Genomic DNA, 57671 nt, shown 5'->3' on the forward strand with positions numbered 1-57671 from the left:
ACAGTTCAGTTTACACCCTCGGTCTACACCACCGTAATCCTCTGGCATATTTAGTCCCATAAGCCCCATGTCACCCATTTTTTTCCAAATATTCCGATCTATTTCACCTCTATTTTCCCAGTCGTCGATGTAAGGTGTAATTTCTTTTTGAATAAATGCGCGAAGTGTATCGCGAAAAATATGATGTTCGGCTGTGAACCTGACTGTCTGCATAATCGTTTATTTTCCTTATTGGTTATTTTTGAAATACAAGCGTGTATACGGATCTGCTCTTTCGGAATATTAGCTATACTAATTTAATGAAAAGCTTTGGCTTTTTACAAATATTTATTCTTTATTTTTCGTTCAATAGTTTAAGTAGGGAAGTTTTTCAAATGTTTTTTTGCTATATATTCTGTTTTAATGTGTAAAAATAAAACGGAGTTGTTGTGCTGTATCTGTTAAATTTTTTATCTTTAAACATCAGGGAGATGGCAGGCTTATTATCAGGAAAGCCATCTGATTTTAGCAAAACAATTATAAACTTTTTATCACATGTCAAGAAGAGTATTTATCGTTGCTGCGAAACGTACGCCAATAGGAAGTTTTGGTGGCGCATTGTCGACCATTTCGGCACCAGAGCTTGCAGCTCAAGCTATTCGTTCTGTTGTTAAAGAAGCAGGTGTTGCTGGCGATTTGATTGAGGAAATCATTATGGGGTCAGTTTTGCAAGCAGACTTGGGGCAGGCGCCGGCAAGGCAGGTGGCGAAGTTTGCTGGTCTTTCGGATCATACGGTAGCAACAACCATTAATAAGGTATGTGCGAGTGGGATGAAAGCAATAGCCGTTGCTGCACAGGCTATTTTTTTAGGGGATGCCGATATTATACTCGCGGGTGGGATGGAGAGTATGAGTAGAGTGCCTTACTATGCTAATTCCATGCGTTGGGGTGCTAAGTTTGGTACGCAGCATCTGAATGATGGTTTACAGCGTGACGGCTTGAGTGACGCTTATTCAAATGAAGCTATGGGCTGCTTCGCAGAGCTATGTGCCGAAAAATATCACATCAGCCGTGAAGAGCAGGATCGTTATGCCATTCACTCTTATAAACGCAGTCGCGATGCCTGGCAAAAAGATAAGTTTTTAAAAGAGGTTCAATCTATAAAAATACAAAGTCGTAAAGGGGAGACCGTAGTTTCGGAGGACGAAGAATTTTCTCAAGTCAATTTTGACAAGATACCCGAACTTAAACCAGCCTTCAAAAAAGAGGGGACTGTGACTGCAGCAAACGCATCGACCATCAGTGACGGAGCGGCAGCTGTTCTCTTGGTGTCTGGCGAAAAATTGGAAGAACTTGGAGTCGATCCAATTGCGGAAATTGTCGCTTATGCTGATGCGGAACAGGCTCCGGAATGGTTTACAACGACCCCAAGCGTTGCGACAGAGAAAGTGCTAAAAAAAGCTGGATTGACACTTCAAGATATTGATTATTTTGAATTTAATGAAGCTTTTTCTGTTGTGGCTTTGGTAAATGCCCAAATTTTGGGTTTACCAATGGACAAAGTCAACGTATATGGGGGAGCTATCTCTTTAGGCCATCCATTAGGCTGTTCGGGAGCAAGAATCGTGGTTACATTAACTAGTATTTTAAGACAAGAGAGAGGGGTATTGGGGCTCGCGGCAATCTGTAATGGTGGCGGTGGCGCATCTGCCATGGTAATCAGAAGAACTTGATTCTTCTTCCAGATTATTGTACTTATCTGGAAGAAGTTCCATTCATTTATTCTATTGTTGATCATTTATAGCTTCCAAGAGAATTGTTCTATTGGTTACAGCGTAGATTGATTCTACTCTTCATATAGGCGGTTTGCCTCCACTCCGTGGAGCGCAAGTTCCGATTCGATTTCCGTTGGGTTGAGTCGGATACCTTCTATGGTTAATAGGTTATAAATAGAATCCAAGTCGATTTTCCATTCGTGGATACCATTCAATTTTTCAATAGCGTCTTTGATTTTGTCTACAAGACTGGGATGTTGAGCATTAGTTTCGAAAATGAGCTTTTCCATAGTGTTTCATATTAGGCCTGATAAAAACCAGGCGTGTTTAACCAAAATAGTATAGACAATCATTTGATCGGCTAATTACGATAGTATTAATATACGCATAATGATTTTAAATTAATGCTTTAAAATGAATAAATTGTAATAAAACTGTTAATATTTGTAATAAATATGAGAATAGAAGGCCCGTCTCTCGATAATTGTATCCATTATTTTTTGACACGCTATTTTTATGAGAACTGAAATTTTGGTAAGTTTGGGTTAATCATGACTATTGAAATCTCCTATATCATCATCTTATCACTCCTCGCTATTGTTGTAGTACTATGGCTCTTATATTTTGTTTTGAGAAAGAAATATAGGAAGTTACTGCTAGATAACACGCTCCAAAAGGAGCTTTTTAATCGCATGGATAACCAAAAAATCGAGCATTTCCACCGGGCTCAGTTAAATCCTCATTTGCTAAAAAATTCGTTGAACGGAATGCTTTCTCATGCTTATCAGACCTATTATACCATGGATAAATTGGCTATGGTATTGGATTATGTATTGTATGAGAGCGAAGATGAACTTGTTTCACCTAAAGCCGAGATTGAATTTGCGCGCAATCTCATCGAGATTAACAAAGTAAAACTGAGCCCCTTATTCGATATACGTGTTAAGTTTGACATTGATGAGGTAAATAGTTATATGCTGAACACACCTTCGTTGATCCCTTTAGTGTCTGTTGATCTAATTGAAAATGCGTTTAAGCATGCTGATTTTCACGGTTCTGATTCATTTATTTCCATCGTATTAATATTTAGGAATGGTTGGCTGGACCTTATGGTGAGCAATAGAATATCAAAACGCTCCCCTTTGCAAAAGTCAAAAAGTGGAATTGGTAGCAAAACTTTGGAGGAGCGCCTGATGTTGTATTATCCAAGTAGGCATCAGCTGCGCAGATTTGTAGAAAATGATGTGTATAATGCCCACCTTCAAATCAAATTATATGCGGAGTGAAAGAAACCTAAAATGTATTCTTTTGGATGATGAAATACCAAGTTTGAGATTCTTAAAAATGCTCTGTGAGCAAATTCCTGGTTTGGAGGTAGTCAAAACTTTTAATGATCCGGCTATACTATTGAGAGAATATGGTACGTTAAGTTTTGATTTTTGTATTCTGGATATTGAAATGCCAGGGTTCAATGGATTTGATGTCGCTAGGGAGCTGAAAGACTTTCCAATTGTTTTTTCTACCGCATATAAACAATATGCGAGTGATGCATACGATATCAACGCAGTAGATTACATGCGTAAACCATTATCATTGCAACGTCTTCAGCAAGCTATTATGAAGGTAGCGCAAATAATCGACAATCAGCCCGAAATAGTATCTTTTGGACAGTTCAATACCAATAAAGGAAAAACGATCTTGTATTTCGACCAGATCAACTATGTTCAGATCGCTGAGGTGGACAGCCGCGATAAAAAAGTCTATTTGGCAGATGGTTCGATCATTTTATTGAAAAATATAAGTTTTGATAAGTTGCTGGAGATTTTGCCTGTGCAGGACTTTATACGCATTAATAAAAAAGAGCTGATTGCGGCCAAGATCGTTAAATTTTTCTCTGCGGATGAAATTACAAGCAACCTGCTGGATCCACAAGCTATGCCCATTCTTTTCAATTTAGGCGAATCGTACAAGAGAATGTTTTTCGAGAAATTCAGCTGATTACAAAATTCCGTTGTTTCATTACATATTTTCTTAAACTGCGTTAGCGAAAAGCATTAAAACTCTCCGAGAATTATATTTTTGTTGTGACCGCATCTAAAAAGTACCGTGTTTGGTGCCTATCAGCCGGGATTTGGTATGCTGTTATAAGGATGTTTATTTAATTGCTATGGAAGATGAGAAAATATAGAAACACGATTTTCTACGTGGTTTTGATCGGTACATTACTCGCTGTAATGTATTGGGTGATTCGTATGGGGACACAGCTAGAATCTCCCGAACTTCTTCGGGGAGAAAAAACAAATAATGGCGCTTGGAAGGATTTTATAACCACGTTATGCGATAGTCTGCAGCATCCATTGGCGATATTGTTGGCTCAAATTGTAACGATTATTACCGCGGCGCGTATCATGGGCTGGATTTGTATTAAGATTAAACAGCCCGTCGTTATAGGCGAGATGCTCGCAGGGATTATATTGGGACCTTCGTTATTAGGTATTTATTTCCCAGCATTTTCACATATGCTATTTCCAATAGAATCGCTGAGTAATTTACAGTTTTTAAGTCAAATCGGACTGATCTTATTTATGTTTATCATTGGTATGGAGTTAGATTTGAATGTGCTACGGAATAAAGCGCACGACGCTGTGGTCATTTCTCATGCTAGTATTGTGATTCCATTTACCTTGGGCATCTCATTGGCTTATTTTTTATATCTGTTCCATCCGCCGAAAAATGTAGAGTTTTTATCCTATAGCTTGTTTATTGGTATTTCAATGAGTATCACCGCATTTCCTGTTCTTGCTCGAATTATACAAGAGCGGGGTTTGCAGAAAAGTAAGTTAGGTGCAATGGCGATTACCTGCGCTGCGGCAGATGATATTACAGCTTGGTGTATTCTGGCTGTGGTAATTGCCATTGTAAAGGCAGGTGATTTTGCCAGTGCATTGTATACAATCGGCTTGGCTATTGGTTATGTGTTCGTTATGATCAAAATCATTAGACCATTTTTAAAGCGCGTAGGAGAGGTGAAGGGAAGTAAAGAGGCTTTAAGTAAACCTGTTGTAGCGATTTTCTTTATCGTGTTGTTGTTATCTTCTTATGCGACCGAAGTGATCGGTATCCACGCACTTTTTGGCGCATTTATGGCGGGCGCCATTATGCCTGAAGGAAGTCGATTTCGAACAGCATTTATTGAAAAAATCGAAGATGTAGCGACCTTGTTGCTATTACCATTATTCTTCGTCTATACAGGGCTGCGCACACAGATTGGTTTGCTTAATGACCCTAATTTGTGGATGATCACCGTTGGTATTATTTTGGTAGCGGTGATTGGTAAATTTATGGGGAGTACATTAGCCGCACGTTTTGTCGGTCAAAGTTGGAAAGATAGCTTAAGTATTGGTGCATTAATGAACACGCGGGGTCTGATGGAGCTTATTGTACTCAATATTGGATATGATCTTGGTGTGTTAAGTGCAGAATTATTTTCGATGATGGTCGTTATGGCCTTAGTAACCACGTTTATGACAGGACCATCCTTAGATCTGATCAATTTTCTTTATCGACCCAGAAAAACGCTCACGCGGGAAGATCTGCACGATAAATCAAAATTTAAGATTCTACTGTCCTTTGCAAAAAGTAATACTGGGATTTCACTTTTATATCTGGCTAATGCTTTAACATTGAAAGCAAAAAAGAATGCTGAAATTACAGCGCTTCATATTGAACCTTCCAATGAGTTACATCACTATGAAGTGGAAACCCATGAGTTAGACAGTTTTCGTGAAATAAAGCAAGCTGCTCAGCAACTTGATCAACCGATTAAGACCGTATTTAAGATTTCGAGTGATATTGATAGCGGAATTGTTCAGACGTCTAACGAAGGCGATCATGATCTGCTCCTCTTGGGGGTAAGCGAATCTATTTATGAGGGTAGTTTGCTCGGAAGGTTCTTAGACTTTACTACGCGAATTATAAACCCCGAGAAGTTATTCCATACGGTTACAAATGCCGAATCACCCTTTACAACATATGACAGAAATCAACAGATCAATGCCAAAGTGAATGCTATGGTGGGCATTTTGATTGACAAAAACTTTGTGAAAGCAAGGCGAGTGACCGTTCCCATTGTCTTAGAGAACGACGAATTTCTCTACGAAATGATGCAGCGCTTTATCCATCATTCAGATGCTCAAATTATTGTTTGGGACGTAAATCAAGTCTTGAGGACCAATGCGGGTTTTAAAGAGAAACTTCGACAATTGGAACAACTTGTACCAAATCATCTGACAATAACTGAAAAAGGGTTAGACAGTGATACCTGGCAGGAGCAAGACCTCATGTTGATCAGCTTGCCCAGCTGGAACAAGATGATCAATAAGAAAGTACATTGGCTTTCCGCTACGCCATCCACGTTGTTGATGGCTGACCGTAAACCCTAAAAAAGTAGCCTTAAACAAAAAGCCCTNNAGGGCTTTTTGTTTAAGGCTATGAATGCCTATTTATTTAATTTTTCTATTTTGATCTTTAGTCCGATCAGTTTCTCAATATCGGCCAGATAAGGTCTTTCTTCCACATCACAGAACGAGATTGCTTTTCCTTCGAGTCCGGCCCTTCCTGTTCTTCCGATGCGATGAACATAGGTTTCAGGTACATTCGGGAGGTCATAATTGATAACGAGGGGAAGTTGTTCGATATCAATTCCTCTTGCAGCAATATCGGTGGCAATCAATATTTTTAGATGATTGTCTTTAAATTCACCCAGCGCCTTTTGTCTGGCGTTTTGAGATTTATTTCCGTGAATGGCTGCTGCTCTCAAACCATTTTTTGCAAGTAGCTTAACAATTTTATCGGCTCCGTGTTTTGTTCTGGAGAATACGATCGTACGTTCCTGCTTAAGTTTCTTTAATAAGACCGTTAGCAATTTGATTTTCTCCTTCTTTTCAACGAAAAATACCGATTGATTTACTTTTTCTGCTGTTGAGCTTACCGGAGTAACGTCAACTTCAAAAGGTTTATTCAATATTCCATGCGCAAACTTACGGATATTGGGAGGCATTGTTGCCGAGAAAAATAATGTTTGTCTCTTTGACGGAATCTTGGTCAGAATCTTTTTTATATCGTGTATAAAGCCCATGTCCAGCATGTTGTCGGCTTCGTCCAGGACAAGCATTTCGATCTTATCTAGAAACACGATCTTCTGATTTACGAGATCCAGTAAGCGCCCCGGGGTAGCTACTAGGATGTCAACGCCCTTTTTTATTTCTTTGACCTGTTTTTCTTGGCTTACTCCGCCGAAAATGGTGCAATAGTTTACTTTTAGGTATTTTCGGTAAAAATTTATATTATCTCCGATTTGAATAGCCAACTCACGCGTCGGGGTGAGAATCAGCGCTCTAATCGGAACGAATTTACCCGACGTCTTGGTTTCTTCAAGACGTTGTAAAAGGGGAAGTGCAAAAGCGGCAGTCTTCCCTGTACCTGTTTGTGCACACCCAATCAGATCGTTACCTTTCAGTACAACTGGAATAGCCTTTTGTTGAATTGCTGTGGGATGTGTATAGCCTGTTTCTGTTATTGCTTTTAAAAGCGGATCGATTAAACTGAGTTGTTTAAATTCCATGCGTAGTATGTTCGAATTTGTCTTAAATAAAACCTTTTCAAATCATTTTATACTTTTTATTTGAATGCCAAAAGTCTTCAAATAAAAAGTGTAAGATTAATGAAAGTTTAAAGGAAGAATAGGAAAAAGAAATGGGATAAGTCATTGTGAATTACCCCATTTAACAAGAAAGTGTATTTTTTGGATTACGCCAATTTTACATTTGTAGCGCTGATCCCCTTTGGAGTTCTTTCTACATCATAAGTAACAACGTCGCCTTCAGATACTTGGTTTTTAAGCGCAGAAACGTGTACGAAAACATCTGCACTACCATCCTCTGGTGTAATAAAACCAAAACCTTTAGTTTCATTGAAAAATTTAATTTTACCTGTATTCATTATTTTTAATTAAGTGCGGCAAGTTAGGTATAAAAAACCATTAATCTTTCATTTTTTTTGATGAATTACAAAATGTGCTGTTGAGTTGGCTAATTCTCATCGTCAATATAGACTTTCGCTGGGTTTGTCTATATATATTTTACAATGCGTATTGCAGGCACCTAAAATCATTTTTGTAATTTCATCGAAGCAATTTGCTTTTAATAAAGAAGGGAGCATTTCTCAATAAGGTACTCATCGGGGCGTATGTATTCATATCGGTAACCTCGGCGATGCGCAAATAACAATTTTTAAACCAATATCTAATGAATAGAAAAGATTTTATCAAATCGTCCACTGTTTTGGCTGCATCATCATTTTTCTTAAATGTCCAGGGTTCCAGTTTATTAGATCAGTCTATTCGAGTTGGGCTGATTGGTGTAAATGGCATGGGCTGGTCAGATTTGAATTCATTATTAAAGAATGACGGAATTGTGTGTACAGCTCTTTGTGACGTAGATGATAATATTCTTAAAAAAAGAGCGGAAGAGCTGCGGAAAAGGAATATAGACGTGGAAACTTTTGTAGATTATAAAAAGATGCTCCATAGCTCACTTGTCGATGCCGTTATCATTGCAACGCCAGACCATTGGCATTGCCTTCAAATGGTAGATGCTGTCAATGCAGGAAAGCACGTTTATGTAGAGAAGCCCATTGGCAACTCTATTCTTGAATGTCAATTAATGGTCGAGGCTGCGAAAAAGAATAAGGCTATCGTTCAGGTTGGCCAATGGCAAAGAAGTCAGCAACATTTTCAAGACGCTATTGATTTTGTTCATTCTGGAAAATTAGGCAAAATAAGACTTGTAAAGGCCTGGTCCTACCAAGGGTGGAAAAGTGCTATCCCCGTGGTACCTGACGAACCTGTTCCGGCGGGTGTTCATTATACAGAATGGCTTGGACCGGCGCAAAAAAGACCATTTAATCTGAATCGATTTCATTTTAATTTTCGATGGTTTTGGGACTATGCGGGTGGCTTGATGACCGATTGGGGGGTCCATATGTTGGACTATGCTTTACTTGGCATGAATGTTTCCGATCCAAAGTCTATTATGGCCTCAGGAGGCAAATTTGCTTTTCCGGATGATGCTGGACAAACGCCTGATACAATGACGGCCGTTTACGAGTTTGAGGGTTTTAATATTCAATGGGAGCATGCCAAAGGAATTGATCTTGGTCCCTATAACCGTAACCACGGTGTCGCATTTATTGGTAACAATGGTACGCTGGTTTTAAACCGTTCGGGATGGGAGGTGATTCCAGAAAAGGGGCGGATGGAAGAGGTCGCTATGCAACCTTCTTTAGACGATGGATTAGATAAGCACATGGAAAATTTTGTGGCTGCCATTCGTCAGCGTAATCCGCTATTGCTTCATGCACCAATCGAAGTTGGCGCCCATATTGCCATCTTTTCTCAGCTAGGAAATATAGCATTCAGGACAGGGCAAAAGCTCTACTGGAATAAAGAGAAACAGAATTTTACGGATCAGAAGGCGAATACGTACTTAGCATCGGTTTATCATAACGGATATAAATATCCAAAGGTATAATGCATTGCGACGGGTTGTTGATTAACATAATAATCAACAACCAATGCGTTATTTCTGTCCATCTTTGAGCACAAATTCATTTGCAAGATCGATCTCCTCGCGATTGATGGTATGACCTCCGTTTGAATATATAGCGAGCTTTACGTTTGCATTCATTTTTTCTAAAATGGATGCGGTTGTTTTGACCCGTTCTAATGGAACGTGAAAATCAGGATCGCTAGTGCCGAGGAGAATTGGAGTCTGTGCAAAATCTCCGCTGTAATTTTGGTGGTTGATTTCTTCACCTATTACGCCGCCGATAATTGCGACTGCCCCTCCGTAATGTTGCGCATGCCGTGCAAGGTATTCGAGCGTTAAGCAGGCTCCTTGAGAGAACCCGAAAAAATAAATGTCTTTGGCAGGGATTCCCTGCGCTAAAGCGAGTTGAATGGTATGGTCGATTAAGTCCAGTGCTGAACTCAACCACGGTTCGTTCTGTTGAACAGGAGCCATAAAGGAAAAGGGATACCAACTGTGGTTTTCGGCTTGTGGTGCCAGCAGTGCAAAATTATCGACCTGAAGGTACGATGACAGGCTAAGTATATCTTCGGCACTTCCGCCCCGGCCATGGATCATGATGATGGCTTTTTTTGCCTGTTCCAAATTGTGACCGGCTCTCTTGATGTTTAGTGGATGACTCATGTTGCTTTTTCTTTTTTGATAATTATGTTGTTCTTCTAAACCAAATATCTTGATAGCGCTCGGGATGGCGATGAAATTGTGCATTTACATAAGGACATAATGGAACAATTTTCATGTTATTTTCGCGGGCATAAGATACGAGCTTTTCAAGAAGTATTTTTGCAAATCCTCTGCCCTCATAGGCGTCATCTACCTCGGTGTGGTAAACAACAAGATTGCCGTCGATGATCGCAATGTTCATTAAGCCGGCTTTATGATTATCGGAGAATAATTGCAGTTCGCCGCGTTGACTTTTGTCGAGGATAATTTCAGTTCTTTCCATAGCTCCTTTTTTTGCAAGTGATTTGAAATGATTTATTTATCTAGTCTATTTTCGGTAATGCTTTTTCAATTTGTAATCGATGGCTTTCATACTGCTTTGGCAATTTGAGTGCAGAACCTAAACTCGAGAGCGGTTCATCCACAGTAAAGCCGGGGTTATCGGTTGCGATTTCAAAAAGTACGCCTCCTGGTTCACGAAAGTATAACGAGAAAAAATAGTCTCTATTTATTTTAGGCGTGATATCTAATCCTGCTGAAAGTATTTTTTCGCGGTACTCCATCAAAACGTTATCGTCTTTCACGCGAAATGCGACATGATGATTTGTACCGGCTGCATTTTTGCCGTAGTTCAGATTTTCATCTGCGATGATGTCGACCATGTTGGCTGTGGCTATACTGTCCGTCGTCAATCGATAACGATTGTCAATCTGTTGGCTAAGCGTATAGCCTAAAATATCGGTCAGTATATCTAAGGTTGGCTCTGCCTTTCTTAAAGAGAGTGTTACATTATGGAAGCCTTTTAAGGCATTTTCTGCTTGGATATCGGTGGTTGTCCAAGGAAGTCTTGGATCAGTTGTTTCAATAAACTGAAGCTGTAAGCCGTCGGGATCACGAAATGATATTAATTTCTCTCCAAAAATCTCATCTTCTATCCACTGGATGCGATATTGTGTTAAGCGATTTTTCCAAAAATCTAGACTACCTTTCGGTACGGAGTAGCCGATGTGGGTAGCCATTCCTGCACCTGGGGCTCCTTTTCCAATACCTTCCCAAGGGAAAAAAGTAAGGATAGTCCCAGGTTCTCCCATTTCATTGCCGTAGTAAAAGTGGTAGGTGCCGGGATCATCAAAGTTTACGGTCTTTTTTATAAGACGGACACCCAGTACTTGTGTGTAGAAATCGAGATTTCGTTTTGCATTATCGGCTATCGCAGTAATGTGATGCAATCCTAATATTTTATTTTCCATATCAACGTGTTATATTTTTCAACGAGTTATATTTTTTATAATGCGTTATGTTTTCTTAACTGAGATAAAGTTACACCAATTCAAAGAAAGCTTTATTGAACTAGATTAATAAAATCAATTGTGTATCAGTAACGGTATCTCTCTAAATTTAATTGGAAAATAACTTATTTATTAGGAATATAGACGATGAATTTTTGAGATAAGGCAACTATTCATCGCCTAGTTTGTTCTTAATAAAACATTATTTGATCAATTTCCTTATTAATTAGGCGGTGTTGAGTAATGTTTTTGTTAACTTCACGGTGATAATAAACCTGATCTAAATACTGGAAATAAATGGTAAATAATGTTTTTCCTGAAAATGAGTTAAGAAGGATAGAGAAACTAAAGTCTTATGAGTTAATGGGACTTGGGAAAGACCCTGAATTAGATGTTTTTGCGCAGGCGGCCTGTTTGATTACAGATTGTCCTGCTGCTCTAATTGCCATGATGGAACAAGAAACGCAACGTATTCAGAGTTGCGTTGGGATAGCGTTGGACACTGTGGACAGGAAGAATACCGTCTGTCAGTATACGATCATGAGTAAAGAAGTGCTCATCATTGAAGACACTTTTAACGATGTTCGCTCTTCTTCCAATCCCTTGATTCGCGAAGGAAATATTCGTTTTTATGCCGGGGTTCCACTTTTGGATGATGATGGGGATGCGCTTGGAACAATCTGCGTGATTGATTTTCAGCCCAAACAGCTTTCAGAGAAGCAAGTAAATTCTTTAGCTGAACTCGGTAAGGCGGTGACCAAGATCTTATTGGGCAAGCATCGAAAAATACAGGCCGGTTATTTCGCTGAAATTTTTCATCTGACCAACAATATCATTTGTGTTTTGGATGATATGCACCATGTTAAAGATGTTAATCCTGCATTTAGTAAAGTTTTGGGATTGTCCCGTTCGAACAGCTTAGGCAAATCTATTTTCACTTTACTGGGTGACACGAAAGAAAAATTAGTATCCGACTTGAATCGGGTGGCGGAGACAAAATACGGTATTCAAAGCAACAGTACGACTCTAACGGGCAACGGCCAAATGGTGGAGATTGAATGGCATTTTAAATTTGATGCAGTCAACCGTGATATTTTGGCTTTTGGCAGAAATGTGACAGCAGAACGGGAAGAAAAGCTGAAACTGGAAAATTCGGAGCGTAGATTCCGTAGCTTTTTTGAAAATGCCATTGGCCTGATGAGCATGCATGATATGGAAGGTAATATTTTATCAGTTAATGAAAAAGGAAGAGAGTTATTAGGTTATTCCAAAGAGGAGGTCAAAGGGCTTAATCTAACAAACTTGGTCCCGGCCCATCATGTTGCTTTAGTCGCAGATTATCTTCAACGTATTGCAAGCAACCGAGAGGATTCAGGAATGATGGTTTTACAAACAAAAGATGGTGAAGATATCTCTTGGCTTTATCATAACATGCTAGAAACTGATGAAAATGGAAAGTCTTACGTTGTCAGCACCGCGCTGAATATGACGGATCGGCTACGGCTTGAAAATGATCTTTTGCATACCAAGCAGATATTAGAACAGACAAATGCTGTCGCACAAGTTGGTGGATGGGAGGTAGACCTGGTTGACAATAAGGTCTATTGGTCCGATTCTACAAAGCTTATCCATGGTGTACCACTTGATTTTACGCCGGATTTTGAGCATGCTATCGGATTTTATGAACAGGAGAGTCAGGTCACTTTGCGACGGGTATTCGAAGAGGCCATTGCATCTAGGACACCGTATGATACGGAATTACGTCTATTAAAACAAAATGGCGAGTCTATTTGGGTACGCGTAAAGGGTATTCCCGAATTTGATAATGATGTATGCAAACGTGTGTATGGCATTATTCAGGATATTGATCATAGTAAATCGCTATTTCTGGAATTAGAACGCAAAGAGTCGATGTTACGGGCCTTTGTAGATTACGTTCCGGCTTCTGTCGCCATGTTTGACCGAGATTTTAACTACATTTCTGTCAGTAATCAATGGTTGGAAGATTTTCATGATGGGGCGAATTTGCCGCCTAACAGTAACTTTTTTGATCTTTTTCCCAATATTCCGGAAAATAGAAAGAAAATATACCGCGATGCTTTAGCTGGCGTATCTTATAAGAATAGGGATGAGATTATTCAGGCCGGCGGAACTGCCGAAGCGCAGCATTTCAATTGGGAAGTTAGGCCATGGCATCTGGCTGATGGAAGTATAGGTGGGATCATTATTTTTACGCAGAACATTACGGAGTCAGTAAAAATAAATGATGAACTGAAATTAGCAAAAGAGCTAGCCGTGCTAGCGAGTAAGGCAAAGTCCGAATTCCTAGCCAATATGAGCCACGAAATTCGAACACCTCTAAATGGCGTGATCGGATTTTCAGACTTATTGATGAAAACGCCATTAAATGATACGCAACTGCAATATCTCAGCTATATCAATGAATCGGGGAGTAGCTTGCTCAATATTATCAATGACATTTTGGATTTTTCAAAAATTGAATCCGGAAAACTTGAATTATTTGTTGATAAATATAATCTATATGATATCGCTAATCAGGTTATTAATGTCGTTCTCTATCAAGCCCAGCGAAAGGATGTCGAACTGCTTCTGAATATTGAGCAGGGGCTACCCGCTTTTGTTTGGGTTGATGAATCGCGTATCAAGCAAGTACTGGTGAATCTGCTGGGCAATGCGGTGAAGTTCACAGAAAAAGGCGAGATCGAATTTAAGATCAGTAAGCGCTATAATAGCGAGGATAAATTAGCGCTACGGTTTGAAGTTAGGGATACCGGTATTGGAATTCCGCCCGAGAAGCAGCAGCGTATATTCGATGCTTTCACCCAAGAAGATAGTTCCGTAAGTAAACGTTATGGTGGTACCGGACTTGGTTTGACGATCTCTAATAACCTGTTGAAATATATGGGAAGCAAACTGCATTTAGTGAGCAAAATGGGCGTCGGATCCACATTTTTCTTTGATATTGAGGTTCCATTTGAAGAACAGGAAGTTATAGATACAGCACTGCCATTAAATCGGGTTCTTGTTGTTGACGATAACGCTAATAATCGGATTATTCTTCAACATATGCTGTCGTATAAGAACATCGAATCTGTACTTGCGGCTAATGGTATGGAAGCTTTACAGTTATTGATGAAAGGTGAAAGGTTTGATGTTATTTTAATGGATTATCATATGCCGATATTATCGGGCCTCGAAACGATCGGTAAGATCAAAGAACTCTTTCTCAAGCAAGAGGAAGGTATTCCATTGATCGTCTTGCATACCTCATCGGAAGAGCATGAGGTGATTTCGGCATTTCGACAGGAAGAGCATTCTTTCTGCTTGCTTAAACCTATTAAATCGGAAGAATTGTATTCAACACTTCGCCGAGCGATCCAGCAAAATAGGCAGGAAGCCGTCCAAGCAAAAGCTAATGAAAATTTACCTGTGTCGTCAGATTTCTTTGATAAGGAAATTCAGGTGCTATTGGCGGACGATAATGCAGTCAATATGGCGCTCAATTTGCGCATTATGGCCAGTATTATGCCGGGTGCACGACTGACTGAAGTGTCTGACGGCGCTCAAGCCATTGCGGCCTGTATGAAAAAAACATTTGATTTTATTTTAATGGATGTTCAGATGCCTGAGATCGATGGTATCGAAGCTACCAAACAGATTCGCCAGATTGAAGGTTATGCCGACACACCTATAATTGGTGTTACAGCCGGTAATATTTCGGGTGAAAGGGAACGTTGTCTAGCTGCGGGGATGTCCGATTTTTTAGCCAAGCCTATTCGACAACAAGATTTGTACACAGCGTTAGATAAAGCTATATCTGGTAATCCGATTGTTGACGAAGGGTCCGATTTAGCGCACGACGATCAACATTTAGACATGCGTCGTTTGGATGAACAGGCGGGTGATGATCCTGCATTTCTAGCTTTTTTTCTGGATTTGGTCGTACGGGAGATAACAGGGGCTAGGAGGCTGCTTCAGGTGGCAATTCATGCCAGTGATATTGTCCATGTCAAGGAGCTGCTGCATAAATTGCGGGGCACTGCTTCAACAGCAGGGCTAGTCAAATTGGCCGAGATGACAAAAGAATTGGAAACAAGTTCCACCATTGAAACTGATCTTTCGACTGCTTTTATAGCAATTGAACAAGAAATGGATATAGGTTTGGAACTCATTACAAAAATTTTAAATAAATAACGCTATGTTGATTTTAATAGCTGAAGACGACGAATTGGTACTACGTACTGTTGAGCACAAATTGGTAAAAGAAGGGCACGAAGTGGTGTTGACCAGAAATGGCCGTGAAGCGATAGAGAAAATTAATGAACTGGATTTGGATTTAGTTGTCACGGACATTATGATGCCTTTTGCTTCTGGTATTGAAATTCTTTCGGCGATTAAGCGCGTTGGAAAGGAGATTCCAGTCATTGTATTATCGAGTATGGGCCAGGAGGAGGTTGTGGTCGATGCCTTCGACTTGGGTGCATCAGATTTTATGGTTAAGCCATTTAGTCCAAACGAGCTCATTCTGAGAATAAAACGCATAAAAAATAAATAAACAATATGCATCATCATATCGCATTACATGAACTTATTCTTGCGATTGTTATCGTGTTGATATTAGTACTGTTGTTGATTATTACAGTATTAGGATACAGCTTCTATAGTTATCGAATACTTCATAATAAGCACTCTTGGAGAGAAATCATCGAGTTTAAGATTATGGAGACAATCGTAGGGAATGATGACCGTAGTGATAGCGATAAGGAATTTGCGGAGCATTTAAGGGAGCCTTCATTTCGGGCACTTTTTTTAGATGTATTGGTTGATTCGGATCGAAAATTTTCTGGTGCTGCTAAACAATCGATCATTAGGCTGTTTCTTGATTTTGAACTGGAGGATGAAGCTTGGCGCAAACTTAGGCATCGCAGCGGCTATTTGGTCGCCGGCGGTGTTCAGGAACTTGCAGTCATGAATGTCGAAGCTGCAATACCTGAAATCATGGAGAAGTTGAACGATCCCCGAACTGCCGTTTATCAGGAGGCCCAGTATGCACTTGTTAGTTTTAAGGGATACGAAGGCCTTGGCTTTTTGGATCATTTCAACAAGCCGTTATCAGACTGGCAACAGCTCCGTTTATTGTATTCGATTCATGATATACCAGAACAGGCTGATTTACAAGTAAAGGATTGGATCCATAGCACAAATGATTCGGTTGTCATCTTTACTTTACGTCTAATTCGAAAATTTAGATTGCTGACTTTTTATACATTAGTCTTAAGCCTATTGGAACATCCTTCGATAAATGTTCGTGTACAGGCGGTAAGAACTCTGCAAGCTATTGAGAACAGTGAGACTATTCAGCAATTTGTACAAGGTTTCGATCTGCAGCCACTCGCAGTGCAGAATGAGATGCTGAAGGCGATGAAGATGATCAAGAGTAAAGAAAGTGAGCATTTTCTTAAAGAACTACTGTGGAATCATAGCCCTGTATCAATTAAAATTTCTGCTGCAGAAGTACTTGTCGTTCTCGGAGAGGAACACTATCTGCGGGAGATCTCCCAAGATGGAGATACTTACGACGAACTTAAACAAATTATTAAACACGCTTTGCAAGAGAAAAAATGTTAGAGTTTTCCCATATCGTATATGAAATTATAGTTTGGCTATTTTTGCTTTATTCGGGGGCGGTATTTCTTATCTATGCTTGGATAGGATTATATGCTTATGGAGCTGTGTTTCGTTACAAACATGATAATACGTTTACGGACTATAGTATTATCGCCACCAACCCCAATGCACCTACATTCAGTCTGATTGCACCGGCCTATAACGAGGGTATGACTATCGTCGAGAATGTGCGGTCCTTATTGTCGTTGTATTACCATAATTTAGAAATTATAATCGTAAATGATGGAAGTAAGGATGATTCTATATCGAAATTGATCACGTCTTATGAACTTGAACCGACGTCATTCTTTGTTCAGGGAAACATTGAGACCAAGGAGATACGTGGAATCTATAAGAGTAAGAATCCGGCGTTTAAGAAGCTGATTGTTGTAGACAAAGCGAATGGGGGCAAGGCGGACGCCCTTAACGTTGGGGTGAATATCTCTTCTGGAGATTATATCGTTTGTATTGATGTGGACTGTATTTTAGAACAAGATGCCATTTTAAAACTAGCGAAGCCATTTCTAGAACAAACTGACAAACGCGTTATCGCTTGCGGTGGCGTTATCCGTTTAGCTAACAATTGTAACGTTGTGAATGGGTCTGTTGTCGATGTTAATTTGCCTAAGTCCTGGTTGGGGCGGACGCAAGCTTTAGAATATATCCGTGCTTTCATTTTGGGGCGAATGGCTTGGTCTAGAGCTTCGGGATTAATTCTTATTTCAGGTGCATTTGGCGCTTTTGACCGGGAAATTGTGTTGGCTTGCGGAGGCTATGACCGAAATACGGTTGGGGAGGATATGGAGCTTGTTGTTCGTATGCGTCGCTATATGGAAGAGCAAAAGCTGCCTTACGAGGTCGTTAATATAACAGATCCCTTATGCTGGACGGAGGTTCCAGAATCTAAAGAGGTACTACGCAAGCAGCGTAATCGTTGGATGCGTGGCACCATGGAAACCTTATGGAAGCATCGCAAACTCATGTTCAATCCAAAATATGGTCGTTTTGGTATGGTTAGCATGCCTTACTGGTTTTTCTTTGAATTTTTGGGTCCCATTGTCGAATTTACAGGTTACATTGTCTTTTTAATCTTTTTTATACTCGGAATTATCAACTGGCCATTTTTCTTTGCACTTTTTGCGCTGGTTATTGCTTCGGGAATTTTGTATTCCATCTATGCCATCTTGGTTGATCTTGTTAGCCACCAGGTCTATTCAAAGAAGCGGGACCTTTCGACGTTAATAACTACCGCTATTCTAGAACCATTTTACTTTCACCCTATTGTCGTTAAAGCTGGAGTCCAGGGGGTTGTTGATTACTTTCGCAAGCAGCATGGCTGGGGAGAAATGACACGACAAGGCTTTCAACAAAAAGATGCCAATGAGTCGGTTTGGAAATACCTCGGTCACCGATTAAATCTGTCGTTAAAAAGCTTAGGACCTGTGATGTTGGTTGTCTTTGCCTTGTATATGTTATCCGTTGGTGTAGAATGGTGGTGGTACGGTCGTCGATTTGCTCAGCTTTCGGAGGTCCACGCAGGCAAATACCTATTTTTGGATAACATCCTGTTCATCTTTCAAGCCTTAGCGTGTTTGGGAATAGGCTATTTATTGCTACAATTCTTAAGCAGATTTTGGGCGAGGCTTCTTTTGATCATTTCGTTCTCGCTTATTGTTGTTATGCAGTTCATCTTGTTTCTGTATTTTGGCGAATCGAGAAATTTGCTTGGGGCTGATATGTTCTATTACAGTTCGGAAGAGATGAAGCAAATTTTGGAGGCTAGCGGTATGTTGAGTTTTACCAATATTGCTTTACTTTTATTATTGATCGCAATTTCTTGGGTTCCGCTTTGGATTGCCAATAAAAAGACATTCAAAAAAAACTATGTTAGTATTGCACTCTTATCTTTGGGGATCATATCGTTTTTCATTAGTTCGGCTTCGCTTTTAGGGGGTCGCTCCGATAACGATGAATTCGTAGCCAATGCAAGCCGGAGTAAATGGCGTTATTTCTTCAATTCCAATTTATCAAATTATGTGGATGAACACCCGGGTATGCTCGCAATGTTCCATAAAGAGGAGGATACAAAGGTGTTGGATACTAAATTTCCTTTTTTGAAAAAAGAAGATACCAAAGGTTTTCTAGGAACACACCTTCAGAAAACGACGAAAGTGCCCAATTTAGTTATTCTCGTCATTGAGGGGCTAGGGCATGCCTATAGCGCTGAAAATGGCTATATCGGTAACTTCACGCCATTTATCGGTAAACTGAAGCAGCAATCGCTGTATTGGGACAATAACATGAGTTCTTCAGGACGGACATTTTCTGTTCTGCCTACGATAACAGGCTCACTACCTTTTGCTATGCACGGTTTTTTAGAGCAAGATACCTTACCAGACAATTTCAATCTATTTAATATTCTAAAGAGCAACGGATTTAATACTGGTTTTTTCTATGGCGGTCATTCAAATTTTGACTTCATGAAGAAGTTCATGGATTATAATAAAATTGATATGCTCATCGATCAGGAAGCATTTGGTCCTCCATATGAGAAATTGCCTGAAAAGGGGGGAGAAAGTTGGGGATATGAAGACCAAGCTGTATTTAGTAAGTTTCTTGAAGTACAGAAAGTGCAGCAACAACCTTATTTCCATGTGCTTTTGACGCTCTCTACACATAATCCATTTTTGATTAATAATGCGGCCCATTATGAGCAATTATTTGATGAACGTATGGTGACATTGAACCTTACGGCCGAGCAGAAAAAGTGGGCTTTAGAAAACCGTACGCAGCTGGTCTCAGTGTTGAATTTGGATGATGCGATGGAACAATTTTTTGAATCTTACAAAAAGAGAGCAGATTTTGCAAATACGATTTTTGTCATAACTGGAGACCACGCAATGCCTGAGATACCGTTACAAAGCAAAATCGATCGTTATCATGTTCCTTTGTTGATTTATTCACCACTTTTAAAAGGGCCAAAGACTTTTCATCATTTTGTTAGCCATTTTGATGTCGCGCCATCTATATTGGCCTACTATCGAGAAAACTTTGGAGTTAAAACTCCCGGTCAAGTTACTTGGATAGGTGCGGGCCTTGACAAAGGGGCATTTGCACAAGGTGATGGCATCGGTATGATGCAGAGTAAAAATCAGTTGATTGATTTTGTCAGAGGTAATTACCATCTTTCTGATGGACAACTGTATCAGTTGGATGGTGTGTTCAATGAAGACGTCGCCTCGGATAATGCAAAAGAAGAGGTTTCAAAGCGCTTTGAATTATTTAAGCGCAAAAATAAGCTATTTTATACCCAGAAGCGACTTCTTCCAGACAGTGTGTATACAAATTACTTTAATAGAACAAAGAAGAACTAGAATTTTCGAATATAGCCTAGGATGATGTCTAGTTGATTTCCTTTTTCTTTGGGACGGAATTCTTGGTTATAATAGGTGCCCGAAATTGAAAACAGATTACTTTGCTTAACAGAGAAATTATATTCAGCACCTACTTTGAATGTTTTTAATTTATAGGAAGCGTTGTCCAATAGATTATTTCGGTTTTCCTCAGGGCTCAAACCCGTTCCGGCGCTAAATCCGAAGTAATCGTTTGCTCCTTTTGTATAATAGCGGACTGTTCCGGTATACGATTGGGAAATATTCTTTTCGCCTGGAGTAAGGTAAGTCCTTAGATTGAACCACAAGTTTTGGTAATATTTTCCGACTGAAGCTGTGTACATCCAGATGTTGTCACTAAAATAGAGCTGACGATATCCGATTTCCCCCTCAAAGCTGTTCGGAAGATTGGCATAGAGAGACACACCAGTTCTATATTTCGCAAAAATCCCCACATTATTGGAATAGCCTGCTCCGACATAGAGGTAAAATATCTTTGAAAGCCGTGGGTAAGCCTCCATTTCAAATTGGACGCCATTTTCTGCAAATTTATTCGCATAGTTAGTTCTGAAAATAACGGATCCTATTGCTGTTGCCCGTTTATAACTTAATCCAACAATGTGCCAATTGTGATCAAACTGTTTGTCAAAATAGACAAAATTGTACGTCAGACCGATTGCATTTTTAGCGGTATACTCTTCAATATTTTTTGCCAATGCTCTGGCCTCCGTATTTTTTGGATTAATTTCCAACAAACTATGAATTGCCTTTTCGGCAGTTTCGTATTGATCATTGCCATAGCTTATTTTGCCTTTTAGCAATAGTAAATCCTGAGACTGCGGATGTATGCGTAGCCCTTTATCGGTAATTGCAATTGCTCTTTCAGCCTGGTCGTTCCAATACTCAAGCGAAGCGTAGGCCAAAAAGAAATCTTCATCAGTGGTATTTTTTCTATCCAGTTCCGTAAAGATGGCCCTTGCCGAATCTATCTTATCCGACCATGTATAAATGCGCGCTAAAAAAATGTTGATATCCGTGTAGTCCGGTGCTTGAAGTAGCGCCTGCTTGGACAATTGAATCGCTTGTGGATAATCTTTTGAATCAAAAGCGACCTTTCGCGCTTTTGCAAAGAGATCGTCGGCAGTGAGTTTTGTCTCTTGTGCGATGGAGAATAAAGGTATTAGCGATAGGGAGAGTAATGGATAAATTACTTTTTTCATTCCGGATTGTATAGTTGACATTTAAGCTTGCTAATATATAAACTAAAATTAGCAAAATTTGTTTGTGCACTGTGGTTTTAAATAAATTTTGCGCGCTCGTGAATCCTTCTAAACCATTTATGGGATACCATTTGAGACGACATTTAGAATGAGAGTTTAGAAAACCGCCAATTTAAGGTATCGATAATGGTTAACTGGTTGCTGTCTACAGGTAAACCGGTTATGATCTTAAGTACCTGCATAGCCATCATGCTACCTATGATCCCTGGCAGGGGGCCTAGTACTCCATTTTTATCGCAATTTGGAACCTGATCGGGGTTTGGGGGAGTGGGAAAGATGTCCAGAAGGTGTTTACTGCCTTCAAAGTTAAAAACTGCCAGCTGTCCTTCAAAGCCGTGGATGCTCCCATATACCAAGGGTTTATCGAGTTGCAAGCAAATTTGATTCAGTAAGTAACGTGTCGAGAAGTTATCCGAGCAATCTACTACTATTTGATAGGGAGCAAGAATTGCAGCCGCGTTGTTCGGTTCTATCTTCACCTGAACCGTATGAAAATCAATTGTACTATTATGCTGTCGAATATAGTCTTGGGCACTTTCGGTTTTAGTTTTGTGAATGTTGTTTTCGGAGTGTATGATCTGTCTATTTAGATTGTGGATTTCAACGTGGTCAAAATCAGCCAGGCCAAGTTTACCTATACCTGCAGCGGCTAAATATTGAAGGACGGGACTTCCGAGTCCCCCTGCGCCAACAATCAATACCTTGGCATCCATGATTTTTCTTTGTCCTGAGACGCCAATTTCATCGATAAAAATCTGCCGGCTATAGCGCTCAAAAATATTGTCTTTTTTCATTTATTTAACGTACTATGCCAGCGAAATTGGTTTCCCAGTCCTTCATCACCGGCGAGTATCCCATTTTTCGGATTTGACTTTTTATGGTTTCCATATCCCTTTCATCGCTTACTTCAAATTGTTCTAACGCTTGTGGATCGACCACATAGCCCCCCGGATTGGTTTTTGAGGCAGCGCTCATTGTTGTTACACCGATCGGTATAATATGATCTCTAAACGTTTCGTTTTCCCTAGTGGAGATAGAGATTTCCAAATTTTCATTCCACAGACGATAAGCACAGATTAGCTGCAGTAGATCGCGGTCGGCCAAATGAAAATTTGGTTCCACAGAGCCAGCAGCTGGGCGTAGGCGTGGAAAGGAAATGGAATAACGAGTCTGCCAATAGTGTTTTTGTAGATAGGCAATGTGTGCTGCGGTAAAGAAACTGTCCACCCGCCAGTCTTCGAGCCCCAATAACACACCTAGTCCGATTTTATGGATACCAGCCCGGCCGATACGATCAGGTGTATCCAAGCGATAATCAAAATTTGACTTCTTTCCTTTGGGATGATATTGCCTATAAACTTTCCGGTGATAAGTCTCCTGATAAACCAAAATGGCATATACGCCAGCGGCCTGCAATAATTCGTACTCGGATTGTTCCAACGGTTGTACCTCAATGGATATCTGCGAAAAATGGGACTTTAGAAGTTGGATAGCATGGAGGAAATAATTGATTTCAACAGTTTTGTTGGCTTCTCCGCTAACGAGGAGGATATGGTTAACTCCCATAGCTTTAATTGCCATCGCTTCCAGCAACAACTCGGTATCGCTAAGTGTTTTTCGTCTGATTTTGTTGTCCATGCTGAAACCGCAATAGGTGCAAATATTTTGGCACTCATTGCTCAGGTAAAGGGGGGCATAGAGCTGTATGGTTTTACCGAAGCGGCGTTGCGTGATTTTTTGTGTCTTTTGTGCCATTTGTTCCAGATACGGTGCTGCAGCCGGTGATATGAGCGCCCTAAAATCGGAGAGCGATAATTGGTCTTTTTCTAACGCATGCAGTACATCCTGATTGGTAGCGTCATAAATCTGCGTGTGGACGTCATTCCAGGCATATGTATCGAGTATCGTTTTGAAATCTGTCATAAGTGAATTATCAATCAAATAAAAATGAAGTTAAGGGGCTCGAAGCGATGGCTTGTGCGCCGACCTTTCCTAAACCGGCCTCATAAGCCTTTCGTCCGGCGATAACAGCCTCTTTGAATGCTTCGGCCATACGTATCGGATTATTTGAGACTGCAATTGCCGTATTGACCAAGACTGCATCCGCTCCGATTTCCATGGCTTTGGCAGCATCGGAAGGCGCTCCGATGCCAGCATCTACAACAACGGGTACATTACTTTGTTCAATGATAATTTCAAGAAAATCCATGGTACGAAGTCCCTTATTACTTCCAATTGGGGCACCTAAAGGCATAACGACAGCTGTGCCTGCATTTTCCAATCTTTTGCAAAGCACTGGATCTGCATGGATATAGGGCATGACGACGAATCCCAATTTGGCCAACGATTCAGTTGCGCGTAAGGTTTCAATGGGGTCAGGAAGTAGATAGCGGGGATCGGGATGAATTTCCAATTTCACCCAGTTTGTTTCCAGTGCTTCGCGAGCAAGTTGAGCTGCGAGCACAGCTTCTTCAGCAGTTCGTGCCCCCGAAGTATTGGGAAGCAAATGGATTGCCGCCAGATCGAGCGCACTGATGAGACTGTCGTCTGAGCTGGTCTGGTCGATTCGTTTGAGGGCAACGGTGACCAATTGGGAGGCCGAAGCCACAATGGCATCGCTCATTTCCGTGAGATTACCGAATTTGCCCGTACCCAAAAATAGCCTAGATTCAAATACGCGATCGGCTATGGTTAAATTGCTCATATTAAAATTTTGTGGATTGATGAAACGATTGTTGGATTATGGGTTATACTACCGGAAAGTGCAATTCCATAAACTCCAGTTTGTAATAACTGTTGAATGTCGTCGAGGTGGGCTATACCGCCAATCGCGAATATCGGGATTGGGGATAACCCTTCTTGTCTAACCTGCCCGATGATATTTTCATATCCGTCGAGCCCCAATAGGGGACTGAGGTTATGTTTTGTCTTTGTAAAGCGGAATGGTCCGAGTCCGATATAGTCACAATTTTCCGTTATTCTTTGGTATACATCTGTAAAGCTATTTGCAGTACCGCCGATTATTTTTTTTGGCCCCAATAGCTTCCTTGCAGCATCGATACTGCCATCCTCCAGTCCGAGATGTACGCCGTCAGCATCGACAGCCGCTGCAAGCGCAGGATGATCATTAATGATACAGGTGGCACCATATCGCAAACACACGTTTTTGACCTGTTCTGCCAATCTGTAAACATACGCTTGGTGAGCTCCCTTCCATCTCACTTGTATCCATTTGACACCAGCATCAAGGGCCTTTAAAATATTATCTTTTTGTGCTGCTAATGTTTGTCCTTGTGATATGTATTGAAGTTTTTCCATAGTTTTTGTTGACATGCAATGAAATTTTGAATTGGGTCGGGATGCTGCCATAAAGCGCCGTACAAGGCTATTCCGTCTGCCCCTTCCTGCAACGGGAGGAGACAGTTAGCTTGGTTTATTCCGCCAAGTGCTATCAGACGAACAGTAAAATTAACGCGTTTTGGAAGCTGATTCAGTTGGGCATTATACCTTCCGTATTCTTTTTTCGAAATACTTGGAAATATCGGACTGAGAAAAGCATAAGCCCAGCATTCATCCAGTTTGTTGAATGCCGCAATATCATGTACAGATGTTGAGCAAATAATTGTAGCGTTCATCTGATTGGAGGGGCTATGCTGTCTGCTCCATTCATTTCTATGAATGCGTGTGATCCCGAGTTCCGCCGATAGGTGGGGGTGAGAATGAAGAACCAACTTTTCAAGATATGCAGGATCTATTGATTCTACATAGCTTGCCATTTGTAAATCTGTAAAATGATATTTGCGTAAGTGCAGGATATCGAGCCCCTTCTCAAGAAGGGTATGGATAACCGCTTTTTCAGCATGTATGGTCTCTTCTGGCGTTAGTGCAATGATCATAAATAGAGTTCTTTACCCTGTGCGATAAATTCTTGCGATTTTTCAAGCATACCATGCGCTGCACTATCCCGTATTTCTTGCGTAATTTTCATGGAGCAAAATTTGGGGCCACACATGGAACAGAAATGAGCTACTTTAGCTGCATCTGCAGGCAAAGTTTCGTCGTGATACTCACGTGCGGTATCCGGATCTAGGGAAAGATTGAACTGATCTTCCCATCTAAATTCAAATCTCGCTTTACTTAAAGCATTGTCACGATACTGCGCTCCAGGGTGTCCTTTGGCCAAATCAGCAGCATGTGCGGCTAGTTTGTACGTGATGACACCATCTTTAACATCTTTTTTATTTGGTAATCCGAGATGTTCTTTTGGGGTGACATAACAAAGCATGGCACAACCGTACCAACCGATCATTGCAGCTCCTATCGCCGAAGTAATATGGTCATACCCCGGAGCGATATCGGTAGTAAGCGGGCCTAAGGTATAAAATGGGGCTTCATTACAACATTCCAGTTGTTTGTCCATATTTTCTTTGATCAGTTGCATGGGCACGTGGCCGGGGCCCTCTATCATTACCTGAACATCGTGTTTCCAGGCGATCTTGGTGAGTTCGCCCAGTGTTTCGAGCTCAGCAAATTGAGCCGCATCGTTGGCGTCCGCAATAGCTCCTGGACGGAGACCATCGCCAAGTGAAAAAGCAACATCATATCGTTTCATGATCTCACAAATCTCCTCAAAATGGGTATAGAGAAAGTTTTCTTTGTGGTGAAAAAGACACCATTTGGCCATGATAGAACCACCCCTTGAGACGATACCAGTTACTCGTGTTGCTGTAAGATGAATGTAGCGAAGCAATACACCGGCGTGTATAGTAAAGTATGAAACACCTTGTTCCGCCTGTTCGATCAAAGTGTCTTTAAAAATCTCCCAAGTAAGGTCTTCGGCCACACCTTTTACTTTTTCTAATGCCTGATAGATTGGTACGGTACCGATTGGAACTGGTGAATTGCGGATGATCCACTCGCGGGTTTCATGGATATTTTTACCGGTGGATAGATCCATGATCGTGTCGGCTCCCCAACGACAGGCCCATACCGCTTTCTCAACTTCTTCCTCTATACTTGAACTTACAGCGCTATTGCCAATATTGGCATTAATTTTAACAAGAAAGTTGCGCCCGATAATCATGGGTTCACTTTCAGGGTGATTGATGTTATTGGGAATGATCGCTCTCCCGGCAGCGATCTCTTCGCGGACAAACTCGGGAGTAATCGTTTTTCTAGGGATTCTGGCACCAAAGTTTTGGCCTGTATGCTGATGATCCATTCCGGGGGTGCTGGCTACTAGCTGCTCGATATGTTGATTTTCGCGGATAGCTACGTACTCCATTTCAGGCGTAATGATACCTTGCTTTGCATAATGTAATTGGGTGACATTACTCCCGGCAGAGGCTACTTTTGGTTTATGACTATAGGCAAATCGGAGTTCATCCAACGTTGGATCAGAAAGGCGTTGTTGTCCATATTCAGAGCTGATGCCCGCCAGCTGTATGACATCCTGGCGATTCAATATCCATTGTTCGCGAAGCCGGGGGAGACCTTTTCGGATATCGATCTGAAAATTCTCATCGGTATATGGACCAGAGGTGTCGTAGATTGTAATAGGGGGATTAATTTCTACCTGTCCATTGCTTAATTTGGTTGGACTTAAAGAAATTTGGCGCATAGCCACTTGAATAGGAAATAGTGTTCCAGGTACAAAAATTTTTTTTGAATTGGGAAAAGGGGATTGCGTAATTGTTTCAGCTGTCATTTTTTCTGAATTGAAGTGAATGATTAGGGTGATTTTTTTAATCATTATCCGCCTTGCGATGCGGTTATTAAGATGATTTGATCGTGAGGTTTAAGTGCTGTTGCAGCCCAATCGTCCTTGGGTATAACGTGGTTGTTGATGGCAGCGGCAACACCTTGGGTTTTGCCAGATAATTCCAAAACCAATAGTTCTTCAAGTGAAGAAGGGGCGGGGTCGAAAAATCGATTTTGATGGTTTATTGTAAGTTCCATTCCTTAATTTTTTTAGTAAAACTTTAGGAATGGCTACACGAAGGTACAGCAATGCACCTGTTAGACAGCTCACTTTTCCCTACGCCAGTATGATCCGGATCAGGTTCTAAGGGTAAAATCTCAGCCTGCACAAGCAGACACCCCTAAAGTTAAAACGAAGATAGTATTATTTTTGTGAAAGTTGCAAGAATTTTAATTTAAATGCCTCATATATACAGCAGGAAAGTACAGGTCGCGATTTGCGAAATATTTGATATATTAGTTTTTTAATCAGCTAAAACAATTTAACAGTAACCAAGAATTATATCCTTTAATGCGTAGAATTTTATTGATAATACTATTGTGTATGGCAAGTACTGCCTATGCACAATCCAAGAATAACTGCAAGGCTGTACAGTTGACATGCGAACATCTGGTCAATCCGTTAGGCATTGACGCATCCCACCCGAGATTAAGCTGGCGCCTTGAAGACCGGCGAAAGGGCGCCCTACAGCAAGCTTATCAGATTCTTTTAGCGCAAGATTCCCTTGAATTGTTACATGGGGTAAAAGCGCATTGGGACAGTGGAAAGCAGCTAAGTTCGGCGATGTTGGTGCACTATAATGGTACCGAGTTAAAGCCGCGGATAAAATACTTTTGGAGAGTAAAAGTATGGGACCGAGACGGTATTTCCAGCGTTTCAGCAATAGCATCTTTCGAGACTGGAATGATGGGGAAGGATCTTTGGACAGGAAAATGGATCAGTGACAATAAAGATATCAATGCGCGCAACGCTCCGTATTTTAGGACTGAATTCACTATCAAAAAGCGGATAAAATCGGCTCGTGCTTATGTTGCCGCTGCCGGATTATATGAGCTTTCTATTAATGGCGTGCGCATTGGAGACCACCGTCTTGATCCTATGTATACGCGATTTGATCGAAGAACACTGTATGTGGTAGAGGATGTTACCGGACAACTACAACAAGGTGCGAATGCGATTGGCGTCGTTTTGGGGAATGGCTGGTATAATCACCAGCCACTGGCGGTTTGGAATTTTCATCAAGCACCGTGGCGGGCCCGGCCAACATTCTGTTTGGAGCTTAAAATCGAGTATACAGACGGTACGTGGGAGACGGTCGTTTCGGATAAGCAGTGGAAAACAGCTACCGGTCCAATTATCTATAACAATATTTATACGGGTGAGCATTATGATGCTCGACTTGACATGCCCGGCTGGGACAAACCTAAATATGATGATTCAACTTGGCAGGCTGTTCAGTACAGAAATGCGCCATCTGCACATATCGTTTCCCAACAGATGGTACCGATTCGGCTCGTGAAGTCCTATAAGCCCAAATCAGTGACAAAGATAGACCAACGTACTTATGTTTTCGATATGGGTCAGAATATGGCTGGAATTACAAAAATTAAAGTCAAAGGAGCTCCAGGGACTATGCTACATATCAAGCATGGTGAACGATTGTCGGCAGATGGGCGTCTTGATCTGTCCAATATCGATGTTTATTATCTTGGCGATAAGGAAAAGGAGCCCTTTCAGACGGACATTCTTACCTTAAGCGGTCGCGATGATGAGTTTATGGCTAAATTTGGTTATAAAGGCTTTCGTTATGTCGAGGTTAGTAGCAGCACAGCGATAGCTTTGGATAGTTCTGCTGTAACTGCCTATTTTATGCACAGCGATGCTCAACCTATCGGACAGCTTAAAACATCCTCGGAATTGATTAACAAACTATGGAAAGCGACCAACAATGCCTATTTATCGAATTTGATGGGGTATCCTACAGACTGCCCGCAACGCGAAAAAAATGGTTGGACAGGGGATGGTCACCTCGCGATTGAAACTGCCCTGTATAATTTTGACGGTATTACAGTTTATGAAAAATGGCTGGCCGATCATCGTGACGAGCAACAAGAGAATGGCGTATTACCAGATATTATTCCAACGGGTGGATGGGGGTATGGTAATGCAAATGGTCTTGACTGGACAAGCACCATCGCTATTATCCCCTGGCAGATCTATCAGTTTTATGGTGATCCGCGCGCATTGGAAGAATGCTACGATAATATTAAACGCTATGTGGATTATGTAGACGGCATCAGCCCTTCTGGACTTACCACTTTTGGACGCGGAGATTGGGTGCCTGTTAAGGCTCAGTCCAATCTGGAACTGACGTCATCTGTTTATTACTATGCTGATGCGACCATTTTGGCTGCAGCGGCAAAGTTGTTTGGAAAAACGGCAGACCATCAAAAGTATGATCAACTTAGTAAAAGAATTAAGGAGGCGATTAATGCGAGATTTTTGAATGTTTCTAATGGAATTTATAACAATGGAACACAGACGGAATTGAGTGTACCGCTCTATTGGGGAGTTGTACCGGAAGATATGAAAGCGAGGGTGTCGGCCAATCTAAATAGGAAAGTTGAAGAGGCTAACTTTCACTTAGACGTGGGCGTATTGGGGGCAAAAGCTCTCTTGAATGCATTGAATGATAACGGGTATGGGGTGACCGCGTATAAAGTTGCGGTACAAGATACCTATCCGTCCTGGGGATGGTGGATTGTCAATGGGGCGACTACATTGCTAGAGAACTGGGATTTAAAAGCAACTCGGGATATTTCGGACAACCACATGATGTTTGGTGAAATTGGTGGCTGGTTCTTTAAATCTATCGGCGGGATTCTTCCTGATCCCGAACATCCTGGATTCAAAAACATCCTGTTGAAGCCTATTTTTCCTCAGGAATTGAAAGAATCATCGATTTCTTACGAATCACCCTATGGTAAAATTTTATCTCATTGGAAATTAAGTGGTAATAAGATTGTATATGATGTTCAGATACCTCCAAATGCGACTGCGACATTTTATCCTCCAACGAATGTAAGCAATGGTAATATCATTGCATTAAATGCTGGTAAACATCGGTTTGAATTGGAGCTCAAGTAACATTTTAGTGGTATCAATCCTATTGTATTTGATTGATACCACTAAAAATATTTTATATTTGGAAGAAATATGTGGAACGACTTCACCTTTTTGAAATCATCTTCCACTATAGGGAATGGAGTCAATCGTATCAAAATGAAATTTTCATCTTTTGGAAACTTGTCGTCATTAGGTGCAACTAAAAATAGAATAGATTTAAAGGTATCGTTTGTTGGGTAAATTGACTGTATAAATTATTAACATGACGAGGACAGGGATACTAGCTAGATAATTTATAAAATGGATACAAAATATCAAATAATTGATACAGCAAACTGGAAGCGAAGAGAGCATTTCGAGATTTACCGTGGGGATGTAAAATGTGGATTTAGCCTCACAGTTAAGCTCGATATATCGGCGGTGGTCCAATTTGTAAAAATGCGCGATTATAAGTTCTATCCTGTCATAATTTATCTCCTTTCGAGAGCAGTGAACCAACATGATGAATTTAAAATGGCAATGAGAGGTGGCGAATTAATTTGTTGGGACAGGGTTGACCCTATTTACACCATACTGCATAAAGAAGCAGAGACTTTTTCGGCGTTGTCAGTAGGATATCAGGAACACTTAGCCTCTTTCCTGCAGGATTACGAGCATGTTATTGAAAAATGCAGTGATAGCAAGCTATTTTTTCCTGAAAAACCGCCAGAAAATCATTTTAATATTTCTGCTCTTCCGTGGATTCATTTTGATAGTTTCAATCTTAATGTTGCAGATTTTAGTAATTATTTTTCACCAACATTTACGATTGGAAAATACAAGATTGAAGGAGATAAGGCACTGATGCCCTTGGCTATACAGGTACATCATGCCGTATGTGATGGTCTGCATGTTGCTAAGTTTATTGATACGCTTGAGGCACTTTTTCAGGACCTCGCGTCTTTTTAGTTGAACGAAACTCGACATCCCATAGGGTTATTTCAGTCGCATATAGTTTAATAGTATTCTTCGTTTACTAGTTGTATATTTTGTTTTTATTTTTTTGTATATTTAGTATATTTTTAAACCAAATAATCTTCCCATTGTTATTTTAATAGCATGCTAGCGATGGGCATCAAATTGGATTTAACAATTCACATTCAAATGAAATATACATTATATAGGGAACAACAATTAGCTTGCGATATAGCACGCGCTTGGAATTTTTTTTCATCTCCACAAAATCTTGCTCAGATAACACCTAAAGACATGGGTTTTGTGGTTGTTTCAGAATTTAATGGCGAAGAAATTGTTGAGGGTATGGTCATCGATTATTTAGTATCTCCAATTTTTCGAATTCCGTTAAAGTGGAAGACCAAAATAACGCAAGTGGAAAAGTATAAGAGTTTTACTGATTTTCAATTAAAGGGGCCTTATCGATTTTGGAATCATTTTCATGAATTTATTCCAAATGAAAAAGGCGTGTTGATGAAAGATACTGTTGAGTATGAATTGCCCTTCGGAATATTGGGTACACTTGCGCACGGTATGTTTGTCAAAAAGAAATTAAATCAAATTTTTGACTATCGCTATGAGATTCTAGAAGAGCTATTTAATCGTCCTAATAATAAATGATAGCTACTCTTTAATCGCTTGTCGATCGGCGATAAATTACTAAATTAGCCTTTATTAACATTATTTATAGCTTTTACAATGAAAAAGATCTACCAAATAGTCAATGCAGTTGTTTTAGTCGTTACTATAGTTATCAATTACTTATCCAATACCGGCATTTTTAACGGGGAAACAATGGCAACGATATCAGCTAAGTATCAAAACCTTTTTACACCGGCTGGATATGCTTTCTCCATTTGGGGCTTGATATATCTGGGCTTGTTTGGATTTGTGGTCTATTTTGGACCATTATTAAAACTGACAAGAGAAAAGGAAGAGGTGATCTTAAAAGTTGGGTGGTGGTTTTTGGTTTCTTGTTTGGCAAATTGTTTATGGGTAATTACCTGGTTGTATGACTATACTTCTGTGACCATTTTTTTGATGCTCCTGCTATTTGTATCGTTGTTACGGATCATTCAAAATACTCGGGCTATTTCTTTTCAATCAAACCTCAAAAAACTTTTCTTTTTAAAGCTGCCTTTCCATCTGTATGCCGGGTGGATTTCTGTCGCTTTAATTGCCGACGTTGCGGCCTATCTTACAAAGATCGGTTGGGGCGGGTTTGGATTATCTGCAACGCTATGGATAATTATCATGTTTGTAGTCGCGCTAATTATTCATTTAATAATGATTTGGCAACGTCGTATGCCCGTATTTGGACTTGTATCTGCCTGGGCTTTGATTGCGATTGCAGTGGCAAATAAGGGAACGAATAGCATCATATATGCAGCGGCCATTGTCATAGCCATTATTGTTCTGCTAAACCTGTTTGTCTATTGTATTCGATATCGTAAACAGCTATTATTTTAGTAGTTAAATGGTAGGTAGGACATGTTCGCATTAACCTCGACCGCTCTGTTGTCGGTCGAGGTTTGAGATTGTTTTATTAATATTTAATTTTCTGTTTTAGATTTTCCATCAGCAAGCAATTGTTCCACACAGATTTTGCCGAATTTGTCTGCTGCCAGCGGACTGTCGGCGGTGATCAGCTTCCGGTCAACATGGCAATCGCCGCTAATTTTTCTATTTAAGATTTCAACCCCCAGCTGTTTCAGTTTCTCGCCATACAACCAAGGCATTTCGCCCGGCTGGTATCCACTTTGTGGAAGAATTTGATCCATTTCGTCAGGAAAAGAATTGATTTTATATCCTTTATATGGAAACTCATTCTCATCAATACCTTGTGCAGCAGATAAGAGGGCTGCGGGTCCATGGCATATTGTCAGCATAAATTTATCTTCGGCTATTACCCATTTAATCAGCTCTTTTACATCGTTATTCTCGGGGAGGCCGAGCATTGCGCCATGTCCTCCGGGAATGAAGACAGCTACATAGTCGACATAAGATTTAGTTGTGTCTGCTACAAAATCCTGGAGACTGTGTGGGTTTGAAAATTGTGTATTGTATTTTTCGAGAATTTTACCAATATGTTCGTCTTCATAAGGCATTGCCCACATCTCAAATTTTACTGTGCCGCCGGTTGGCGTATAGAAATCCACGTCAAATCCGGCTTGGTCAAAATGAAGAATAGGTACGAGTGTTTCAACCGGATGATTGCCTGTAGAAAATTTCTTGCCATTTTTCATGGTCATATAACGTTCCTCCGTACAAAGTACAAGAATTTTTTTTCTCGTATCTTTGTTGCCTTCATCATATTTTTTCTTACTATAGTCGGTTTTTGTAGTAACCATTTCTTTTCTTGAAAAAAAAGAAGGCTCATAGCCCATGCCGTCAAATATTGGCTCTTTGCTCAAATCTTTTGAAAATAAAGACATAATGTATGTATTGTTTATGGTGTATAACTTATCGTATTTATGCTATCATATGTTTTCGCCAGCTTATCTCTCGTTTATTCTCCAAAACAGCCTACATAGCAGTGTGGAGAAAATGACACATCTGCATGATCTTATAAGATAACAAATCTGAAGGCGATGCTGTTTTGTTTAAAAATTGACATGAATTTTAATACATCACCAGCAATCTATAACACCTACAAAAGCTTTTTTAGTTTAATTTGATACTAATACTATCCTCTAAATGTCTTTAAAATGACTTTTTTTGGAAATCATAAACTAATTTGGTTTATTTTTAAACTATTTTGTTCACTTGCTTGTTTGTAAATCAAAATATTAAAAATTATAATTATGAAATTCAACAAGAACATCAAACGACTATCGAGTATGGCATCGGCCTTAATGGTATTCTCGATGATTACAGTGTCATGTAGTAAAGACGATGACAAGCAGATGGAAACAACAGGAACAATCTCTGCGATGGTATCCATGAACAAGGATTATTCCATATTAGCCTCTGCCGTGACAAAGGCTGGTCTGGGCGAAACACTTTCCTCAACAGGACCATTTACAGTATTTGCTCCAAATAATGCTGCCTTCGAAAGCTCAGGGATGACTTCGGCAGATATTAGTAGCATGTCTGCAGAAAGCTTGAAATCCGTTTTGTTGTATCATACATTATCCGCTAAAGTAGTTGCTTCTAGCGTACCCGCTGGTCCAAATGCAGAAGTGAAGACAGCAAACGGAAGCAATGTTTACGTTACTAAAAATAGTAAGGGTGTATTTGTCAATGGCTGGGCGGTAACCTCTCCAGATATGATGGCTACGAATGGTGTCATTCATGGTATTTCTCATGTACTTATGCCGGCAACAAAAAATATAGTGGCACTTGCTACAGCTAATAGTGATTTATCCTTCTTAGTTGCTGCAGTGTTGAGAGCAAGTCAAGGAACTACAAATGTTGCTCAATTGTTGAGTGGATCAGGACCATACACGGTTTTCGCACCTACAAATCAAGCTTTTATCAACGCGGGTTTTACCACAATAGCTTCAATTAATCAAGCTGATCCCGCAGCGCTGACTAAGATTCTAACCTATCATGTTCTTTCAGCTAGGGCTTTCTCTTCTGATCTTTCAGATGGACAGATGCTAAGTACCTTAAACGGTGAAAAAATCACTGTGAAATTGTCTGGAAAGGCAATGCTGAAAGGTAAAAGTAATACCAGTGAGTCCACAATAACTGGCGTAAACATGCTGGCAACAAACGGTGTTGTCCATGTCATTGATCAAGTTCTTCTTCCTTAATTTAGCGTTATGCTAGATGCTAGTTTGGCCGCAGAGAATTTCATTCTTTGCGGCCAAACCATTTTATATGCAAGCTGTCCTTCTTGATTCGATTGTGTTGGGAATTCTCTGGAATGAAATCAGAACCCGATCTTTTTTAGATCGGCTATTGCTAAAAAATGGAATTCGATACATTTATAGAGTTGTGATTCTTAAGGAATAATTTATTGGAAAACCGAATACATATACAATCCGACTGGGGGCTATTTATAAGAAATTTGGTGAATAGCAATGTTCAACGGATCAGAATTTAGCAATCATTATGTAGGCTCAGGAGCAGTCTATTCATAATTAAAAGGATTTACGCTAATTTCAATCATTAGATTCTCAAAATAGCAATAAAATCCGAATGTATTTCTGATTCTTTTGGGAGCTCCATCAATTTTTAATGCTTCGTTGTTTTTTAAAAGTTCAAAAATGTTTTGAACTGCAATTTCGTCGTCTTGATAAAAGCCGATATGGAAATTCTTAGGATATTGCGGTACATCTTTCTCTTTGTTCAATTCTTGTCCCCAAATTACAACAACAAAATTATTATTATCCTTCAGTACAGCCATTTTATTATTGCGGTTGACTATTAAATTGAACTTGAAAATATCTGTCAATAAATTAACGGCTTTATCAACATCTTTTACGACAAGATTGATATGATTAATATGCATATTTTTGTTTGATTTACAGACAAAGTTAGTAATCGGCTAATACACTCAATTGAATAAATCGGTCGTTTTCATTTTTATTTAGTAGGGTTGGTTTTACACCTGAGAATTTCTTTACCTGCCTAATGAAATGGGATTCATCCACATAATTAAGCTCCGGATAAAATATTCCCATTTTTAATTGTTTTAGGGAATTGGAAAAACGAATAATATTAATGTAAGATTTTAATGGAATACCAAACCAGCAGTTGAAATAACGGTTCATCTGCCGGCTGCTCCAAATCACCTTATTAGAAAGTTCTTCTACCGTCGTTTCGCCTTTTGATAGGTAAATCTGTTCGAATAGTTTTTTTTTCCTCACATCTATTTCGTTTTCAAATTGCTTTTCGAATATTTTGCAGGCTTTCGTGTAAAAGTTATCAAAATCTGCAAGATCATTCCTGCCAAATCCCAAATAATCATTTGGCAATACCAGTCTTTGGTTTCTTAATTTTTCGAAAGACTGCTTAAAAATATATTCGGCGGCCAACGGATAAAAACTGATGGCAAACATCGTCGATTTCGGATAGGGCGGCTTTAAAATGGGTTTATCACAGACTCCAGAAATGAAGATCTGAAAACTATTGTTTTCTTCCATCAGAAAAAATAAATCTATTTTTCCGTCAGGTATAATAATGCTTTCCTCTCGCTTGTTCGAATGATTTTTCAACATCCATATACTTTCTACCATTCCGATAAGTGAAGGAGACGGGGCTATAGAGGAATATTCCAGTGCATTTTTTGATAAATTCATACTGATAATCTATACAAAATAACATCTTGCGAAAGTAATATCGGCATACACGTTTTTTATTAGCAAACGTAGTGCTGATAAGAACCTAGTATCTTTTCAATAGCAAGTTACAAATTAAATACTTCTTCTGTTGAAATGGAATGTAACATTCCAAGTTAGCTTTAGCCATGCGAAAATATACAATTAACCAAGCAATAGCGAGCAATATTTGATGTCTGGTTCCCCTAAGCGCAATTCTTTAAAAACCTTTTCACTGTGACGTTTGTGTTATATCAAAATTGAATGTATCGCGAATTGAAATCTAGGATTTTTCAATCGCCAAAAGAAAAACACTAAAACAAAATACCATGGCAGATAACAAGTCTAAAAAAGGGAAATCCGACAGAAGCAAAGTAAGCGGATCAGAACAGTACGAAATTCAATATTTCAAGGATAAGATGGGGGTGAGCAGTCAAGCTGTTGTTGGCGCAATACGGGCGACCGGATCGAATGAAAGAAAAGTTCTTGAAGATTATTTGAAGAAACGGCACGGGAAATAAACGTTATTTTCAATATACTTAAATACAGTAGTTATGGGACTGTCTAAATATCGCGAAAAGCGTTCCGAGGAGAACACCCCAGAACCGTTTGGAGGAAAGCCAAACGGAAAGGAACTTCGGTTTGTAATCCAAAAACATGATGCCTCACATCTACATTACGACTTTCGTCTTGAAATGGGCGGTGTTCTGAAAAGTTGGGCAGTTCCTAAGGGGCCATCAATCGATCCTACTGTCAAACGCCTCGCTGTGATGGTGGAGGATCATCCCTATGATTATCGAAATTTTGAAGGTTCGATTCCAAAAGGACAATATGGCGGAGGCACGGTTATCGTTTGGGATGAGGGACACTATGAACCGGCTGATGGGAGCGTTAAGGATATTTCCAAACAGGAAAAAGATCTCTTACATCAACTTCATTCTGGCAAGCTTAAATTTAAGCTATACGGTAAAAAACTTAAAGGTGAGTTTGCTCTTGTTAAGGCTCATGGGAGGGGAGATAATGGTTGGCTTTTAATGAAGCTGGAGGATCAATATGCTAGCGATAAGGATATTACTGCAAGCGATAAATCGGTGATATCGGGTAAAACTATTCAGCAGATGGAAAGGTCACCCGATAAAGTATATGGTGAAAATATCATTAAGAAAAACAGTACAGTAAAGGATAAACGTTCGACAAAAAACGAGGCATCCAAATTAATCAACGATCAGTTGGAAGCTGTTCCAAAGCATCGTGCTAAAAGCAAGAGGAATCTTCAGACCTTGTTAAAAAATGCGTCGTCAAAGAAGTTCTATTCTCATATAGAGCCTATGCTCGCTACACTTGTGGCTAAACCGTTCGATGATGATGAGTGGGTATATGAGGTCAAGTGGGATGGCTACAGGGCTGTTGCTTTTATGAACAAGGGGGATGTTGAACTAAAATCCCGTAATGATAAAAGCTATAATGAAAAATTCTATCCACTTTATGAGGAATTGAAGAGCCTTAAATTAGACGCCATCTTGGATGGGGAGGTAGTCGTTTTAGACAAAAATGGGACAGCTAGTTTTGGAGCGCTACAAAACTGGCGCAGCGAAGCGGATGGTGATCTGGTTTATTACGTTTTCGATATCTTATGGTATCGGGGCCAGGATTTGAAGGACATGACATTGCTTGAGCGTAAATCAATTTTAAAAGAAGTTCTTCCCAAGAACAACTGCATTTTGATCAGCGAACATTTTGAAACTTCCGGCATTCATTTTCTGGAAGAGGCCAAGAAATTGGGGCTTGAAGGGATTATGGCAAAGCGAAAGGTTAGTTTATATCATGTTCACAACCGTTCTAAAGACTGGTTAAAAATTAAAGCGAACAAAAGGCAGGAAGTCGTCATAGGTGGTTTCACCCTGAATGATGATTCCAGTAAATTGTTCAGTAGCATATTGGTCGGTGTTTATGAAGGGAAAAAATTGATTTATACCGGAAAGGTGGGTACTGGTTTCAATGTAAAACTTCAAAAGGAGATGATGGAACTATTTAAGCCGCTGATTGTTTCTAAAGCAGCTTTCTCTGAAGAACCTGACGTTAATAAGCCTTCGAGGTTTAGACCAAATCCGCCACACGCTACGGTGACATGGCTTAAACCAGAACTTGTATGCGAGGTGAGTTTTACGGAATTAACCAGCGATGGTATTATGCGTCATCCTTCGTTTAACGGCATGCGCGAAGACAAACGTGCTAAAAATGTTGTTCTTGAAGATGAAGCTCCTACAGAAAAAATGGTCAATCATATGGAAGATAAAATAGTTTCGCCCAGAGTGAAGGGGCATCGGAAGAGCCTCTTAAATCCCTCAGATAAGACCCAGGTCAGAAAGGTCAACAAACATGAATTGAAGTTTACCAATCTGGATAAAGTTTTTTGGCCGAAAGAGGGAATAACAAAAAGAGACCTTATCAACTACTATTATCAGGCCGCTCCGTTTATATTACCTTATTTAAAGGATCGGCCCCAAAGTATGAATCGATTTCCCAACGGAATTGAAGAAGATGGTTTCTACTTTAAGAACGTAACCGATACGGCACCAGACTGGGCGGAAACATATCTTTACCACAGTGAGGCTGATGAAAAAGACCGTCATTACCTTGTTGGAAAGGATGACGCTACACTACTTTATATGGCAAATCTTGGCTGTATAGAAATGAATCCTTGGAGTAGTACTGTGAAGAAGCCCGACAACCCATCGTTCTGTATTATAGACCTTGATCCGGATAAAAATTCTTTCGATCAGGTTATTGAGGCTGCACAAGTCACAAAGAACATATTGGATGATATGGGGGTAGCGAGCTATTGTAAAACCAGTGGTTCTACGGGGCTTCACATCTATATCCCGCTTGGTGGGAAATATACTTATGATCAATCCAAAGAGTTCGCGCGGGTTATCGTTACCCTAGTCCATCATGAGCTTCCTAAATTCACGAGCCTGGAGCGATCCATAAAAGATCGCAAGGGCAAAATGTATCTTGATTTTTTGCAGAATAGGCCTCATGCAACAATTGCAGCAGCTTATTCCGTTCGTCCTAAGCCCGGAGCCACTGTATCGATGCCATTACACTGGGATGAAGTCAAGAAAGGTTTGAAAATAAGTGATTTTCATATTCTAAACGCCCTTGATAGGATGCGAAGTGAAGGCGATATTTTTAAACCGGTATTAGGAAAAGGTATCAATTTAAAAAGCATAGTGGATAAGTTTGCTAAATAAGAGTTTCATTTTCATTAATCTATAATTTAAAATTCATTATTATGAACGTAAAACGTTTTTTTGGAACAGTATTAACTGTTCTGGGTATTGTCGGTTTAATATATACCGGATATGAACTTATTAACAAAAGTGCTGCCTATACAACTTTAGGTGTAATTGGTGTATTGGGGTTAATCTTCTTTTTCGCTGGTATAGGCCTTGTAAAGAATACCAAAGATGAGGCCTAATTATAAATCATTTTAATGAAACCGTTCCCAATTATTGGGAACGGTTTCATTAAATTTAATCCTATCCTGTACGTAAAATCCTGCACGCCTTTATCTAATTTAGGATGACTGACGTATCTATGTCATTTTGCTTGGACATTTTAACATGGATGTTCTAGACTGAAATCACTATACAGTATGAAACTGAGATATTAGCTTTAGTGTTGGTGATTATATAGCACGTTGCTGTTGGTCAATCTTAAAAAAATACAATTTCATGAAAATAAGGCGTTTTATTGTGTTGGCTATCTTAGGGCTTTATCCTGGGCTGTCAGCATCTCAGGTTCCCATACGCGCTATGGATGTGCGAAAATCAGAAAAAGTGGTTGATGTTAGGCAGTATTTGAATCGGGTCGCTTCGTGGCAGTTGGACAGTATCGAACATAAGGGGCTACGTCATGCTGGCCGTGAATGGACTTCAGCAACCTTATTCACTGGCCTGATAGAGATGACAAAACATTCAGGTGGTGCACGTTATACCCGATATCTTGAATCTGTAGGCGAACAGTTTGATTGGAAAATGTATGCGGACAACTATCGGTATTATGCGGACAATTATTGTGTTGGGCAGCTGTATACCTGGAAGTATAATCGTGATAAAAATATTGATTACATCGCAGATTTCATCAGGTTGGCCGATACATTGGTAAGTCGTCCCCATAGCGAATCATTGGCCTGGAAAAATAATATTGCACTTCGAGAGTGGGCTTGGTGCGATGCCTTATTTATGGGGCCACCGGCACTTTCGTCAATTTATAAAGTGACGGGAAACCTACAGTACCTTGATTTGGTAGACACTTTGTGGTGGAAGACTACAAATTATCTTTACAATCCCAAAGAGCGTTTGTTCTATAGGGATCAAAGTTATTTTGATAAAAAGGAAAGCAATGGTCAGGACGTCTTCTGGTCTAGAGGAAATGGCTGGGTTTTGGCTGGGCTGGTTCGTGTATTGAATGATATGCCAAAAGATTACAAAAGTCGCGCGCGATGGGAAGAGCTCTATCGTAACATGGTACAGCGGATTGCTTCCTTGCAGCAGCATGACGGTTATTGGCGGACTAGCCTTTTGGATCCTGAGCGCTATCCAGCTAAGGAAACTAGCGGTACAGCACTATTTACGTATGCACTAGCGTGGGGAATAAACAATAAAGTAATTCCTTCAAAAGATTATGAAACTGTCGTATGGAAAGGTTGGAATGCACTCGTTAATGCGGTTCATCCCGATGGAAAGCTGGGCTATGTACAGCAAGTAGGCGAGGCTCCAGGCGAAGTAAACTACGATGATACGGAAATTTACGGCGTGGGCGCATTTCTTTTGGCTGGTAATGAGGTATTGAAACTCGCAGAAAAGCGTAGTGCTACGGAAAAATAAATAATTGTAGGTAAAATATGTAGGTCGGAAAAATTGGTCGTAGCGATGTCTACGGCCAATTATCCGAGCGAAAAGATGCTACAGGAATACCTTCAGTAGAATAAAGTTCTCCGAAACACCAGTCATGAAAAGCATAGCGCACGGCGAGGGGTGCTTTCACCGCAGCTGACGTTACGACAATACGGTTATTTTGAAGTACGGCTATTGCTGGATGAAAGATTTGATCCGTGCCAGCGAGTTCAAATTGGGTTAATGATTTGCCATAGCTTGTGATGCCTAAGGGACAATGCTTCAACGAAACAAGTACTGTATCATGGAGGACGACGATTTTATCCAACGTTGGTGTTTGGTAAGCGATTCCCTTTTTTTGATAATGGCTACCCAACGCCCAGCTTGCCAATCGTTGTGCAACAATTGTTTTGTTGGCAGGATGAATATTGTGCATTTCACCTCCATCTATTGTAGCTGCCATACCCGCATTGGATAAGCTGTCTTGCGTTTTGAGTTGCATTTCACGAAGGCGTGGTAATAAAATTCCTTGTCCTCCGCCATATTGCATTGGGGCGATCTCTACATAGTAAAAAGGCCATTCTCCGATATCCCAAGTGTTTCTCCAATCGCGGATCATATTGGTTTGTAAAATATTGTAATCGTAATAATTATATCGGTTTTGTTCGCCTTGGTACCAAATTACACCTGCAATTCGAAATCCGATGAGTGGACAGATCATCGCATGATAGAGATTGCCCGGCTGTTGATGGACTTGTTTTCCGATCGCTCTGTTGGGTAATTTTTGTTGTCTTAGTGATCTTTCTACAAGCGATGGCTTCATCCATGCTTCAATTGGCGAGCCACCCCAAGTGGTTTGAATAATGCCTATAGGCACATTCAGGTGCTGCTGTAAATATTTTGCAAATTGGTAGCCCACCGCACTAAAATTAGCTACGGACGCCGCATTTGCTACAGACCAATTTCCGTTTACATCAAACGCTGCATTGTCGGCATGGCTTCTTTCTATTCGAAAGAGTCGAATCTGGTCATTGGGTGAAGCTAACAGCAGTTCTGCTGCATGGCGAATAGGTTGGCCGTAATAGCCCTTGATGGGCATGTCCATATTGGACTGACCGGAGCATATCCAAACCTCACCGATCAAAACATCGTGCAATGTAATTTTCTCTTCCTGCTGTATTTGTATGTTATAAGGCCCACCGGCTTTTGGAGTTTCTATCCATAGTGACCAATTTCCATCTTGATCTTTCGCTGTTTTATAACTCTTACCATCCCACGATGTTTTTACCTGTATTTTCTTTTTTGAAGTGGTCTTACCCCAGATCTTGACCTGACTAGATTGCTGCAGTACCATATTATCTGCAAAAAAATGTGGTATCGTTAACGCTGCGAAACTGAGTTGATAAACGAATATGCTGAATATGGAGGCGAGTATATATTTCATGTATTGAACTTTTTATTCCGTGTAAGTGTTGCTATCAATCCGGCAATGATCAATACTGCCAATCCTACAGCCATGACCATGTACGAGAACTGTGTAGTTAACGCTCCAAGAATCATGATTCCGATCCCCACTACTGCCATAGAAGCGGAAATAACCCTAATTCCAAATCGATTCTGCTGCTCGGTGTCGGCATGTCTTATCGCGAAGTTTTGGGGAATGCAATTGTTATCTTTCGCTGACATAGGGACGAGGCCATGTTGCGCCACTTGACCTGTTGAAAGATAGTACCATTCAAAAGCAGTTAATATAAGGATTGGAATGCCCATGCCGAATGTAGTTTCCATCGTTAAATTTAGCTTCAATCCCAAGGCGCCTGGTGCAATTGTTTTTAAAAATAGATTAACGAGCAATGAAATGATCGTGGCACATACGACGGAAAATCCGGTTTGTCTTTTTGAGAATAAGCTCCATATAATGGGAGCGAAGAGGGCACCGCCCGCGATAGATGCCGTGCTCAGTACTACAGTGACGATCCCTCCGGCAGATGGTATCCACATGGCAATTAGAATCGTACCTATGCCAAAGATTAATGTAAATAATCTTGCTATGGTAATAACCGATTTTTCAGAAGCTTCGGGCCTGATTAAGTTCTTATATATATCTTGGGCAAACACTGTTGCAGCCATATTTATGGTGGTGTTCGCTTTACTTGACGTCGCCGATACCATCCCTGCCAACACCAAACCGATAAGCCCTGCAGGCATAACCTTTTGGATAAGCATCATATAGGCGTCTTCCACCTCGAGTCCGACCAGATTAGGATTGATAATGCGATAGATCATCGGCGGAAGCATCCAAATCAGTGGACAGATAAAGTATAAGATGCTAAAAATACCCGACACTTTTTTTGACTCTTTTGCCGACCCCACACTGGTATAGCGTTGTACATAGGACCAATTTCCGCCAAGATAAAATGTCTGGTATACAATAAAAGCCAGCATGAAGCCTATAGTATATTCTTCGTTAAAAGGTTTGAAAAAATCTTTGGGAGCCTCGCGGACCAAAGTTTGAAAGCCACCAATTTCACTGAAAGCAATTGGAATCACGATGACTACTGCAGCTGATAATATAACGAATTGTACCACATCGGTTACTAAAACGGCCCATAATCCACCTGCAGCGGTATACAAGATGATAATAAGTCCAATGATCACAATACACAGATTTACAGGCAAATCGGCCGCGACGTGAACCATCTTTCCTACGGGATAAAGAACTGCGGCGGTAGTGAATAAGCTTAAAAGCAAAGTCATATAGGTATAAAACTGCTTTTCCTTCTGACCAAAGCGTTTTCCAATATATTCTGCGGCAGTTGCCACACCTGTTTTTTTCCATCTTGAAGCGATAAAAAGGGTGACAAGCAGACCGCTAATAGCCATCGTCAGTTGAATGGCATTTGCGATTAGTCCATTTCGGTAAGCGATCGATCCCCAGACGACAAATGTACCTGCGGAAAAATAACTTATGAAAAGAGACAGTCCATTGATCCACCAGGGGGTTTCGCCTCCTGCTTCAAAAAAAGCTTGTCCAGTCTTACTTCCTACCCGTGTAAAAGTGAGCCCAATAGCAAAAATCAATAGGCTAAAAATGCCCATCACGATATAGTCTAACTGTATCATTCTATAGTTCTTTTAAAAGATCATTTATTTTTTTCGAAGCAACGAATATCAAATAGTGATGCGGGGACATGATCTGACGGGTGCATCATTTGTATACTAAGACGTTCGGTGCGTATCGGTTCGGTGAAGGTAATCCGGTTTAATGTCCTAAAGTTATCAGATGTTGAATATATAATTTTACCTGAGGAATCTTTAATAGTATATGCGCGTACACAGAAAGGCATTATGTTTTCTGGGTGACTCATTAATACTGATTCCATGGCATGGTCAAAGTCGGTATCAAACCACAGGTCAATGCGAGCGATTTCCTTCGGAGTGTCCCAATCGAGCACAACGGTAGGGGTCTCATCTTTAGGATGTGCAACCCAAGCATTTGCAGTCGTTACAGGTCTATTAACCCCATTTTTCAGTTGCTTACTTGTAAAAGTATCTATTTGCTGTTTGAAAGTTACAGCTATGTTTTGTCCATCGGGTCTGCGCTGTGGGCACCAGAATTCAAATTCATCTACGCCAACACCGGTAATTGGTATTTGCTTTCCATTGTTGGATACAGCTTTGTTAAAAGAATTAAATACGGACATGACGCCTGTTACGCGTTTTTCTGTATAACCCAATTGTATGTCAGGGTTAGACTGGAAAGTCAGAAAGACATATCCATCAGAAGCTAATAGCGTATCAAAATCGATGTCGATTGAAGTAGTTCCCTTGGTAAGGTGAATTGTGCGTGTTGCGAGGGTAATGTCCGGAGTGAAATTTCCAGCTTTCTCCGATATCCGTATCGACGTTTCCAAGACGGTATCTTGAAGTACTTGCACGGCTAGTTGAAAAACCGGAAGTTTCCCTTGTTTCATGGGAAGCAGTTGCGCTGATGGTATCGTCAGCGGCTTCCATAGACTGACGTCACCAAAACCCGTAAACGGTAATTCACTGGAAGTACTGATTTGCGCCTGCAGCGCAAGATCATGCTCTTCGTATAAGGCTAAAGACGGAATATGCTGACCCTCTGCCATTAAACGTTGTTGCAGCTGATGCATATTATTGTTTAGGGTCAGTTGCCGAGGCAAAACCTGGAGTTCTTTGCACAGAGCTGCTGCCATCCCTACAGCTTGACCGACATAAGCACAGGTTGCCATGACTCGCGTAGCGCCAAATGCCACATGACTTACACTGATTAGGCGCCCTGTCAGAAATAGATTACGAATATTTTTGCTAAACAGGGTTCTATAGGGGATATCAAATATTCCCTTGCTATGCCATTGGTTACAGCCTGGCAGTTCACTATATACGCCGTCGGCAGGATGCAAGTCGATGGACCAGCCGCCATAGGCAACTGCATCTGGATGCTGACGCTGTTCGACGAGGTCCTGTTGTATCATCATATAGTCTCCTTCAAAACGCCTACTTTCCCGTTTTCCAGGTATCATTCCTACCCATTCCAAGGTGAGCGTTTCGGATTCCGGAAAATTTCCAGAGTTTTTGATATAATTCCATACTCCATAGATGATTTTCCATAGCTCCCATTTGATGGTTTCCGTATCATGTATAGTATCCAAACGCCCGCCATACTCCACCCACCATAGTTTACAGCCATGTTCGTTTGCTTTAAACTGTTTAAATCGGGGGATTTGGCTGATTTCTTTAAGAGCGAAGGCAGGAGGGATAAAAGAAACAGGGATCCCGGTATCCTTGGTATAGAAATATAAAGAATGGCCCAATAACTCACCATATTCCTTACTTGGCGCCATACCTTCACCAAATTCCTCTTTACCTTCAGCGCCCATACGGAATGCAGCTCCTGCGAGAAAACCGACTATACCATCTCCCGATGCATCGCAGAATAATGGTGAATGGAAGGTGTATAGGGTCGAATTCTGGCTACAGAAAGCACGTATACTTTCTATTTGGTCTGCAGCAGATTTTTCTACATGATATACAGCTGTATTTAAAAAGAGACGAATGTTTTTTTCCTGATTTACTTTATCCATCAGGATCATATCCAAGATGATTGGGTTTCCTTGCGGATTGCGATAGGTGTTTTCCACCAGAATTTCGTCGATTACGCCACCTTCTCTGGACCAGCGATTATTGTTTCCCATATGTGAGGTGGCCCCTAACATCCAAAGTCGAACTTCGCTGGAGGCATTGCCACCCAAAACGGGTCTATCTTGTATCAAGATTACGTTTAAACCTTGACGCGCGGCAGTAATGGCGGTGCAGATGCCCGACATCCCTCCACCTGTCACGATCAGATCGCTATCGTATTGGATATGTTTTAGATTTCTTTTTTCTTGCGTGTTACTAGTAATCATGGATATAACTGGAATTAAGTGCTATCATTGGTTAAGACCAAATTTATCCATTCTAAGGGTAGGAGCTGGTGCACTTTGCTATAAAATTTCCATGGGAACGCTCCCTATAATTGGGAACGCTCCCGTGCTCGTTGCTGTTTTTGGGAATTACCCTCCGGATCGTACAGTAGAATCACGTACCATCAGCTTAGCATCCATTGTACGGATGATTGGCTTCCATTCTTCCATATCTTTTCCAATTAACCCCAATAGAAGTTCCATGGCTGTTTTGCCTATTTCCCGTACAGGCTGTGCGACTGTCGTGAGACTAGGTTCGGCGAAGCTTGAACCATAGTTGTCACTGAATCCGACCACAGCAATATCTTCAGGAATACGTTTATTCATTTTTTTGATTATCTGCATAGCCTCTATTGCAGTGGGGTCATTCACAGCGAAAATACCATCTATGGGATTTTCTAGTTCCACAAGAAATTTAACAAATATCTTGATTTTATTTAAGCTGAGGTCTGAGTCAATAATTAAATCCTGATCGATCGGAATGCCGTGTTTGATTAAAGCATCACAATATCCATTCAGCCTTTTTTGACTAATGCTGAGTTGCCTAGGACCTGCTAAGTGTGCTATTCTGCGCCTTCCCAAGCTGATGAGGTGCTCTACTGCATGGAATGCGGCATCGTAATCATTGACCACGACCTTCGGCACCATAATTTCATTACAGACTCTATTGAAGAATACAATCGGAATTTTCTTTCGAATAAATACTTTCCAGTGATCATAATTCAGTGTTTCCTTTGTTAGTGACACCATTACTCCATCTACACGATTGGCCAACATAACCTTCGCATTGGCGACTTCGGTGGCATAGCTTTCATTGCATTGCGATATCAGTACGGAATAGCCATGTTTACTGGCCTCTTCTTGTGCACCAACGACAACTTGTGGAAAAAAAGAGGTAGAGAATTCAGGTAATACAATACCGATCGTGTTGGTCTTGTTAGTGATGAGGCTTAGGGATTGCATATTGCGTTGATAATCTAATTTCTCAGCCAGTTCCAAGATTTTTTGGCGCGTTTCTGCCTTTACATTGGCATGCCCGGTAAGGGCTCGGGATACGGTGGACTTAGAAATATTTAGTTCGTTGGCAATATCAACAATTGTTATCTGATCACTTTTCATAGAAATAAGCGTTGGTCTCGATTTATAATGAGCGTTTAAAAATAAGATATGTTTATGATAAAGTGAACACTTTTTAATTTTTAGCGTTGGAGTCCTGTCCGTTTTCCGGCGATTTTAATGCAGTAAAGGTGCTTGTAGCGACATTTGCACCTTTACTGCTGCAGAGTGGTTACCTCGTTGTTAATAGCCGGGATTTTGTCTCATCAGTGGCATTTTTTGAATTTCACTTAATGGAATTGGCAGGAGGTACATTGCTTTCCTAAAATTTAGCGGTCGTAGAGCTGACCCCACCAAGTAGGTAAAGGTATTATCTTTGCGTGTGATAATTATTGTTTTGTTAAAGCCTTTGAGCACATTTTCTGCGATCATCCAGCGCCGGATATCATTAAAGCGATGATCTTCAAAAGCCAGTTCGATGCGTCTTTCATTTTGAATGACTATGCGCATCTGCTCGACATTCATCCCTGCCTTCAAACCATACATGCGGTCAGACCCCGGGAAAATTCCTGCTCTTTCACGTAATTCTTTCAGCTTGTCATACGCTCTTTCCGGGAATCCAGCTTCGTTGATCGCTTCAGCATAATTGAGTAAAATTTCTGCATAGCGAATCAGGGGCCATCCGCGTTCGGTAGAACCTGCCGTATTGGTCGCTAGATTTTCGTCCAGCATTTTTCTGCTATAATAGCCTGTGGAGTAATTGTTGGGTGTATAGGCATCGTTTGTGGGGTTGGCAGGATTCGATCCGTTACTCATATAGGTGTATATTGTCGTCTTAGGACCGGTGTTGGATACATAGGATAATCCATTATAAATAATGGAATAGTCGAATCGCGGATCCCGATTTGCATAAGGGTTGTTGGGATCATAAAGCGGGCTTTCGTCCGTTGGTTTACCATCTCTCATGGGAAATGCAGCGACTAGATTGTGCGTAGGTTTCATCACTGAGCTGCCTGAACGGGTGGGAGGTAAGTAATAGGCCTCCAGCTCTTTCTGTGCTGTGCGATTGTAGGCGAGGATATATTCGCTGTTCATTCGTTTTAGGAATACTTGATAAAAACCGTTGCCCGGGCGAGTTTCATTATCTACATTGAGCGCATATTTGTGACTACTGATTACCGCTTCAGCAGCAGTTGCGGCATTTTGCCAGCGGTTTTTGTCATAGTTTGGGTATCCTACAAGGGCACTTAGTTCGGCCGTTGCCTCGCTACTTAGTCCACCGTTGAAGAGTGGGCTTGCTGCGTAAAGCAATACGCGTGATTTTAAAGCCAGGCAGGCTCCATTGGTAATCCGGCCAAAGTCGATATCTCTGTATACTACGGACGCGAGAGTCGCTGCGGCGGCATCCAGTTCTTGTACAATATAATTGATGGATTCTTCAAACGTATTACGTGGAAGGTCAATCAGATCATTAATTTCAAACACGCGATCACCAACAAGGGGTATACCGCCAAATGTGGCAACCATATTGTAGTAATAGAAGGCGCGTAGGAAGCGTGCTTCTGCAACCATCCTTGTCCGGGTAGCAGGCGTAAATGGCGCATTGGGAAGCTTTGTCAACAGTAAATTAACGCGGCGAATATTGGCATAGGGGGTGTTCCATAGATCCTTGTTCGCAGCAAATCCCGTAAGTACATTGCTTGGGGCTATTACACCTTGTGCATAGGCATTTCCCCAGACCGAGACATTATTATTGCCTTCGGCATTATCCGTAGCCAATTCCATGTTACCTGAGCCACCAGCGGCCGAGAAGCGATAGGAATCAAAGCTATAGCCCATATCCTGATAGATCCTATTCAGAAAACCGAGCGTCCGAACGCTATCGGTAAAGACATCGTCAGCAGAAATGCCAACAGTTTTATCATCCAAAAATTTGGAGTTTTGACAAGAGTATATGGTGCCTGTCAGTGCAATTAGAAATATAAATATTTTCATGATTGTGCTTTAAAAAGTTACATTTAAACCGAAGTTGAAAATACGCGTTGGTGGGTATGGTAGGTCTGCAGATGATTCCAGCACTTCGGGGTCTAAATTGTATAGTTTGTCTAGCTTTGTCCATGTGAATAGATTATAGCCGCTGCTATAGATGCGTAATTGTTTTATTTTAAGCTTTTCAAGTGCAGTTGCAGTTAGTGTATAGCTAATTTCAGCGGTTTTAAGTCGGATATAGTCACCTGGTATAGCCCAAAAGTCCGAATACCAATCCCTTGGGCTTTGGCTTAATGAGCTTGTATATACTTGCGGATATTTGGCTGCGTTTCCTAATTCTGGTGTCCAATGTTGCAGGTGTATGGGGAGTGCTTTGCTGGCGTTGTGATGGATAACAGCTCCTTCGGCACTAGCGACGAAATTGGCGGCTCCCTGGAAGAGGACGGTAACATTAAAATTTTTGTAACCGGCACCCAATGTAATTCCATAGGTTGTATTGGGCAGGTTTGTATAGCCAAAAAAAGATTGGTCACTCGCGTTTATAATTCCGTCCCCATTTAAATCTTTGTATTTTAAATCCCCTGGACGACCGCCTGCGGGTTTGGCTACATTCGGATCCGCAATTTCTTCGGTTGTGTAAAACTCTCCTGTCCAACTGTATTTAAGCTTGGCTCCAATCGCTTGGCCGGTTTGTTTTTGATAAGGGTATAACGGTACTGGTTCGTCTCTAAACAACACCTTATTTTTTGCCAACGAGTAGGTTCCTTTCACTGTGTATCGCCAATTGTCCTGAATTTGGCCTGTATAGCCTAATTCGACTTCCCAACCTTTATTATTGGTTTTTCCTAAGTTGACGTTGGGCAGTGTTTGGCCGAATACGGCTGAAACAGCGCCTCTGCTGGTGAGAATATCAAAGCGATTGTTGTCAAAATAGTCAATGGTTGCTGTCACCTTGCGATTTAAAAAAGCTAAATCAAGACCAATATCCATTTTCTTTTCTTTCTCCCAGGTTACCTGATTATTTCCTAAGGCACCCTCTGCCGCGGTGACATAGCTGTTATTGTTCGCTTCGCCAAATAATCCCGAACCGCTGCCAATACTGTAGTTTTGAAGATACGCATATACTCCACCAGTATTGTCAACGCCGGTTAGACCATAGGAACCACGCAACTTGAAAATATCAATAAAGGGAAGTTTTTGTTTAACAAATTTTTCTTCCGCGATGTTCCATCCGATAGAGGCTGCAGGAAAGAAGCCAAATCGACGTTCTTTTGCAAATCGATCGGATCCATTGTAGGCGCCGCTCAATTCCAGCAGGTATCGGTTCTTGAAGTCATAACCTATACGAGCTGTGTATCCCCGGAAATTTTCGGGGATAAAATTATAATCTTTTGCGCCCGTTGCGCTTTTACTGTTTTGGTTGTATAATACCAATGCAGAGACATGGTGCGCCTGTGCAAAGCTGCGGCTATAGTTAAGCATGGCTTGCAATGTGATTGCATAATTGGTACTTCCGGCACCATAGTTTAAGCTTGGCGTTGCGATGCGATAAACGTTGTCTTGACGGCCGAACGAATAGGAGTCGGTGGTCGGATCATAGATATAGGATGGGAAACCACCGCCAGCGGTAGGACGTTGTAAAGAACGGTTGTAAGCGTAGTCGTTGCGGTAGGCTAATGTTCCTTTGAAAGACAGCCCCTTTGTAATGAAGTTCAATTTCTGATTTGCGGATGCTGCCAGGTTCATATTATTATTGTGGGTACGATAGTAACCGTTGTACATCAAACGACCAATGAGGTTGTTGTTATTTCTGCCGGCAGAATTTCTCTGCCATACGCTATAGCCTAGACTACCATCGGGATTGAATAGGGGATAGTTGTAAGGCGCGGTTTCAGCCGTACGGCTGAGATCGCTGAAAATATTGTCGTTAGCACTTGCATTGTTGCGATTGGTTTCACCTAGGCTACCGAAGAAATCAAAACGCACATCGAGGTCATTATTCACTTTTAAATCTATGTTTGAGCGATAATTATATCGCTTATAATAAAATTTACTGTTAAGGTCTTCGCTGAAATCCTTTAATTGTCCACCTTGATTCAAATACCCGACAGATACGTAATATCTTGCGCGATCGGTACCACCCGTTACATTCAGTGTATTTGTCGATTGCGGTGCAAATTTGCGTAATAAAATGTCTGTCCAGTCATTATTGGGGTGCGTATAGGGAGAAGTTCCGTCTTTGAACAATTGCAGGTCTTCTTCTGAGAACTGAGGTTTAAAATTTGCGTTTGGATTTAAGTTATTTGTATTGACCTGGGACTCGACCAGGAGTTTGGCTGATTCGTAGGCATCTAAATACCGGGGCGTTCGGGTTAATTGACTCAGTGCATATTCAGTCTGAAAGTTGATTTGAGGCTTGCCCGACTTTCCTCGTGTTGTTGTCACTAAGACCACTCCATTAGCACCTTTGATACCGTAAATGGAGGTTGTTGCAGCATCTTTGAGGATGCTGATCGATTCGACTTCATTTGCATTTAAAGTTTGGAACTGTGCATAGGTGAACTCGATGTCATCGACAATAATAAGCGGTTGGTTGTTGCCGGTATAAGAACTTGTTCCACGAACATAAAACGTGGCACCATCGTTACCGGGTTGTCCTGAACGCTGCTGACTTGTAAATCCTGTTAAACGGCCCGCCAATGTATTTTGTAAGCTAGGTGATGGGCTTTGCCGAATTTCGTCACCACTAATGGAGCTTACAGCTCCTGTAAGTGTCTTTTTCGTGGTTTTACCATAACCCACCACGACGACTTCATCGATTTCCTGCTCACGTGGCACTAATTGGATGGTAATGGTATTTTTCCCCTGCACGTCTACCTCCTGGCGTAAATAGCCAAGGTGGTTGACTACAATCGTCCCACTGCTGATATTTAATTTAAAGCGGCCGTTATCATCTGTGCGTGTTTGGTGATTTGTCACATTTTTCTCAGTTATCGTCACATCCTTAAGCGGACCACTGCTTCCTCGAACGGTGCCTGTCAACTGTCTCTCCTGACCGATAGCAGTTGAGCAGGCGATCGTGGTAAGGCCAATGAGCGAATATATTAAGTTTTTCATTTAGAGTGTCTGTCTTTTTGGTTAATAATAGCCTTCATTTTGGATCAATGCAGGATTTTTAGACGTTTCGCTATAAGGTATAGGCATATAGTAATACTTGGTTTCAAAATAAAAGGGGGTAAGCATTTGTTCGGTTGCCGTCACAGATGTCCCTGATTTATGGAGTACAAGACCTTTGAGCGGATTTTTGATGTCTCCAGCATCCTTCCACCGTCTGATATCCCAGAAACGATGTTCTTCGAAAGCCAGTTCGATACGTCTTTCATTTTTAATAAGATCGCGCATTGCGGTTTGGGCGATCCCTTCTGAAATACCATAGCGACTATTGTTGCCCGGTTTAATACCGGCCCGTGCCCGTATCATAGTGATCTGTTTGACTGCATCTTCGGTACGACCGACTTCGTTAAGGGCTTCGGCGTAGCTTAGTAAGACTTCAGCATAACGGAAATAGGGAAAATTATGGCTTTGATTTGCATAGGTCGTAGCGTTTGTGAAATCACCCAAGAATTTACGTAAGTAGTAAGCGGTCTTTGTCTGGTTTAAGAATGGTTTATTGGGTTTATCCAAACCACCTTCGAATGTTTCAATCGGCCTGCTCAACCACCTGAGCCCATTGTAAAAAAGGATAGCTTTTAATCGGGGATCGCGATTTTCATATTGGTTGAGATCGGTAGTTAAACCTACATAGGGTAAACCGGTATCCATTGGAAAGGCGTTGACAAAGTTTTGAGTAGGGCTTGTTCGACCGTTGCTGGCCGCAGGTGCAACATAACCCACTGGTGCATTATTTGCCTCTAACGAAGTTGAATTGGCCGATTGTTTGGCGAAGATTATATCTGTGTTTACCTTGGTTGTAAAAATGTTTGCATACGCTGCGGTACCCGTGCCAGCCGGTAATTTATGGTAACCTTTAGCGATCAACTCTTCGGCAGTTGAAAGAGTACGTGTCCATCTTCCATTGTCTTTGTTTGGATATCCGTTTAGGAGCTTGATTTGCGGGTTGATACTAACACCGCCGCCATTGAAAAGTGGGCTAGCTGCGTAGAGATATAATCTCAGCTTTAATGCTAAGACTGCTTCACTTGTGGCACGGCCATATTCAGTGGTAGAAAGCAGTGTGGAAGACGCTGCGGGGAGCTCTGCTTTAATTTCATCACACTCCATCGCGATATAATCCACACATTCAGCGTAGGAGGCCCGAGGTAAATTAAGGTCATCGTTGAGATCAAATACCTGTTCGCCCAATAATGGAATTCCACCGTAGCGCTTCAACAACTCAAAATACGCAAATGCCCTAAGAAACCGTGCTTCAGCTTTATAGCGACGGATCATGTTTTCGGGAATGGGTACTACCGATATATTTTGTAAGAACACATTTGCCCGGCGAATAATTGTATAGCTATTCTGCCAGTTATTGTCAGGATAATTTACAGCGGTCAACTGACCATTTGTAAATAGCCGAATATCCGAGGTTTCCGAAGATGGTACGGCATCATCCGTTGCTGCATCAAGCATATCTCCTGTAATGCGGTTGAAGCCGTTAGGAAGGAAGGAGTAGATTCCGAATAGGTAGGCTTTTGCCTGTACGCCCTCCTTGTCTGTGGGATCAAACACATCCCCGAGCAGAATCCGCTCTTCCGGTTGGTGTTCGAATTTGTTACATGATGCTATCCCGAGCATGGCAAAGACTAGCATACAAATTACTGGTTTTCTCATATCTCCCTGTATTATAATTGGATGTTTAGACCGAAACTGATAACTTTTTGTATTGGGTAGAGGCCACGGAAATTTTCGGGATCGGCGCCGTTAAAGGTTTTGGAGCTGAATGTAAAGATGTTGAATCCATTCGCGAAAATCCGTGCGGATTTGATTTTTGCGCGCTGCGTTAATGCCGTTGGTAGCGTATAACCCAATTCAATATTCCGTATACGTAAGTAGTTGCCATTGCGTAACCAAAAGGTTGAATACACATTGTTGTTTACGGCACCACTTTGTGGCCCCGAATCCGTGCTTAATCTCGGATAGCGAGCATCCGAGTTGTCCATGGTCCAACGATCGAGCTGTGTGCTGTAAGCCTGACCCGTGCCGCTGTTAAATTCCCGGTAACTATTGCCAGAAAGATAGACTTCACGATTTATCATGCCCTGAAATAGGATAGAAAAGTCGATATTTGCGAAGCTAAAGCCTAAATTTGCGCCCAGCAATACCTGTGGTTTCTCAGAACCTATTGGACCTTGGTCATATTGATTGATCAGACCATCACCATTCAGATCCCGGTAACGAATATCTCCCAACTGAGGTGAATAGCCCTCCATTGTTGGTGAAGATTCTAATTCAGTAACGTTTGTGTATAATCCTTCGGCAATATATCCTATGGTCTGTCCAACAGGATGTCCTGTAGCGGTCATCCAAGGATAAGGCAATGTAGGTTCGGCTTGGTATACCATTTTCGATTGTTGAAAGCTGGCATTGAGCAATGCATGATAGGAGAATTTGGATTTATGGTCACGCCATCCCAATTCGGTTTCAAATCCGGTGTAATCTTGTTTTCCAATATTTTCATTGGGATAGCTGATGCCTAATAGGGCATTATTACTTTTGCGTGTAATATTTAAGTCACGATACCTATTCTTATAGTAGGTTAATTCAAAAATAAGGCGTTCGTTAAGGAGTGCACCATCGATACCTAAATTTAACATGTTCACTTTGGCCCAGGTAGGATTGGAGTTGGCCAAATAAGATTCACCGATTGTGGCTGCCGAGCCCGCCGACGAACCGAAGAAAGTTTCTGGAGTACTATTATAACTTTGTATATAGGTGTAATAGCTCGCATTGTCACGACCTAATAAACCATATGATCCAAAAAGCTTGAGTCTGCTTATCCATTTGTAGTCCTTAAGGAGGTTTTCACGATGTACATTCCACCCTAGGCCGATAGCGGGGAATGTACCGTACTTGAACCCGCCGTCGTTCGGGTAACGATTAGCACCATTAACAGCAAAAGACATTTCTGCAAGGTAGCGGTTATCGTAGTGGTAAGCAGCATGCCCCGAAATGCCCTGTACAGTATAGGGTAGGTCTGAACCATTGACCAGATTGTCCCGATTGGCTAACAGCATAAGGTCGAGCCCATGCTTTTCGTTTTCATTGGAGTAGCCTATTGAAAGCTCCTGAAAATTTGATCTATTCTGAAATGCAATGTTATTGCTGTTATTTTGCTCCGTATTATTACCGTACTGTTTGTATATTGGTGCTTCGAGATCATCGTTCATTAACTGAAATACAGCGAATGATTTGTTTCGTACGTAATTTTCACGAAGGTTGGAAAAAAATGAAGCTCTGGCTTTTAACCACAAGCCTTTTACTACATCATCCAATGAACGTCTTAAGTAGAAGTCCGTTAGTATCGTACGCGTATTAGCTACGGCATATCCTGAAGCGTTAGTCTGCGCTACTATATTATTTTGAAATTTGGAAGAGCCGCCAAAAGTTCCATCTAAGTTATAGATTGGATATGCACTGTTGGGGGTGTTTAAAATTGACTGAAAGATATTATCTGTCCCATCATTACCGGGGCTGTTGGCATTCAATATACGGCCTTGGATATACACTCCGGCCTCCAGTAAATTGGAAAGCTTGACATCCACATTCGAACGGACGAAATAACCCTTCGCGTTGGTGTTCGTGCTATAATTGTTGTTGGCATTGGATTTTAGTAGGCCGTTTTGACTGAGATGTTCGAGATTGACGAAATACTTGACATATTTGTTTCCTCCGCGGGTATTCAGATTGTATCGTGCAACAGTAGCGCTGTTTTTAATGACCTGTTCAGCCCAATCTACATTTGGATAGGCATGTGGATTATTACCGTCTTTAAAGCTTGTTAGGGCAGTTTCACTAAAACCATTGTTAGTGACCGAAAGCCCATCATTTTGTAATGCTTCATTGTACAATAGGGCATACTGATAGGCGTCCAATGGTTTTCCGATTAAGTTCTGCAATGGTTTTTGGATGCCATACTGAGCCGAGAAATTAATCTGAGTCCTATCGGTGTACCCTTTTTTTGTGACAATTGCTATTGCACCGTCAGCGCCACGGATGCCTAGCATTGCTAGGGAGACAGCATCTTTTAATACCGAAATTGATTCGATCTCCTGCATGCCAATTTCCGTGACAGAGCGTGGAATACCATCGATTAGTATGATCGGCGGGCGGCCCCTGAGTTGATAGCTCATGTCTTCATTTAATGGCTGGCCATT

The 57671-nt window shown here is 41.0% G+C and carries 44 protein-coding genes and 1 riboswitch (1 of these 45 running past the window's edge); of the genes, 18 read left to right on the forward strand and 26 right to left on the reverse strand.

The window, feature by feature from the left end; translation table 11 throughout:
* On the reverse strand, positions 1-213 hold a 213-nt coding region (locus B2107_RS04850; RefSeq protein WP_293953660.1), incomplete at its 3' end, for an acyl-CoA dehydrogenase family protein.
* A gap of 321 nt (positions 214-534) precedes the next feature.
* Between B2107_RS04850 and B2107_RS04855 the strand changes: the two genes are divergently transcribed.
* The gene (locus tag B2107_RS04855; RefSeq protein WP_293953662.1) at positions 535-1713 is read left to right on the forward strand and encodes a thiolase family protein; all 1179 of its coding nucleotides are present in this window, start codon (positions 535-537) and stop codon (positions 1711-1713) included.
* A gap of 113 nt (positions 1714-1826) precedes the next feature.
* On the opposite strand, the gene B2107_RS04860 is transcribed toward B2107_RS04855, so the two are convergent.
* A complete protein-coding gene (locus B2107_RS04860) occupies positions 1827-2045 on the reverse strand; it encodes a hypothetical protein (RefSeq protein WP_209574336.1) in 219 nt (72 codons plus the stop codon).
* A 261-nt stretch (positions 2046-2306) separates the two neighbouring features.
* Here B2107_RS04860 and B2107_RS04865 point away from each other — a divergent pair, with 261 nt between their 5' ends.
* From B2107_RS04865 to B2107_RS04875, 3 genes are all read left to right on the forward strand, one after another.
* Positions 2307-3041, forward strand: coding sequence for a histidine kinase (locus B2107_RS04865; protein ID WP_293953664.1), 735 nt, complete (start codon positions 2307-2309; stop codon positions 3039-3041).
* A complete protein-coding gene (locus B2107_RS04870) occupies positions 3031-3753 on the forward strand; it encodes a LytR/AlgR family response regulator transcription factor (protein ID WP_293953666.1) in 723 nt (240 codons plus the stop codon). The genes B2107_RS04865 and B2107_RS04870 overlap by 11 nt, the downstream gene beginning before the upstream one ends.
* Before the next feature lie 176 nt (positions 3754-3929).
* Positions 3930-6197: a cation:proton antiporter gene (locus B2107_RS04875; protein ID WP_293953668.1), complete on the forward strand. Its 2268-nt coding sequence runs from the start codon at positions 3930-3932 to the stop codon at positions 6195-6197.
* Between the two features lie 56 nt (positions 6198-6253).
* On the opposite strand, the gene B2107_RS04880 is transcribed toward B2107_RS04875, so the two are convergent.
* Positions 6254-7378, reverse strand: a complete 1125-nt coding sequence (locus tag B2107_RS04880; protein WP_293953670.1) for a DEAD/DEAH box helicase — start codon at positions 7376-7378, stop codon at positions 6254-6256.
* A 185-nt stretch (positions 7379-7563) separates the two neighbouring features.
* The gene (locus tag B2107_RS04885) at positions 7564-7755 is read right to left on the reverse strand and encodes a cold-shock protein (RefSeq protein WP_046672944.1); all 192 of its coding nucleotides are present in this window, start codon (positions 7753-7755) and stop codon (positions 7564-7566) included.
* 305 nt (positions 7756-8060) lie between these two features.
* On the opposite strand from B2107_RS04885, the gene B2107_RS04890 reads away from it, so the two are divergent.
* Positions 8061-9344, forward strand: a complete 1284-nt coding sequence (locus tag B2107_RS04890) for a Gfo/Idh/MocA family protein (RefSeq protein WP_293953672.1) — start codon at positions 8061-8063, stop codon at positions 9342-9344.
* Between the two features lie 48 nt (positions 9345-9392).
* Here B2107_RS04890 and B2107_RS04895 read toward each other — a convergent pair whose 3' ends face one another.
* The 3 genes from B2107_RS04895 to B2107_RS04905 are packed head-to-tail and all read right to left on the reverse strand — an operon-like array spanning position 9393 to position 11314.
* Positions 9393-10025 (reverse strand): alpha/beta hydrolase, encoded by a 633-nt coding sequence (locus B2107_RS04895; protein ID WP_293953674.1) that lies wholly within the window; start codon positions 10023-10025, stop codon positions 9393-9395.
* Positions 10026-10047: 22 nt separating this feature from the next.
* A complete protein-coding gene (locus B2107_RS04900; RefSeq protein ID WP_293953675.1) occupies positions 10048-10347 on the reverse strand; it encodes a GNAT family N-acetyltransferase in 300 nt (99 codons plus the stop codon).
* 40 nt (positions 10348-10387) lie between these two features.
* Positions 10388-11314, reverse strand: coding sequence for a ring-cleaving dioxygenase (locus B2107_RS04905; RefSeq protein ID WP_293953677.1), 927 nt, complete (start codon positions 11312-11314; stop codon positions 10388-10390).
* A 336-nt stretch (positions 11315-11650) separates the two neighbouring features.
* Between B2107_RS04905 and B2107_RS04910 the strand changes: the two genes are divergently transcribed.
* From B2107_RS04910 to B2107_RS04925, 4 genes are read left to right on the forward strand one after another with little or no spacing between them, the layout of a single operon-like run.
* Complete coding sequence (locus tag B2107_RS04910) at positions 11651-15568, forward strand: response regulator (RefSeq protein ID WP_293953679.1); 3918 nt, start codon at positions 11651-11653, stop codon at positions 15566-15568.
* A gap of 4 nt (positions 15569-15572) precedes the next feature.
* A complete protein-coding gene (locus B2107_RS04915; RefSeq protein ID WP_293953681.1) occupies positions 15573-15929 on the forward strand; it encodes a response regulator transcription factor in 357 nt (118 codons plus the stop codon).
* 5 nt (positions 15930-15934) lie between these two features.
* Positions 15935-17002: a HEAT repeat domain-containing protein gene (locus B2107_RS04920; RefSeq protein ID WP_293953683.1), complete on the forward strand. Its 1068-nt coding sequence runs from the start codon at positions 15935-15937 to the stop codon at positions 17000-17002.
* Positions 16996-20415 (forward strand): sulfatase-like hydrolase/transferase, encoded by a 3420-nt coding sequence (locus B2107_RS04925; RefSeq protein ID WP_293953685.1) that lies wholly within the window; start codon positions 16996-16998, stop codon positions 20413-20415. The genes B2107_RS04920 and B2107_RS04925 overlap by 7 nt, the downstream gene beginning before the upstream one ends.
* Here the strand turns inward: B2107_RS04925 and B2107_RS04930 are convergent.
* The 8 genes from B2107_RS04930 to thiS all read right to left on the reverse strand — a co-directional run bounded on the left by B2107_RS04930 (position 20412) and on the right by thiS (position 27671).
* Entirely contained in the window at positions 20412-21653 is a 1242-nt protein-coding gene (locus B2107_RS04930; protein WP_293953687.1) for a YaiO family outer membrane beta-barrel protein, read from the reverse strand. The genes B2107_RS04925 and B2107_RS04930 overlap by 4 nt on opposite strands.
* A gap of 143 nt (positions 21654-21796) precedes the next feature.
* Positions 21797-22507 carry a HesA/MoeB/ThiF family protein gene (locus B2107_RS04935; RefSeq protein WP_293953689.1) on the reverse strand — a complete coding sequence of 237 codons (711 nt, stop codon included), beginning with the start codon at positions 22505-22507 and terminating at the stop codon, positions 21797-21799.
* Positions 22508-22511: 4 nt separating this feature from the next.
* Complete coding sequence (gene thiH, locus B2107_RS04940) at positions 22512-23636, reverse strand: 2-iminoacetate synthase ThiH (protein WP_293953691.1); 1125 nt, start codon at positions 23634-23636, stop codon at positions 22512-22514.
* 10 nt (positions 23637-23646) lie between these two features.
* Positions 23647-24417, reverse strand: a complete 771-nt coding sequence (locus B2107_RS04945; RefSeq protein WP_293953693.1) for a thiazole synthase — start codon at positions 24415-24417, stop codon at positions 23647-23649.
* Complete coding sequence (gene thiE / locus B2107_RS04950; protein WP_293953695.1) at positions 24414-25046, reverse strand: thiamine phosphate synthase; 633 nt, start codon at positions 25044-25046, stop codon at positions 24414-24416. The genes B2107_RS04945 and thiE overlap by 4 nt, the downstream gene beginning before the upstream one ends.
* A complete protein-coding gene (locus B2107_RS04955) occupies positions 24992-25609 on the reverse strand; it encodes a thiamine phosphate synthase (RefSeq protein ID WP_293953697.1) in 618 nt (205 codons plus the stop codon). The genes thiE and B2107_RS04955 overlap by 55 nt, the downstream gene beginning before the upstream one ends.
* Positions 25606-27420 carry a phosphomethylpyrimidine synthase ThiC gene (thiC, locus tag B2107_RS04960; protein ID WP_293953699.1) on the reverse strand — a complete coding sequence of 605 codons (1815 nt, stop codon included), beginning with the start codon at positions 27418-27420 and terminating at the stop codon, positions 25606-25608. Before thiC ends, B2107_RS04955 begins: the two co-directional genes overlap by 4 nt.
* Before the next feature lie 44 nt (positions 27421-27464).
* A complete protein-coding gene (gene thiS, locus B2107_RS04965; RefSeq protein ID WP_293953701.1) occupies positions 27465-27671 on the reverse strand; it encodes a sulfur carrier protein ThiS in 207 nt (68 codons plus the stop codon).
* Positions 27672-27730: 59 nt separating this feature from the next.
* Positions 27731-27826: riboswitch (TPP riboswitch) on the reverse strand.
* A gap of 191 nt (positions 27827-28017) precedes the next feature.
* Here thiS and B2107_RS04970 point away from each other — a divergent pair.
* From B2107_RS04970 to B2107_RS04985, 4 genes are all read left to right on the forward strand, one after another.
* Positions 28018-30621, forward strand: coding sequence for an alpha-L-rhamnosidase (locus B2107_RS04970; RefSeq protein WP_293953703.1), 2604 nt, complete (start codon positions 28018-28020; stop codon positions 30619-30621).
* Between the two features lie 279 nt (positions 30622-30900).
* Entirely contained in the window at positions 30901-31548 is a 648-nt protein-coding gene (gene catA / locus B2107_RS04975; RefSeq protein ID WP_293953705.1) for a type A chloramphenicol O-acetyltransferase, read from the forward strand.
* A gap of 195 nt (positions 31549-31743) precedes the next feature.
* Positions 31744-32214 carry an SRPBCC family protein gene (locus B2107_RS04980; protein WP_293953707.1) on the forward strand — a complete coding sequence of 157 codons (471 nt, stop codon included), beginning with the start codon at positions 31744-31746 and terminating at the stop codon, positions 32212-32214.
* A gap of 78 nt (positions 32215-32292) precedes the next feature.
* Positions 32293-33063, forward strand: a complete 771-nt coding sequence (locus B2107_RS04985) for a hypothetical protein (protein WP_293953709.1) — start codon at positions 32293-32295, stop codon at positions 33061-33063.
* Between the two features lie 83 nt (positions 33064-33146).
* On the opposite strand, the gene B2107_RS04990 is transcribed toward B2107_RS04985, so the two are convergent.
* Positions 33147-34028: a DJ-1/PfpI family protein gene (locus B2107_RS04990; RefSeq protein WP_293953711.1), complete on the reverse strand. Its 882-nt coding sequence runs from the start codon at positions 34026-34028 to the stop codon at positions 33147-33149.
* 369 nt (positions 34029-34397) lie between these two features.
* Between B2107_RS04990 and B2107_RS04995 the strand changes: the two genes are divergently transcribed.
* Positions 34398-35351 (forward strand): fasciclin domain-containing protein, encoded by a 954-nt coding sequence (locus B2107_RS04995; protein ID WP_293953713.1) that lies wholly within the window; start codon positions 34398-34400, stop codon positions 35349-35351.
* 320 nt (positions 35352-35671) lie between these two features.
* Here B2107_RS04995 and B2107_RS05000 read toward each other — a convergent pair whose 3' ends face one another.
* Both B2107_RS05000 and B2107_RS05005 read right to left on the reverse strand, forming a co-directional pair.
* Positions 35672-36052 (reverse strand): VOC family protein, encoded by a 381-nt coding sequence (locus tag B2107_RS05000; RefSeq protein WP_293953715.1) that lies wholly within the window; start codon positions 36050-36052, stop codon positions 35672-35674.
* A gap of 25 nt (positions 36053-36077) precedes the next feature.
* Positions 36078-36842: a helix-turn-helix domain-containing protein gene (locus B2107_RS05005; protein ID WP_293953717.1), complete on the reverse strand. Its 765-nt coding sequence runs from the start codon at positions 36840-36842 to the stop codon at positions 36078-36080.
* A gap of 347 nt (positions 36843-37189) precedes the next feature.
* Between B2107_RS05005 and B2107_RS05010 the strand changes: the two genes are divergently transcribed.
* The 4 genes from B2107_RS05010 (at position 37190) to B2107_RS05025 (ending at position 41752) form a co-directional block, all read left to right on the forward strand.
* Positions 37190-37381, forward strand: a complete 192-nt coding sequence (locus B2107_RS05010; RefSeq protein WP_293953719.1) for a DUF3606 domain-containing protein — start codon at positions 37190-37192, stop codon at positions 37379-37381.
* Positions 37382-37414: 33 nt separating this feature from the next.
* On the forward strand, positions 37415-40114 hold the full coding sequence (ligD, locus tag B2107_RS05015; protein WP_293953721.1) for a DNA ligase D: 2700 nt from the start codon (positions 37415-37417) through the stop codon (positions 40112-40114).
* Between the two features lie 41 nt (positions 40115-40155).
* Positions 40156-40341, forward strand: a complete 186-nt coding sequence (locus B2107_RS05020; protein ID WP_209574231.1) for a hypothetical protein — start codon at positions 40156-40158, stop codon at positions 40339-40341.
* 256 nt (positions 40342-40597) lie between these two features.
* The gene (locus tag B2107_RS05025; RefSeq protein ID WP_293953723.1) at positions 40598-41752 is read left to right on the forward strand and encodes a glycoside hydrolase family 88/105 protein; all 1155 of its coding nucleotides are present in this window, start codon (positions 40598-40600) and stop codon (positions 41750-41752) included.
* A 49-nt stretch (positions 41753-41801) separates the two neighbouring features.
* Here B2107_RS05025 and B2107_RS05030 read toward each other — a convergent pair whose 3' ends face one another.
* The 8 genes from B2107_RS05030 to B2107_RS05065 all read right to left on the reverse strand — a co-directional run.
* A complete protein-coding gene (locus B2107_RS05030) occupies positions 41802-43205 on the reverse strand; it encodes a sialate O-acetylesterase (RefSeq protein ID WP_293953724.1) in 1404 nt (467 codons plus the stop codon).
* Positions 43202-44884: a sodium:solute symporter family protein gene (locus tag B2107_RS05035; protein WP_293953726.1), complete on the reverse strand. Its 1683-nt coding sequence runs from the start codon at positions 44882-44884 to the stop codon at positions 43202-43204. The genes B2107_RS05030 and B2107_RS05035 overlap by 4 nt, the downstream gene beginning before the upstream one ends.
* A gap of 20 nt (positions 44885-44904) precedes the next feature.
* Positions 44905-47193 carry an FAD-dependent oxidoreductase gene (locus tag B2107_RS05040; protein ID WP_293953728.1) on the reverse strand — a complete coding sequence of 763 codons (2289 nt, stop codon included), beginning with the start codon at positions 47191-47193 and terminating at the stop codon, positions 44905-44907.
* Positions 47194-47340: 147 nt separating this feature from the next.
* Positions 47341-48369 carry a LacI family DNA-binding transcriptional regulator gene (locus B2107_RS05045; RefSeq protein ID WP_293953730.1) on the reverse strand — a complete coding sequence of 343 codons (1029 nt, stop codon included), beginning with the start codon at positions 48367-48369 and terminating at the stop codon, positions 47341-47343.
* Positions 48370-48549: 180 nt separating this feature from the next.
* Positions 48550-50301: a RagB/SusD family nutrient uptake outer membrane protein gene (locus B2107_RS05050; protein ID WP_293953732.1), complete on the reverse strand. Its 1752-nt coding sequence runs from the start codon at positions 50299-50301 to the stop codon at positions 48550-48552.
* Positions 50302-50310: 9 nt separating this feature from the next.
* A complete protein-coding gene (locus B2107_RS05055; RefSeq protein ID WP_293953734.1) occupies positions 50311-53412 on the reverse strand; it encodes a SusC/RagA family TonB-linked outer membrane protein in 3102 nt (1033 codons plus the stop codon).
* A 21-nt stretch (positions 53413-53433) separates the two neighbouring features.
* Positions 53434-55128, reverse strand: a complete 1695-nt coding sequence (locus tag B2107_RS05060; RefSeq protein WP_293953736.1) for a RagB/SusD family nutrient uptake outer membrane protein — start codon at positions 55126-55128, stop codon at positions 53434-53436.
* Between the two features lie 11 nt (positions 55129-55139).
* Positions 55140-57671, reverse strand: partial view of a SusC/RagA family TonB-linked outer membrane protein gene (locus B2107_RS05065; protein ID WP_293953738.1) — the 3' portion only. Its footprint extends 279 nt past the window's final position; the window shows 2532 of its 2811 coding nt (coding positions 280-2811); its start codon lies beyond the right edge, outside the window; the stop codon is at positions 55140-55142.

This window comes from Sphingobacterium sp. UBA7855 (genome assembly GCA_002500745.1).
Lineage (GTDB): Bacteria > Bacteroidota > Bacteroidia > Sphingobacteriales > Sphingobacteriaceae > Sphingobacterium.

Coding starts and splice junctions, on each gene's coding strand:
- B2107_RS04855 (WP_293953662.1), top strand. CDS start 535: ATGTCAAGAAGAGTATTTATCGTTGCTGCGAAACGTACGCCAATAGGA.
- B2107_RS04860 (WP_209574336.1), bottom strand. CDS start 2,045: ATGGAAAAGCTCATTTTCGAAACTAATGCTCAACATCCCAGTCTTGTA.
- B2107_RS04865 (WP_293953664.1), top strand. CDS start 2,307: ATGACTATTGAAATCTCCTATATCATCATCTTATCACTCCTCGCTATT.
- B2107_RS04870 (WP_293953666.1), top strand. CDS start 3,031: ATGCGGAGTGAAAGAAACCTAAAATGTATTCTTTTGGATGATGAAATA.
- B2107_RS04875 (WP_293953668.1), top strand. CDS start 3,930: ATGAGAAAATATAGAAACACGATTTTCTACGTGGTTTTGATCGGTACA.
- B2107_RS04880 (WP_293953670.1), bottom strand. CDS start 7,378: ATGGAATTTAAACAACTCAGTTTAATCGATCCGCTTTTAAAAGCAATA.
- B2107_RS04885 (WP_046672944.1), bottom strand. CDS start 7,755: ATGAATACAGGTAAAATTAAATTTTTCAATGAAACTAAAGGTTTTGGT.
- B2107_RS04890 (WP_293953672.1), top strand. CDS start 8,061: ATGAATAGAAAAGATTTTATCAAATCGTCCACTGTTTTGGCTGCATCA.
- B2107_RS04895 (WP_293953674.1), bottom strand. CDS start 10,025: ATGAGTCATCCACTAAACATCAAGAGAGCCGGTCACAATTTGGAACAG.
- B2107_RS04900 (WP_293953675.1), bottom strand. CDS start 10,347: ATGGAAAGAACTGAAATTATCCTCGACAAAAGTCAACGCGGCGAACTG.
- B2107_RS04905 (WP_293953677.1), bottom strand. CDS start 11,314: ATGGAAAATAAAATATTAGGATTGCATCACATTACTGCGATAGCCGAT.
- B2107_RS04910 (WP_293953679.1), top strand. CDS start 11,651: ATGGTAAATAATGTTTTTCCTGAAAATGAGTTAAGAAGGATAGAGAAA.
- B2107_RS04915 (WP_293953681.1), top strand. CDS start 15,573: ATGTTGATTTTAATAGCTGAAGACGACGAATTGGTACTACGTACTGTT.
- B2107_RS04920 (WP_293953683.1), top strand. CDS start 15,935: ATGCATCATCATATCGCATTACATGAACTTATTCTTGCGATTGTTATC.
- B2107_RS04925 (WP_293953685.1), top strand. CDS start 16,996: ATGTTAGAGTTTTCCCATATCGTATATGAAATTATAGTTTGGCTATTT.
- B2107_RS04930 (WP_293953687.1), bottom strand. CDS start 21,653: ATGAAAAAAGTAATTTATCCATTACTCTCCCTATCGCTAATACCTTTA.
- B2107_RS04935 (WP_293953689.1), bottom strand. CDS start 22,507: ATGAAAAAAGACAATATTTTTGAGCGCTATAGCCGGCAGATTTTTATC.
- thiH (WP_293953691.1), bottom strand. CDS start 23,636: ATGACAGATTTCAAAACGATACTCGATACATATGCCTGGAATGACGTC.
- B2107_RS04945 (WP_293953693.1), bottom strand. CDS start 24,417: ATGAGCAATTTAACCATAGCCGATCGCGTATTTGAATCTAGGCTATTT.
- thiE (WP_293953695.1), bottom strand. CDS start 25,046: ATGTCAACAAAAACTATGGAAAAACTTCAATACATATCACAAGGACAA.
- B2107_RS04955 (WP_293953697.1), bottom strand. CDS start 25,609: ATGATCATTGCACTAACGCCAGAAGAGACCATACATGCTGAAAAAGCG.
- thiC (WP_293953699.1), bottom strand. CDS start 27,420: ATGACAGCTGAAACAATTACGCAATCCCCTTTTCCCAATTCAAAAAAA.
- thiS (WP_293953701.1), bottom strand. CDS start 27,671: ATGGAACTTACAATAAACCATCAAAATCGATTTTTCGACCCCGCCCCT.
- B2107_RS04970 (WP_293953703.1), top strand. CDS start 28,018: ATGGCAAGTACTGCCTATGCACAATCCAAGAATAACTGCAAGGCTGTA.
- catA (WP_293953705.1), top strand. CDS start 30,901: ATGGATACAAAATATCAAATAATTGATACAGCAAACTGGAAGCGAAGA.
- B2107_RS04980 (WP_293953707.1), top strand. CDS start 31,744: ATGAAATATACATTATATAGGGAACAACAATTAGCTTGCGATATAGCA.
- B2107_RS04985 (WP_293953709.1), top strand. CDS start 32,293: ATGAAAAAGATCTACCAAATAGTCAATGCAGTTGTTTTAGTCGTTACT.
- B2107_RS04990 (WP_293953711.1), bottom strand. CDS start 34,028: ATGTCTTTATTTTCAAAAGATTTGAGCAAAGAGCCAATATTTGACGGC.
- B2107_RS04995 (WP_293953713.1), top strand. CDS start 34,398: ATGAAATTCAACAAGAACATCAAACGACTATCGAGTATGGCATCGGCC.
- B2107_RS05000 (WP_293953715.1), bottom strand. CDS start 36,052: ATGCATATTAATCATATCAATCTTGTCGTAAAAGATGTTGATAAAGCC.
- B2107_RS05005 (WP_293953717.1), bottom strand. CDS start 36,842: ATGAATTTATCAAAAAATGCACTGGAATATTCCTCTATAGCCCCGTCT.
- B2107_RS05010 (WP_293953719.1), top strand. CDS start 37,190: ATGGCAGATAACAAGTCTAAAAAAGGGAAATCCGACAGAAGCAAAGTA.
- ligD (WP_293953721.1), top strand. CDS start 37,415: ATGGGACTGTCTAAATATCGCGAAAAGCGTTCCGAGGAGAACACCCCA.
- B2107_RS05020 (WP_209574231.1), top strand. CDS start 40,156: ATGAACGTAAAACGTTTTTTTGGAACAGTATTAACTGTTCTGGGTATT.
- B2107_RS05025 (WP_293953723.1), top strand. CDS start 40,598: ATGAAAATAAGGCGTTTTATTGTGTTGGCTATCTTAGGGCTTTATCCT.
- B2107_RS05030 (WP_293953724.1), bottom strand. CDS start 43,205: ATGAAATATATACTCGCCTCCATATTCAGCATATTCGTTTATCAACTC.
- B2107_RS05035 (WP_293953726.1), bottom strand. CDS start 44,884: ATGATACAGTTAGACTATATCGTGATGGGCATTTTTAGCCTATTGATT.
- B2107_RS05040 (WP_293953728.1), bottom strand. CDS start 47,193: ATGATTACTAGTAACACGCAAGAAAAAAGAAATCTAAAACATATCCAA.
- B2107_RS05045 (WP_293953730.1), bottom strand. CDS start 48,369: ATGAAAAGTGATCAGATAACAATTGTTGATATTGCCAACGAACTAAAT.
- B2107_RS05050 (WP_293953732.1), bottom strand. CDS start 50,301: ATGAAAATATTTATATTTCTAATTGCACTGACAGGCACCATATACTCT.
- B2107_RS05055 (WP_293953734.1), bottom strand. CDS start 53,412: ATGAAAAACTTAATATATTCGCTCATTGGCCTTACCACGATCGCCTGC.
- B2107_RS05060 (WP_293953736.1), bottom strand. CDS start 55,128: ATGAGAAAACCAGTAATTTGTATGCTAGTCTTTGCCATGCTCGGGATA.